This window comes from Xanthomonas sp. LF07-6, assembly GCF_034105445.1.
Taxonomy (GTDB): domain Bacteria; phylum Pseudomonadota; class Gammaproteobacteria; order Xanthomonadales; family Xanthomonadaceae; genus Xanthomonas_A; species Xanthomonas_A sontii.
In genome coordinates this window covers 57672-114706 of record NZ_JAXGGI010000012.1, presented here as the reverse complement: position 1 = coordinate 114706, position 57035 = coordinate 57672, and the positions used below count along the sequence as shown (strand labels likewise).

The window sequence follows — 57035 nt, the reverse complement described above, 5'->3', positions numbered from 1 at the left end:
GGCCGACTACATCAACCGCCGCGTCTACCAGGTGGACCCGCCGCTGCTGGAAGGCCTGCAGGCCAGCGGCTGGAAGCTGGTGTATACCGACCAGCCCAGCGCATTCGAAAAGCAGTACGACGGCCGCCACCAGTCGGCGCGGCACCGCTACAACTTCGCCTGGTCGATCGGCCTGGTGATGAACGACGACGCCAGCATCAACGACGTGCTGTGGGATGGCCCGGCGTTCAAGGCGGGGGTCAGCAGCGGCGCCACGGTGCTCGCGGTCAATGGCCAGGACTATTCGCGCGACACGCTCAAGCAGGCGATCGCCGATGCCAAAGGCGGCAGTGCGCCGATCGTGCTGACGCTCAAGTACCAGGGCGGCGTGCGCGACGTGCCGGTGAACTATCACGACGGCCTGCAGTATCCGCACCTGGTGCGGGTCGAGGGCACGCCGGACTACCTGAGCAAGATCATCGCCGCACGGCGCTGAGCCGACGCCTGCCGCCGCTGCCGTCAACGCAGCGGCGGCAGGTGCGCGAGGCGGCACCGTCACGCGCTACACGCGGACGCCGACGACAATGGTAGGCGTGGTTTCCGTCCTGTCCCGGCATGCCTGCGATCGAGTTGCTGACCATCAATGCGCACATGGGCTTCAGCGTGCTGAAGCAGCGCTTCATGCTGCCAGAGTTGCGTGCGGCGATCCGCACCCTGCCCGCGGACCTGGTGTTCCTGCAGGAGGTGCTGGGCGAGCATCAGCTGCACGCCGGCCGCCACGCCGACTGGCCGGCGCAGAGCCAGTACGAATTCCTCGCCGACGCGCTGTGGCCGCAGTTCGCCTACGGCCGCAATGCGGTGTATCCGCATGGGCACCACGGCAATGCGCTGCTGTCGCGCTTTCCGATCGCCTCCTTCGTCAACCGCGACGTCTCCATCGCCGGCCACGAGCACCGCGGGCTGTTGCATGCGGTGCTGGAGATCCCCGGTCATGCCGAGGCGGTGCATGCGATCTGCGTGCACCTGGGTTTGCGCGAGGCACACCGGCGTCGACAGATCGGCCTGCTCGGCGCGCTGATCGCCGAACTGCCGGCGCCGGCGCCGCTGATCGTGGCCGGCGACTTCAACGACTGGCGCCAGCGCGGGCATCCGCTGCTGCAGCGGCATGGCCTGACCGAGGCCTTCGTGCACCTGCACGGACGCGTGGCGCGCAGCTTCCCGGCGCGCTGGCCGCTGTTGCCGCTGGACCGCATCTATGTGCGCAACGTGCGCATCGAGGCCGCAAGGGTGTTGACCGGCCGGCCGTGGTCGCACCTGTCCGACCACGCCCCGCTGCACGCCAGGATCGTGCTGTGAACCGGACCGCGAACCGCGACACGCGCTGGCGCCAGGGCCACCGCCTGGAGTTGCTGGAGAACGGCGATGCGTACTTCCGGTGCGCCTTCGCCGCGATCGACGCGGCCCGGCACGAGGTGCTGCTGGAGACCTTCATCTGGTTCGAGGACAAGGTCGGCCTGGCGCTGAAGGATCACTTGGTCGCCGCTGCGCGCCGCGGCGTGCGCGTGCACCTACTGGTGGATGCGTTCGGCTCGCCGGATCTCTCGCCCGGCTTCGTGCGCGAACTGACCGAGGCCGGCGCCGAGCTGCGCCTGTACGACCAGCAGCCGACCCTGCTCGGCGTGCGTTTGAACGTGTTCCGGCGCATGCACCGCAAGCTGCTGGTGGTGGACGGGCGGATCGGCATGATCGGCGGCATCAACTGGTCGGCCGATCACCTGGCCGATTTCGGCCCGGAGGCGAAACAGGACTACGCGGTGGAGGTACAAGGCCCGGTGGTGGCGGACATGGTCGCGTTCGTGCGCCGGACCCTGGCCACCCACGGTACCGGTGCGGGTTGGGTGCCGCAGGAGAACGTCGATATGCCGCCCGCCGGCGCGGCCGAGGTGTGCTTCCTGCCACGCGACAACGCCGGCCGTTCACGCAGCATCGAGCGCGCCTACCGGCAGGCATTCCGCAACGCGCGGCACCAGATCGTGCTCGCCAACGCCTACTTCTTCCCCGGCTACGGCTTCCTGCGCGACCTGTGCGCCGCTGCGCGCCGCGGGGTGGCGGTGAAGCTGATCTTCCAGGGCCAGCCGGACACGCCGCTGGCGCTGTTCGCCGCACGCGCGCTGTACCGGCATCTGGTCGATGCCGGCGTGCAGATCTTCGAATACTGCGAGCGCCCGTTCCACGGCAAGGTCGCGGTGATCGACGGCCACTGGAGCACGGTGGGATCGAGCAACCTGGATCCGCTGAGCCTGGCGCTGAACCTGGAAGCCAACCTGATGATCCGAAATGCCGCCTTCGCGCGCGACCTGCACGGGCGCCTGCAGCGACTGATGCAACGGCACTGCCGCGAAGTCGTGCCGGCGCAGGTGCCACGCAGGCGCTTCTGGCAACCGCTGCTGCGGCCGCTGCTGTTCCATGTGCTGCGCAACGTGCCGCAGTGGGCCAGCCGCCTGCCCAAGCGCACGCCGCGCACCGCGGTGCTGCGGCGCAAGCGGCACGCGCCATGAACCATCCGCGCACGCGTTGGCGCATGCTGCGCCGCTTCGCCTATCTGGCCTTCCTGGTCCTGGTGGCGGTATTGCTGGTGCGCGCGGCGCGCACCGTGGACTGGGCGCAGGTCGGCACCACCCTGGCGGGCTACGGTGCCGGCACCCTGGCCGCCGCCGCAGGCCTGAGCCTGGCCAGCTACGTGCTGTATGCCGGCTACGACCTGGCCGCGCGACGTTACGCGACGCATGCGGTGCCGACGCCGCGGGTCATGGCGATCGCGGACATCGCCTACGCCTTCAGCCTGAATGTCGGTGCGCTGATCGGCGGCACTGCGATCCGCTACCGGCTGTACGGACGCGCCGGGCTGGGCCTGGCGACGATCAGCCGCGTGGTCGGCTTCGCCATCGCCACCAACTGGATGGGCTATCTGCTGCTGACCGGCGTGCTGCTGGTCAGCGGGCGCCTGCGCACGCCTGCGCAGTGGCCGCTGAGCGGCGCGGTGCTGCCATGGGTCGGCGCCGCCATGCTGGGCTTGGTGGTGGCCTACCTGATCGCCTGCCAGCGCGCGCACGGCCGCACGCTGCAGGTGCGCGGCCACGTCCTGCACCTGCCGCCATTGCCGCTGGCGCTGCTGCAACTCGGCCTGGGCACCGGCAACTGGGCGCTGATGGGCGCCCTGCTGTACGTGCTGATGCCGGCCGGCGTGGCCTATACCGCGGCGCTCGGCGCACTGCTGGCGGCGGCCGTGGCCACCGCCATCGCCCACGTGCCGGCCGGCATCGGCGTGCTCGAAGCGGTGGTGCTGCCGCTGCTGGGATCGCATGCACCGCAAGCGGAACTGCTGGCGGCGCTGCTGGCTTATCGCGCCTTCTACTACCTCGGCCCGCTGCTGCTGGCCTGTGCCGGCTATGCGCTGCTGGAAGCGCGGTGGCGGCGCGGCGCGGGCTGAGCGAGGCCGTGTGCGCGACGGACCCAGCCTCCTGACCACCGACCTGTTGCGCTGCGCCTGCGGTGCCAGCGTCGCAGCGCACGCGTCCTGGAGCAGGACGGTCATGCCGCCGCACGGATGCGCTCTTCGGCACCCCGGCACGGTCGACCGAGCGAACGCGCGCAGCGCACACCATTGGCTGTCCTCATCGCCGCACACACCATTCCCGGGAGGTCGCATGAAACTGCTGTTCGCCGTCGCGCTCGCGGCGCTGCTGTCGCCGTGTCTGTCCGCATCCGCCGCACCCGTTGCGCCCTCGCCCCTGCTCGGCAACTGGGCCGTGGACGTGGCGCGCCTGGATCGGGCGCCCCAGGACCGGCCCAAGGCGGTCACCCTGCGCTTCAGCGAGGCGGGCAAGGGCAAGTGGGCCGTCAAGGTCGACATTGCCGAACAGGGCGGCGGCACCATGCATGCCGAAGGCGTCGCCGCGCTCGATGGCCGCGCCACGCCGGTGAAGAACAACTTCGAGGCCGATGTCTTCGCCCTGCGGATGCCCGCGCCCAACGTGCTGGTGATGATGCTGTCCAAGGACAGGAGCGTGGCCTCGACCCGCATCTACACCGTAGCCGCGGACGGCCGCTCGATGACCGAAACCGTGTCCGCGTTCGCGCCGGACGGCACACCGACGATGCGCACCAACTACTTCACCCGCGTCGCGGCATCGTCCGCGCCGTCGCCACGCTGACGCATGCGCCGGTCGCGGCATGTCAGACCGGTGCTGGCCTACGCAGCTCTCCAGCGAGGTACAGGCCAGGAACCCAACCAGCTCGGTCATCGCCTGGCGTCCTGGCGCGGCCGCGGTCGCTGACGTAGGGACCATGAAGCAAGACCATGGATGCTCCCTGCGTAGATGCCCGCCCTGCCCGGCCAGTCGCGCCAGCCCGCCGCGAGCGGCAGACCGCGTTACAGGAACCGGTTCACTTGCGTCAGGCCGATCTGCGATGGCCGCCGGAATGCGTTCTGCACCTTGTCGATCTGCGAACCAGGTACGCCTTGCGCCTCGAAGTGGCCTTTCCACTGGCGCACCACGCCCGCCACCTCATCGATCACCGCTGCCGCGGCCGCGGTGGTGAGGGCAAACCTCGCGCAGTGCGTGAGCGCGTTGTCGAGCGTGGACAGGCGCCCCTGTGCGCCGATCCCCAGGTGCAGGAAGCGCTCGCTGCCGCCGCTCGGCCTGGGAACCACGTCGTAGAGCGGACTCAGGCGCCAGCCCCCGAAGTCGCCACGGTGCACAAGCGCGTGGTTGCGGAGATGGTCGTCGTCGTTGCAGACCAGAATGTTGAACACCATGCGCCGGAACAGTTCGTGGCGATCGGCAGTCACCTGTCCCGCCGCACCCAGCCGGCCCAGCGCGTCGGCGATGTCCGCATAGGCCATCTTCGGCGAATCCATTTCATGCACGCCCAGCGCCGTCAGCGCACTGACCATATGCCATTTGCGATAGCCCTCGGCCTCGGTGCCGCGATCGAAGCGCGCGATCATCATCACCGTCCCGCGACCTGGCACATCGATCAGCCGGGTGTCGGGAACATCCATCTTGGCAAGACGGGCCAGTTCCAGCGTGGCGTGCTCGATCAAGGGAATGTCGAACGGATCGCGCCGGGTCGGGAACTTGGCCAACCACTGCCGTCCCTGATCGACCAGCACCGCTTTGGGCCGCATGCCGCCGAGCGTGGGCGCTTCGCCCAGCAGCTCGAGCAAGTGTTGCGGAACGGACTCGCCCTCTTCGATTCGCTCGGCGGCATCGAGCAGGTGATCCAGATGCATCGGCCGCAGCAGACCGCTGTCGTGCGGCGCGTCTTCGGGACGGCGACGGAAATCGAGGGCACCGCTGCGGTTGGGACTGGAATTGTCGATCAGCACCCGGTCGTTGAGTTGGCCTTCCTGGATGCGCAGCGTGTTGGCAAGCACGCGCCGGCCCCAGGCATCGGGAAGGGCATCGCGGATGGCGCCGAACAGGGCGAGATCGCCCGGCGGCGCGACCTCGATACCGGGCGCTAATTCGTCCAGGCGCAGGCTGCGGGGATCGACGTCGATGGCGCCGGGGCGGCGGGAATAGCGCATGCCATAGGCAAACCGGCTACCGACTGATGCGGCGTGCGTTTCCACCAGCGTCAGCAGCCCTGCGGGCACGTCCTGATCGGCTCCCTCAAGGCGGATCATGACGTAACGTTCGTGGACCGGCATCGTCAGAAATCCAGTTTCTTGCGCAGATCGCGCTTGCGCACCCGGCGTCCATGCGCCGCATCCATGGCCTGCGCCACCGGATCGTGCAATGCCTGCAATGTGCCAAGCAGGCCCAGCACTTCCATGACACTGACCCACGCCCAGATGGCGACGCCGGGATTGCCCGATTCGATCTTGAGGACGGTCAGACGGCTGACCCGGGCACGCTCGGCCAGTTCCTCCTGGGTCATCGTCCGGGCTCTACGGCCGCGACGAATGACGTCTCCCAGCGACGTGATGGCCGAGCTCGCCAATGGCGACAACCTGTCGTAAGCAGCCATGTCTTCAATCCGATACGCAAACAGCGTTTATGCAATTAATCGGATACATCATACCGTGGCAGACATCGGACGCAAATCGAAGAATAGTCTTCAATTATGAATCTTATGCAGCTTTAAGTCTTCTATTGAAGACATTCAGAACGTCGAGTATGTCGCCATCCCGCCGCGTCCGCAGACGGGACCGAAGAGCGCACCTACAACAGGGTCAGATTGGCGTACGCCATCACCAGCCACTTGGCGCCGGCCTCGTCGAACTGCACCTGCACGCGGGCGTGGGCGCCGCTGCCTTCGTAGTCGATGACCACGCCGCTGCCGAACTTGGGGTGCTGCACGTTGGCGCCGAGCTTGATCGCCGGGGCCTCGATCACGCTGTGCCCCAGGCTGCGCGGCGCGCCCAGCGACGCGCTGCGCGAGACCTGCACCTTCGGCCGCACTTCGTGCAGCAGTTCGCGCGGGATCTCGCGCAGGAAGCGCGAGGGCACGTTGTAGTTGTCCTGGCCGTGGATGCGCCGCGACTCGGCATAGCTCAGCACCAGCTTGTGGCGGGCGCGGGTGATGCCGACATAGGCCAGGCGCCGCTCTTCCTCCAGGCGCCCGCTCTCTTCCAGCGAACGCGCGCTGGGGAACAGGCCGTCTTCCATGCCGGCCAGGAACACGATCGGGAATTCCAGGCCCTTGGCCGAGTGCAGGGTCATCAACTGCACGCCCTCCTCGCCGGCCTGGGCCTGGCCTTCGCCGGCCTCCAGCGAGGCGTAGGCGAGGAACGCGACCAGCTCGGTCATCGCCTGGCGGCCTTCGTCGGCGTCCTCGTCGCCGTCGGCGCGGACGAAGCGCGAGGCCACCGACACCAGTTCGTCGAGGTTGTCGGTACGCGATTCCGAATCCAGCCCGCCGCGGCTTTCCTTGCCCCAGTGCTCGCGCAGGGTGGAGCGCGCCAGCACCTGGTCGATCTGTTCGGGCAGCGGCAGCCCGGCCACGTCCAGGGCCAGTTGCTCGATCAGGCCGAGGAACTGGCCCAGCGCGTTGCGCGCGCGTGCGGCCAGGTCGCCGCCCTGCTGCGCGGCCTGTCGCGCCGCCGCCCACAGCGACAGCGACTGCGCGCGCGCCAGGCGCCGCACTTCGTCCAGGGTGCGGTCGCCGATGCCGCGCGGCGGCGTGTTGACCGCACGCTCGAACGCCGCATCGTCGGCGCGGTTGGCGACCAGGCGCAGGTAGGCCAGGGTGTCCTTGATTTCGGCGCGCTCGAAGAAGCGCATGCCGCCATAGACCCGGTACGGCACCTGCTCGGCGATCAGCGCCTCTTCGAACGCGCGCGACTGCGCGTTGCTGCGGTAGAGCACCGCCGCCTCGCTGTAGCTGCCGCCGTCGCGCACCCACTGGCGCACGCGCTCGACCACGTAGCGCGCCTCGTCCACCTCGTTGTAGGCCGCGTACAGGTCGATCGGCTCGCCATCGCCCGAATCGGTCCACAACTGCTTGCCGATGCGGTCGGGGTTGTGCGCGATCACCGCGTTGGCGGCGTTGAGGATGTTGGCGCTGGAGCGGTAGTTCTGCTCCAGGCGGATGGTCTGCGCGCTGGGGAAATCGGTGAGGAAGCGCTGCACGTTCTCGACCTTGGCGCCGCGCCAGCCATAGATCGCCTGGTCGTCGTCGCCGACCACGAACACGTGGCCGCTGTCGCCGGCGAGCACGCGCACGAACGCGTACTGGATGGCGTTGGTGTCCTGGAATTCGTCGACCAGGATCTCGCCGAAGCGGGCGCGGTAGTGCGCCAGCAGCGCCGGGGTGTCGCGCAACAATTCGTGTGCGCGCAGCAGCAGTTCGGCGAAGTCGACCAGGCCGGCGCGGTCGCAGCGCTCCTGGTACAGCGCGTAGGCGTTGCGCAGGGTGGTCACCCACTCGTCGCGCGGTTCCGGCTGGATGTGCTGGGCGCGGCGGCCCTCGTCCTTCTGCTGGTTGATCCACCACACGATCTGCTTGGGCGGGTACTTGCCCTCGTCCAGCTCCAGCTGCTGCACCACGCGCTTGACCAGCCGCAGCTGGTCGTCGGCGTCGAGCACCTGGAAGCTCTCCGGCAGCTTCGCGTCCTGCCAGTGCAGGCGCAGCAGGCGGTGCGCCAGGCCGTGGAAGGTGCCGATCCACATGCCGCGGCTGCCGTTGCGCAGCTGCAGGTCGGCGCGGTGGCGCATCTCGCCCGCGGCCTTGTTGGTGAAAGTGACCGCCAGGATCCCGTGCACCGGCACGCCATGCACCTGGTGCAACCAGGCGATGCGATGGGTGAGCACGCGCGTCTTGCCGGAGCCGGCGCCGGCCAGGACCAGATAATGGCCGGGCGCGGCGGAAACGGCCTCGCGCTGGGCGGGGTTCAGATCGTCGAGCAAATGAGAGACATCCACCCGCGCATTTTAGCCGGTGCGGCGGCGCAGCGGCTGCGACAGCGCGCGTCGCCCGGCACACGACGTGGCGTCAATCGGTGCGGAACAGCCGTTCGGCCAGGAAATCCACGAACACGCGCAGCTTCGGCGACAGTTGCCGACGCGACGGCCACACCACGAAGAACGCGCCGCCGTCGGTCAGGTGCGCGTCCAGCACCGGCTGCAGGCGGCCAGCGGCCAACGCGTCCTGCGCCAGGAACGCCGGCATGCAGGCGATGCCCAGGCCGGCGATCGCCGCGGCGCGCACCGCTTCCATGTTGTTGCAGGTGAGCACCGCCGGCGGCAACGGCGCCGGTTCCGCCAGCGGCCAGTCCTGCGGCTTGCCGGTATCGGGAACGCGGAACAGCACGCCATCGTGCGCGGCCAGCTCCGCCGGGGTCTGCGGCACGCCGCGGCGGCGCAGGTAGTCCGGCGCCGCGCACAGGCAGAAGCGGAACGGCCCCAGGCGCCGCGCCAGCAGCCGCGAGTCGGCCTGCACGCCGCTGCGGATCACCGCGTCCAGGCCGTGTTCGAGCAGGTCGACCACGCGGTCGTCGAACTCCAGGTCCAGCTCCACGTCCGGATAGCGCTGGCGGAACTCCGGCAGCAGCGGCACCAGGAAGCGGTAGCCGATGGTCGGCAAGCCGACCCGCAGCCGCCCGCGCGGCGCCTGCCGGGTCTGCGCCAGCGCCTCCTCGGCCTCGCGCAGGTCGGCCAGCACGCGCTGGCAATGCTCCAGGAACAGCGCGCCCTCGGCGGTCAACGCGATGCGCCGGGTGGTCCGCTGCAGCAGGCGCACGCCGAGCTCGCGCTCCAGCGCGGCCACGCTCTTGCCCACCGCCGAGGCCGAGATGCCGAGCACGCGGCCGGCGCCGACGAAGCTGCGCTGTTCGGCGGCCCGGACGAAGGCGACGATGCCGGTGAGGCGATCCATCTGGCGATATTAGAGCGTTCCATTCCGCAAAGCGCGGAGGATCGCGGCCTTTTTCGCGAATTGCCGCCCCGGTATCTCTAGTGGCCTTTCGACATCCGCCGCCAGAGCCGCTCCGATGACCTCCGCTTCGCCTCCCGATTCCACTCCCCTGCCGCGCCGCGGCGCCGCCCTGGCCGCGGTGTGCCTGGCCGCCCTGGCGCTGCCACTGAACTTCTCCGGCGGTGCCGTCGCCACCCCGGGGATCGGCGCGGCCCTGGGCGGCAGCGCGCTGGCCCTGGCCTGGATCACCAACGCCTTCATGCTCAGCTTCGGCAGCCTGCTGCTGGCCGCCGGCGCGCTCGCCGACCGGCATGGGCGGCGCCGGGTGTTCCTCGGCGGCCTGGCGCTGTTCGCCAGCGCCAGCCTGGGCGTGGCTGTGGCCGGCTCGGTCGCGGCGATCGACCTGTGGCGGGCGCTGCAGGGCGTCGGTGCCGCCGCCGCGCTCGCCGCCGGCACCGCGGCGCTGGCCCAGCTGTACACCGGCGCGGCGCGCACGCGCGCGTTCAGCCTGCTTGGCACCACCTTCGGCACCGGCCTGGCGTTCGGCCCGCTGGCCGCGGGCGCGCTGAGCGAACGGCTGGGCTGGCGCGCGATCTTCTTCGGCGTAGCCGCGATCGCGGCGCTGGCGTGGGCCCTGGCCGCGTGCTGGCTGCCGGCCTCGCGCGCTCCGGCCGGCGGTCCGCCCGACCGCGCTGGCGCGCTGTGTTTCAGCGCGGCGCTGGCGCTGTTCACCGCCGGCCTGATCCAGGGGCCGCACAGCGGCTGGGGCAGCGCCGCGACGCTGGCCCTGCTCGGTGCCGCGGCCCTGCTGCTGCTCGGCTTCGTGTGCATCGAACGGCGCCGCCGCCATCCGCTGCTGGACCTGAGCCTGTTCCGCTACCGGCGCTTCGTCGGCGTGCAGCTGCTGCCGGTCGCCACCTGCACCAGCTACGTGGTGCTGCTGGTGCTGCTGCCGCTGCGCATGATCGGCGTGGATGGCACGCCGGCGGCCAGTGCCGGCCTGACGCTGCTGGCACTGTCGGCGCCGATGCTGCTGGTGCCGAGCCTGGCCGCGGTACTGGCGCAGCGCATCGCCCCGGCCTGGCTGTCGGCAGCCGGGTTGGCGGTGGCCGCGGCCGGCCTGTGCTGGCTGGGCGCGCGGCCCCCGGCGCAGGCGCTGCCGGCATTGTTGTTGATCGGTGCCGGTACCGCCCTGCCCTGGGGCCTGATGGATGCACTGTCGGTGAGCGTGGTGCCGATCGAACGCGCCGGCATGGCCGCCGGCCTGTTCGGCACGCTGCGCGTGGCCGGCGAAGGCATCGCCCTGGCGAGCGTGGCGGCCCTGCTCGCGGCCTTGGTGCAGGTGCGGCTGGCCGCGGTCGCGCCGCTGCTGCCGCACGCGGCCCTGGCGGACACCGCGCAGCGGCTGGTCGCCGGCGATCTGTCCGCCTCCATGGCCGAGGGCGCGCTGTCCGCGACGCAACTACGGCTGGCCTACGCAGCGGCCTTCGGCACGCTCACCCGGGTGCTGGCGGCGATCACCGCGCTGGCGGCGATCGCGATCTGCCTGTTGCTCGGGCGCACGCCGCAAGACGCGGTGGATGGGGGCCTTTGATCGCGTTAGGAGACCCGCCTGTAGGACCGGCAATGCAGGCCGCAGCTAGAAACGACGCAAAGGCCTGTCCCTGTTGGAGCGGCTTCAGCCGCGACGGGCGTTACCGAAGTCACGAGTCGCAGCTGCGCCGCGCGCAACCGCGGCCGGCATGCGCCGCAGCGCTCAATGGACGGTAGCTACCGGCAGCTCAAGCGCCAGCAGCGCCTGCGCGGTCTGCTGCGCCTGCACCCGCAGCTCGGGGATCGCCAGGCTTTCCCACAGGCTGCCGATGCGCAGACTGCCGAGCACGCGGATGCGCGGCGTGGCGTGGCCATCGGCGTCGAGCAGCGCACCATCGGCGGCGCTGCCCACGCCGATGCCGTGCGGCCCCGGCTGCGCATGGCCGCAGCCGAGTAATTGGTGCAGCAGCGGATTGCGCATGGTCTGTGCGCGCAGTTCGACGCCGGTGGCATTGATCACACAGTGCGCGTCGAGCTGCAGCGGCACGCCGTCGGCGCCCATGCCGTTGACCTGCACGCAGGCGCCGACCGGGAATACCGTATCCAGCCGCGCGCGGTGCAGGCGCAACTGACCGACCCGGCGCATCGCCTGCAATTGCGCGAAGACCGGCGCGGCGATGCGATGCCGGTGCACGTCCCAGTAGCGCACCACGTGGCGCAGGAAGCGGCGCTGCTCGGTCACCGACAGCGACTGCCACAGCGCCTGGCTCAGCGGGCGTATCCGGTCCATCACGCTCTGCCAGGGCCGGCCCTGCGCCTGTGCCGCGGCGGCGTGGCGACGCAGCGCGCGCACGCGCTGGCGCAACGGCATCGCCAGCAACGCCTGCGCATCGAAGTCGGCCGGCGCGCCATGCGCGGCGTGCGGCAACGGCAGCAAGGCGTGCCGCGAGACCACGTGCACCGGGCCGCGGTGCGCATTGGCCAGCAGCGTCAGCACGCTGTCGGCCATGCTCAGGCCGGAGCCGACGATGCACACCGTGGCCTCGCGCGGAATCGCCTGCAGCTGCGCGTAGTCCCAGGCCTCGATCCGCGACGGCGCGTCGAGACCGGGAGCGCCGCGCGCCGGCAGCGGACGCAGGCTGTTGCCCAGCGCCAGCACGGTGGCGCCAGCGTGCAGCTGTCCACCGTCGTGCAATTGCAGAATCTGACCGCCCGTCGGCTGCGGATGCAGCGCCAGCACCCGCGCCTGGCGCCATTGCAGGCGCGCCGGCCCGGCGGTCTGCGCCTGCCACAGGCGTGCGCGCAGATAGGCGGCGTAATGGCGGCGCTGCACATAGGCCTCGGCCAGTGCGGCGCGCGACAGCTGCGGATACAACGCCTGCTGCTGCAGCCAGTCGAGGAAGTCGTCGGGCGCGTCGGCGAAGGCGCTCATGCGCCCGGCCGTCACGTTCAACAGGTGTTCGGCGCAGGGCGTCGCATAGGCCACGCCCTGCGCCAGCGCCGGCTGCGATTCGATCAATTGCACGCGCAGCGCGGTGCCGGCCTGACGCAGCAACTGCAGCGCGACCAGCACGCCGGCCGCGCCGCCGCCGACGATGGCGATGTCGCAGTCGTCGGCGGCCGGTTCGCTGGGCACAAGCTCATTCATGCCGCGATTGTAAGGGAAGCCCCCACCGGCCCGGCCCGCGGCTGAGAACCGTGGTGCATGTGCCGGCACCGATCGCGCATGAGCGCGTCATGCGCCTGTCATCGGCATGCGTCACATCAGCGCATCGGCCAGGCGCGCGATGCCTTCGCGGCTGCGCCGCCAGGCCGGCCGCTTGCGCCAGTCCTGCAACGTCAGCACCCGCGCGTCGGCCAGGTAGTCGGCCTCCACCGCGCGCAGTCGCTGCACCACCGCGGCGCTGTAGCACAGCATGCCGACCTCGGCGTTCAACGCGAACGAGCGGATGTCCAGGTTGATCGAGCCGACCAGGGCGATGCCTTCGTCCACGCTCAGGTGCTTGGCGTGCAGGAAGCACGGCCGGTACAGCGCGATCTTGACCCCGCTGCGCAGCAGTTCGTCGTAATAGGCCTCCTGCGCCCAGGCGGTGAGCCGCTGGTTGTTGCTCTCGGACAGGATCAACTGCACGTCCACCCCGGACAGCGCGGCGATGCGCAGCGCGCTGAGCGTGGCCTCGTCCGGCACGAAGTACGGCGTGACCATGACGATGCGCCGCCGCGCCAGATGGATCAGCGCGTTGACCGTGTCGCGCGCGTTCTCGAACGGATACGCCGGCCCGCTGGGCAACAACTGCGCGGCAACGCCGCCGCCGTGGATGGAGGCGGGCGCGACCACGCTCAGGCGCTGCCCGGTCTCGATGAACCAGTCGCTGGCGAACACCGCCTCCAGGTGCGCCACCACCGGCCCCTGCACGCGCGCCACCAGCTCGCGGTTGGGATGGCCGGGCACGAACTGCGGTTCGGCCAGGTTCTGCGAACCGATGTAGCCGACACGGTTGTCGATCACCGCGATCTTGCGGTGGTTGCGCAGGTCCATGCGGCCGCTGCGGCGCCAGCGCAGCCCGCCCGGCAACAGCGCCTGCACCTCGACCCCGGCCGCATGCAGGCGCTTGCGGTAGCGGCGCAGGCCACGGCGGCCGCCGCGCGCATCCAGCAACAACCGGCACTGCACGCCGCGCGCGGCGGCGCGCAGCAGCGCCGCGCTCACCGCATCGCCGACCGCGTCGTCGAACATCAGGTAGTACAGCAGGTGCACGCGCTCGACCGCCGCATCGATGTCGTCGATCAGCGCCTGCAGCGAGGGCGCGTAGCGGTCGAGCAGCTCGACGCTGTTGCCGTGGGTCGGCATGAAGTCGCCCTGGCGCTCGACCAGCGGCACCACTTCGGCGACCACGGTGTCGGCCGGCGGCGCCCAGCGCAGCGCGGTCAACGGCACCTGCTGCTCGCGGATCACCTGCGAGGCCAGCGCCTGGCGGCGGATGCGCTCGCGCGACAGCCAGGGGTGGCCGAGCAGCAGGTACAGCGGCAGCCCCAGCAACGGCACGAAGCCCACCAGCAGCAGCCAGCTGCGCGCCGCGCCGGGCGTGGTGCGGGTGGGGATCCACAACAGCGCCACCAGCCGGATCAGCCAGTCCAGCGCCAGCAGCCACGTGCCTTCCAACCAGACCGGCAGCATCGCGATCCTCGCAACCCAGGTCGCCCGATTCTGCGGACTGCGCCGGCAAACGCAACCATGGCCGCAGCGGCGGCGGGGTTTTCCATCCTCCAGACGCACGAAACCCGCCTTGCGGCGGGTTCCGTGTCCAGCGTGAACAGCGATCCGAGGATCAGCCGATCACTTGATCTTGCCTTCCTTGTACAGGACGTGCTTGCGCACGACCGGATCGTACTTGAGGAATTCCATCTTCCCCGGGGTGTTCTTCTTGTTCTTGTCCGTGGTGTAGAAGTGGCCGGTACCGGCCGAGGAAATCATACGGACCTTATCGCGCTTGCCTGCCATGATGCTCTACTCCTCAGACCTTTTCGCCGCGCGCACGCAGCTCAGCCAGAACGGTGTCGATGCCGTTCTTGTCGATGGTGCGCAGCGCGTGCGCGGAAACCTTCAGCTTGACCCAGCGGTTCTCGCTGGCGACCCAGAAGCGGCGCTCGTGCAGGTTGGGCAGGAAACGACGGCGGGTCTTGTTGTTGGCGTGGGAGACGTTGTTACCCGTCTGCACACGCTTGCCGGACACTTGGCATACGCGGGACATTGCGCACCTCGATAGTAGTTTGGTCGCCCATAGCCTGGGAGACGGCGGCCCCGGCAGCCCTGCGGCCACCACGCGACGTGGGAAATCAAGCGGTTACGCTGGGAAAGGCCGGCCGGAGATCGCGCATCCGGCCGCCGGCCCCGACCTCGTCGGGCACAGCGAGCCGCGCATTATGCAGGCGATCAAGGGCTTGTGCAAGTTGTCCACAGGACCAGGCGCCGCGCGCAGGTCCGGGCGGATGGACCAGGCGGGCGTTGCTATTGTATCCGGCGCAAGCCGCTTGCTAGCCTCGTCCGGACCATGCGCCGCCTGTTCCGTCCACTGCGTACCTCCCTGCTGATGCTGCTGCTGGCGGCGTTCGTGGTCGTGCCGGTGGCCGATGCGCTGGCCTGCGCGCTGGAGCCGGAATCGGCCGACGCCGTGCACGCGCCCGCCGCGGCGCATGCCGATGGCGAGGACAGCGACGGCAAGCATGCCGGCGCCTGCAGCCACAACCATTGCCACCACTCGAATCTGAGCCTGCCGGCGAGCGCCCTCGCCGTGTTCGGCGCGCCGCGACCGGCGCGCTGGATGCAGGCCGTCGACGCTTCACCTGCAGGCGTCGTCCAGGACGGATTGAAGCGCCCACCCAGAGCGTGAGTTGAGCGTGTCCCGCGATCGCGGGTTTCCGTTTCCCTCACCTCTGGAATTTGCTCATGTCGACTCCGACACGTCGGCCGCCGCGCGCGGCCGGGCGGGTCGTCGCCGTGCTGCTGGGCCTGGCCCCGGCCGCGCTGGCGATGGCGCAGAACGCCCCTTCTTACGACACCTTGCTGCAACGTCTCGATCAACTGCCCGGCAGCCGCGTCGGCGCGGCGCTGACCGAGGCCGCCGATGCGCGCGCCGAACAGGCGCGGGCGCTGCCCAACCCGTCGCTGTCCTGGTCCACCGAAAACGCCTGGGGCAGCGGCACTTATGCGGGCACCGACCGGGCCGAAACCTCGCTGACCCTGTCGCAACCGCTGGAACTGTGGGGCCAACGCGGCGCGCGCATCCGCGCGGCCCGCGCCGACGCCGACGCTGCGGCCCTGCGCGGCACGCAGAGCCGCAGCGAGGCCGCCGGCGAGGTGGCCTCGGCCTACGCGCTGGCCGAAAGCGCGCTGCGCCGCTACGCGCTGGCCGAGGAAGCGCTGGGCCTGATCCGCGACGATGCGGCCGCCGTCGAGGCGATGGTCGCGCAGGGCCGCGAGCCGCGACTGCGCGCGGTGCAGGCGCGCAGCGAAGTGGCCGATGCCACCGCGGCGCTGGACGAAGCGCAGGCGTTCCGCGACGCGGCGCTGGCGCGCCTGGCGGCGATCGCCCTGCTGGAGACGCCGGTGCAGTCCCTCGATGGCAGCCTGCTCGACCGCACGCCGCCATCGCCGCGCGCGACCGAGGCGGCAGCGCTGCCAGTGCGCATCGCCGCTGCGGAAGCCGAAGCTGCTGATCGCCAGGTCGAGGTGGAGCGCAAGCGTGCCCTGCCCGAGCTGAGCCTGACCGCCGCGCAGACGCGGTTCCGCGAAGACCGCGCCCACGCCTACACGCTCGGCGTCAGCCTCAGCCTGCCGCTGTTCGATCGCAACCGCGGCGGCATCCGTGCCGCCAGCGCCGAACGACGCGCGGCGGAGGCACGACTTGAGCGACAACGTCGCACCAGCGCCGCCGACCGCGTGTCCGCGCTGGCCACGCTGAAGGCCGCCGGCAGCCGCACACGCGCCGCCGACGACGGCGTGGCGGCGGCGCAGGAGGCTTACCGCCTGGCCCGCATCGGCGTCGACGCCGGTCGCATCACGCAACTGGAACTGCGCAGCACCCGCGCTGCGCTCATCGCCGCGCGCGGCATTGCCGTGGACGCGCGCCTGGCGCGCGTCGCGGCGGAAATCGAACTGGCCCGCCTGGAAGGGCGCGCGCCGTTCATGGAGGCCCAATGAACCTGTCCCGTCCGATCTCCCTTTCCGCCAGCCTGCTGCTGGCACTCCTGCTGGCCGCTTGCGCCGGCGACAGGCAGGCCCCCCTGGCGGCCGATGACGCGCACGACCGTGGCGCCGAGGGCAAGGACGCAGCCCACGCACCGGTGGCCAAGACCGATGCCACTGCCCACGCGGATGCCGAAAGCGGCGACGTGGTGCGGCTGACGCCGCAACAGATCGCCGCCTCCGGCCTGGATGTGGTCGCGGTCGGCCGCGGCGGCGGCGCCTCGGTGCGCCTGGCCGGGCGGGTCGAACCGGCGGTGGGCGCGCGCGCCTCGGTCGCCTCGACGGTGACCGGCCGGGTCGAGCGCGTGCTGGTCGCGCCAGGCGACGCGGTGCAGGCGCAGCAGCCGCTGGCCATCGTGGTCAGCGGCGAGGCCGCGGTGTTCCGCGCCAATGCACTGGCTGCCGCGGCCGAGGCCAAGGCCGCCGGCCTGGCGCATGCCCGCGACCGCGCCCTGGTCGAACAGGGCGTGGTCGCCCGCCAGGAGCTGGAAACCTCGCACGCGCGGGCGCTGGCGGCACAGGCGCAGGCTGCCGCCGCGCAGGCGCAGGCCGCGGCCAGCGGGGCCCCCGATGCCAGCGGCCGCGTGCGCATCGTCAGCCCAGTGGCCGGCATCGTCGGCAACGTGCAGGTCACGCCCGGCAGCGTAGTCGCGGCCGGCAGCGTGGTGGCCGAGGTCGCCGATCCGGCGATGAACGAGCTGGTGTTCAGCGCTCCGCCGGCGCTGGCGGCGCAGGTCGCGCCCGGCATGGCGCTGGAGGTGCGCGGGACGGGTGGCAGCTTCGCCGCCCGGGTCACGGCGGCGGCGGCCGACCTGCGCCAGCCGGGTGGCGCCGCGGTGATCCGCGCGATGCCGGTCGCTGCGCCCCTGCCGGCGGCCGGCTCGCCGGTCTCGGCGGTGCTGGTCACCGACGGCCAGGACAGCGCGCTCAGCGTCCCCGCCGATGCGGTGCAGACCGTCGAGGGCCGCAACGCGGTGTTCGTGGCGGTCGCGGGCGGCTTCAAGGCGCAGGCGGTGCTGGTCGGGCGGCGCGCCGGCGACCGCATCGAGATCCTCGGCGGACTGCGCGGCGACGAACGCATCGTCGGCGCCAACGCCTTCCTGCTCAAGGCCGAACTGGCCAAGGGCGACGCCGACCACGGCCACTGAGGAGGCGACCATGTTCAAGCTGATCATCGACACCGCCGTGCGCCACCGCTGGCTGGTGGTGGCGCTGGCGGCGCTGCTCGCCGCCGTGGGCCTGTTCCAGTTGGGCAGGCTGCCGATCGACGCGGTACCGGACATCACCAACCGCCAGGTGCAACTCAACACGGTGGCGCCGGCCCTGACCCCGGAGCAGATCGAGCGGCAGGTGACCTACCCGCTGGAAACCGCGCTGGCCGGCATCCCCGGCCTGACCGCGACCCGCTCGCTGTCGCGCAACGGCTTTTCGCAGGTCACCGCGATCTTCACCGATGCGACCGACCTCTACTTCGCCCGCCAGCAGGTGGCCGAACGCATGCGCGAGGCGGCCGAGGCGTTGCCCGACGGCGTGACGCCACGGCTGTCGCCGGTGACCACCGGCCTGGGCGAGGTACTGATGTGGACGGTGGACTTCACCGCGTTCGACCCGTCCCGGCTGGCCCGGCCGGGCGCGGCGGGCTGGCAGGCCGGGGAGGTCTACCGCACGCCGGACGGCGAACTGCTGCGCACGCCGCAGGAGCGCGCCACCTATCTGCGCACCGTGCAGGACTGGATCATCGCGCCGCAGATGCGTTCCAGCCCCGGTCTGGCCGGCGTCGACACGGTCGGCGGCTACGTCAAGGAATACGGCGTGCATCCGGACACTGCCAGGCTGGCCGCGCACGGCCTGGGCCTGGCCGACCTGGTCACCGCCCTGCAGCGCGCCAACGTGCAGGCCGGCGCCGGCTTCGTGCAGCGCGCCGGCGAAGGCCTGGTGGTGCGCGCCGACGGCCTGGCGCTGAGCGCCGACGATCTCGCGCAGGCGCCGGTGGCCACCCGCAACGGCATGGTGGTGCGCGTGGCCGACGTGGCCGCGGTCGCCTCCGGTCGCGCCCCGCGCCTGGGCGCGGCCAGCCGCAACGGCCACGAGGCGGTGCTGGGGACCGCGCTGATGCTCGCCGGCGGCAATAGCCGCACTGTGGCGCAGGCCGCGGCCGCGCGGCTGGCGCAGGTGAACGCGTCGCTGCCGCCTGACATCGTGGCGGCGCCGGTGCTGGACCGCAGCGTGCTGGTCAACGCGACCATCAGGACCGTGGCCAGGAACCTCACCGAGGGCGCGCTGCTGGTGGTGGTGATCCTGTTCCTGCTGCTGGGCAACCTGCGTGCGGCCGCGATCACCGCGCTGGTGATTCCCTTGTCGTTCCTGTTCGCGGTGATCGGCATGCACCGCTTCGGCATCAGCGGCAACCTGATGAGCCTGGGTGCGCTGGACTTCGGCATCCTGGTGGACGGGGCGGTGATCGTGATCGAAGCGACCCTGCTGTTGCTGGGCCAGCGCCGCGCCGCGCTGGGCCGTGCGTTGAGCGCGACCGAGCGCCTGGGCGTGGCCGCCGAGGCGGCGCGCAAGATGGCGCGGCCGGCCGCCTTCGGTCAGTTGATCATCCTGCTGGTGTTCGCGCCGATCCTCACCCTGGAGGGCGTGGAGGGCAAGACGTTCCAGCCGATGGCCGCCACCTTCATGCTGGCCCTGGTCGGTGCGTTCCTGTTTTCCTTCACCTTCGTGCCGGCGATGGCCGCGCTGCTGGTGCGCGAGCCGACGCTGCCGGACGACGCGGCGCATGCGACCGACGACGCGCACGAAACATGGCTGCTCCGCGCGCTGCGCACGCGCATCGCGCCGGTGATCCGCACCGCCGTCGCGCATCCGCGTACGGTCGCCGCCGGTGCGGTGGCGATGCTGCTGGCGGGCGTCGGCGCGTTCGCGATGCTGGGCCGCGAATTCATGCCGACGCTGGACGAAGGCAATGTGGCGATGCAGGCGCTGCGCGTGCCGTCCACCTCGCTGGAACAGTCGCTGGCGATGCAGCTGGCGCTGGAAAAGGCCATCGCCGCGCAGCCGGAAGTGGCGACGGTGTTCTCGCGGACCGGCACCGCCGAGGCGGCGATCGACCCGATGCCGACCAACATCTCCGACAGCGTGATCGTGCTCAAGCCGCGCAAGGACTGGCCCGATCCGGCGCTGGACAAGGAGCGACTGGTGGCCCGCCTGGAGGCGCTGGCGGGGCAGCAGCTCGGCAACAGCTTCGAGTTCAGCCAACCGATCGAATTGCGCTTCAACGAACTGATCTCCGGCGTGCGCACCGACCTGGCGGTGATGATCTTCGGCGACGACTTCGGCCAGTTGCAGAAGGTGGCCGAGCAGATCGCATCGACGCTGCGCGCGGTGGAGGGCGCGGCCGACGTGCGGGTCGAGCAGATTTCCGGGCTGCCCACGCTGGATGTGACCATCGACCACACGGCGGCGGCACAGGTCGGGCTGAGCGCGGCCGACGTGAGCGACGCGCTGGCCACCGGCATCGGCGGCCGCGCCGCCGGCAAGATCTTCGAGGGCGACCGCCGCTTCGACGTGGTGGTGCGGATGGACGATGCCGCGCGCAACGATCCGGATCAGTTGGCCGCGCTGCCGATCGCCACGCCGACCGGGCAGGTGATTGCGCTGTCGTCGGTGGCGCGCATCGCCGTCAGCGAAGGGCCGAACCAGATCAGCCGCGACAACGGCAGCCGGCGCGTGGTAGTGCAGGCCAACGTGCGCGGCCGCGACCTGGGCGGCTTCGTCGGCGCGGCGCAGGCCGCGGTGGCCGACGTACCGTTGCCGCCGGGCGCCTACCTGGCCTGGGGCGGCCAGTTCGAGAACCTGCAGCGTGCCGAGCGGCGGCTGGCGACCGTGGTGCCGGTGGTGTTCCTGCTGATCGGCGGCCTGCTGTTCATGGCCCTGCGCAGCGTCAAGGAAGCGGTGCTGGTGTTCAGTTGCGTGCCGCTGGCGCTGGTCGGCGGCCTGCTCGCCCTGCTGCTGCGCGGCATGCCGTTCTCGGTGTCGGCCGCGGTGGGCTTCATCGCCGTCTCCGGCGTGGCCACCTTGAACGGCCTGGTGCTGATGCAGGCGATCCGCGAGCGCCTGGAGGCCGGCGACCTGCCGCTGCAGGCGGCGATCGACGGCGCGGGCAGCCGCATCCGCGCGGTGTTGACCACCGCGCTGGTCGCGATCGTCGGCTTCATTCCGATGGCGATCGCCAGCGGCTCCGGTGCGGAGGTGCAGAAACCGCTGGCGACGGTGGTGATCGGCGGGCTGATCACCGCCACCGCCCTGACACTGCTGGTGCTGCCGACCTTCGCCGCACGCGTGGCCGGGCCACGCCACGCCGGCTGATCCGCCGCAGGCCGGCGCCCTTCCCGCAGGAAGCGGCGCCGGCCTGCGCGGCAGCGATCAGGCCTTCTTCTTGCGCGCGGCGATGTAGGCGCGGATCTGCTGCTGCAGCACCGGCAGCGGCACCGAGCCCTGCTGCAGCACCGCGTCGTGAAAGGACTTGATGTCGAAGTCCGCGCCGAGTTCGCGCTCGGCCTCGGCGCGCAGGTCGAGGATGGTCAGTTCGCCGAGCTTGTAGCTCAGCGCCTGGCCCGGCCAGGAGATGTAGCGGTCGACCTCGGTGGTGACCTCGTGCTCGCTGAGCGCGGTGCGCTCGCGCAGGTAGGCCTGCGCCTGCGCGCGGGTCCAGCCCTTGTGGTGGATACCGGTGTCGATCACCAGGCGGCAGGCGCGCCACATTTCGTAGCTGAGCCGGCCGAAGTCCTCGTAGGGCGTGGCGTAGATGCCCATCTCCTTGCCCAGCTTCTCGGTGTACAGCGCCCAGCCCTCGCCGTAGGCCGAGATGTAGTTCTCGCGGCGGAACGCCGGCTGCGCGCCCTGCTCCTCGGCCAGCGCACCCTGCAGCGAATGGCCCGGCGAGGATTCGTGCAGGGTCAGCGCCGGCAGGTTGTACAGCGGCCGCGACGGCAGGTCGTAGGTGTTGAGCCAGTAGGTGCCGACGCCGCCGCGGCCGGCGGTCCAGAACGGGGCGATGTCCGCCGGCACCGGCACGATGGTGAAGCGCCCGCGCGGCAGCGTGCCGATGAACTTGCCGACCTCCCCATCCACACGCTTGGCGATCCATGCGGCGCGATCGAGCAGCTCCTGCGGGGTCTTCACGTAGAACTGCGGATCGGTGCGCAGGAACTGCAGGAACGCCGGGAAGGTCTTCTGCCCGGCCGGCGCGTGGAAGCCGACCTGCTGGATGATCGCGTCCATCTCCTTCTGGATCCGCGCCACCTCGCGCAGGCCGAGCTGATGGATCTGCTCGGGGTCCATGTCCAGCGTGGTGTACTCGCGGATCTGCTGCCGGTAGTAGGCCTTGCCGTCGGGCAAGGCTTCGGCCGCCAGCGTGGTGCGCGCCTGCGGCATGTACTCCTGGTGATAGAAGGTCAGCAGCTGCGCGTAGGCCGGGATCACCTTGTCGCGCAGCGTCGCCTGCGCCTGCGCGCGCAGTTGCGCCTGCTCGGCGGCGGGAATCTGCGCCGGCATCTGCTTGAACGGCGTGTACAGCACCGCCGCGGTCGGATCCTTCAGTTCGGCCACGGTGGCGATGGCGCCATCGCGGCCGTCGAGCACCGCGCGCGGCACGCTGAAGCCGCGCTTGAGCCCGGCGCGCATGTTGTCGGTCTGCTGCGCGAAGTAGCGCGGCACGTCCTCCAGCCGCGCGATGTAGGCGCGGTACTCGTCGGGCGTGCGCAGCGTGCGCCGGGCCATGAACGCCAGGTCCGACCAGAACGCGCTGTCGGAATTGAACGGCATTTCGTAGGCGCGCAGGCGCACCGACGCGGCCAGGTTCTCCACCTGCGGCCGGTACACCGCCAGGTTGACCTGGTTCTCGGGCGAAAGCTGGGTCGCATCGAGCGTGTCCAGCTGCCGCAGCACGTCCTCCCACACCTTCAGGCGCGCCGCCTGCGCCGCCGCGCCGACGTCGGGCAGATGACGGTTGTCGCCGCTGCTGTCGCTGTCCTCGTCGGCCTGGCCGAGCTGCGCCTGGCGCCAGGCCCATTCCTTCTCGTAGATGGCCTGGAAGCGCGCATCGGCGGCGCTGGCGTTGGCCGTGGCCGGCGCTGCGCTGGACGACGCCGACGACGGCGGTGCGGCCAGTGCGGGTGCGATCACGGCAAAAGCGAGCAGCAGGGAAACGGCCAGCGGGGTCTTGGCGAGCATGGGCATGGGCGGCACACGACGGGAACGGATCGCCGATGATCGCATCACCGCCCGGCCTGGCGGGTGGGCCGGAAGTCCTGTGTGGGGCAATGCAGGGAACGGAGACGCGCCTCGCAGCGGTTTTACCGGGCTGCAACTCAGGAACTGCATCGCTGGCTTAGCTATAGCTGTAGCTCTGGCCGGCTGCGGCTGCCGCTGCCGCTGCCGCTGCGCAGGATGGCTTCCCATTGTGGGAGGGACTTCAGTCCCGACGCGCGGTCGCTCCGCCTGCGACAGCATCCAGCAGCAACTGCAGCCATTGCAGCGGTCGCAGGCCTGCTGGTGCCGACATCGACCATGCGACCACAAGCCTCACCGTCGGTCTGCGCGGCATCACGCCGTCGCACTTGCACCCGAGCATGATGCCGCGCACGGCGCGGTAGCCGCCGGACACAGCCAAACCGCATCCCAGTACGGGTAGTCGCCGACGCGGCGCACCAGACCGGCGCGCAACGGGTTGGCGACGATGTAGCGCGCTGCCGGCAGCAACTGCCGCGCGTCGCGCAGTGCACGATCGTGGAACCCCTCCATCCACACGGCGCCGCCGCGGCCCCGCGCATGATTGGCCGCCCTGGCGGCGCGGCCCTTGGCATCACGCACGACGGTTGGCAGAGCCGCACCACGCTCGAGCATGACCAGCCCATGCCAGTGATCGGGCATCAGCACCCAGCACAGAAGCTGCGCGCCGGCCCAGGTATCGGCATGGCCCAGGCAGGACGCGGCTGCCCATGCGCAGCGCCAGTCCTCGAACAGGCGCTGGCGCTGCCAGGTCACTGTGGTGACCAGATAGATGCGTCCGGTCTCGCTCCAGCGTCCTGCACGAAGCGCGCGGTAACCTCGGGGAATTCTGCTGTGCATGACGCCAGGGTTGCAGGGCGGATCATGCGGGACCATCGGGGATCGACCGGTACAGGCGTGGGGAAACTCACAGGCGTGGCGTCAGAAAGCCGGTGCTCGCTGCTGTGTGAAGCAGTGGGCGGCACTACCGAGACCTGGAAGGTTCACACGTCGGGACTGAAGTCCCTCCCACATGTGGAGCCTTGGCGTCATCGGCGGCAATGACGGTAGAACCACTGAGATGTGGAAGATGCGCGCGTCGGGACTGAAGTCCCTCTCACAGTGGCGGGTCGCGATCGGAGAGTGTTACGTGCCGCCTGCGATCATGCGCCGCCTGCAATCGCGCGCAGCGGCACCGCACTCAATGCGAGGCGCGGTCGCGGTGCCAGCCGCGGTGCTTGATGTCCAGGTACAGGCTGTAGAAGGCGGTGAAGGCGGGGAACAGGTTCTGCAGCACACCCACCGAGTCCTGCTTGGCCGAGAACATGAAGTAGCTCAGCGTCATCAGGCTGCCGATCACGCTCATGTACCAGAACAGACGCGGGATCACCGGCTTGCCGGCGCGCTTGGAGGCGACGAACTGCACCAGCCAGCGGCCGCCGAACATCAGTGCGCCGACGTAGCCGATCAGCTTCCAGCCGGTGACGTGCAGCCCGGTCCAGTACAGCGCCTGGATCGGTTCGTTGAGGAAATGCGCGTCCATCTCAGCGCTCCTGCACCGCGGTGCGGCGGCTGCGCGCGATCAGCCAGGCCACGCCGCGCAGGTCGCGGATGCCGACCAGGGCGCGGTTGAGGTTGTTGTACTTGGAGACGCCGGAGGTGCGGTGACGGTGATTGACCGGCACGCTCAGGGTCTGCCAGCCGGCGCGCTGCATCAGCGCGGGCAGGTAGCGGTGCATGTGATCGAAGTACGGCAGGTCCAGGAACGCCTCGCGCTCGAACAGCTTGATGCCGCAGCCGGTGTCCGGGGTGTCGTCGCGCAGCATGCGTGCGCGGATCGCGTTGGCCCACTTCGATGCCCAGCGCTTGCTGCCCGAATCCTGCCGCGACACCCGCCAGCCGGCGAACAGCTTGACCAGCGGCTCTGCGGCCTGGCGCGCGGCCAGCAGCTTGGGGATGTCGGCCGGATCGTTCTGGCCGTCGCCGTCCAGGGTGGCGATCCACAGCCCGCGCGCGGCCTTGACGCCGTTGCGCACCGCGGTGCTCTGCCCGCTCTGGCTGACATGGTGCAGCACGCGCAGCTCCGGCGTGGACGCCTTCAGCCCTTCGAGCACCGCCAGGGTGTCGTCGCGCGAATGGTCGTCGACGTAGACGATCTCGAAATCGATCGTGCCGCGCAGCGCGGCGACGATCTCGGCGACCAGCGGCGGCACATTGTCGCGCTCGTTGAACACCGGGACGACGACGGAGAGAGAAAGCTGGCTCATGGATTCGGCAAGGCTGGGCGCGGGGCGCGCGTGGGGGAAAAAGCGGCAGGCATTGTGCCGCGAACCGATGATCCGCGGATGAAGCGTCAGGCGGCGGCGCCGAAATACTCCCGGCACCAGGCCACCACCTGCGGCAGGCCGACCTCGATCGGGGTACTCGGATCGAAGCCGAACGCGGCGTGGGCCCGCGCAGTATCGGCCATCGTCTCGATCATGTCGCCCGGCTGCATCGGCCGATACTGTTTCTCGGCGCTGCGCCCGGCGGCGTCCTCGATCACCGCGATGAAGCGCTCCAGTTCCACCGGGGTGTGATTGCCGAGGTTGAACACGCGATGCGGCACCGGCTCGGTGGAGGGGTGATCGAGTGCGCCGAGCACGCCGGCGACGATGTCGGCGACGAAGGTGAAGTCGCGGCGCATGCGGCCGTGGTTGAACACCTCGATCGGGCGCCCGGCCAGCACCGCGCGGCTGAACAGCAGCGGCGCCATGTCCGGACGGCCCCAGGGGCCGTACACGGTGAAGAAGCGCAGCCCGGTGGCGCGCAGGCCGTACAGCTGCGCGTAGGTATGGGCCATCAGCTCGTTGGCGGCCTTGGTCGCCGCGTACAGCGAGCGCGGCTGGTCGATGCGCTGATCCTCGGAGAACGGCGGCGTCGCCGAATCGCCGTACACCGAGCTGCTGGAGGCATAGACCAGATGCTCCACGCCGCGGTGCCGGCACAGCTCCAGCATGTTGACGAAACCGACCAGGTTGCTGTCGACGTAGGCGTAGGGGTTCTGCAGCGAATAGCGCACCCCGGCCTGCGCGGCCAGGTGCACCACGCGGGTCGGCTGCACCTCGTCGAACAGCGCGGCCAGGCCGTCGCGGTCGGTCAGGTCCAGGGTGCGGATGTCTGCGTTCGCGCACAGCGCGGCGACGCGGTCGCGCTTGAGCTGCGGGTCGTAGTAGTCGTTGTAGTTGTCCAGGCCCACCACCAGTTGCCCGGCGGCGCGCAGCGCACGGACGGTGTGGGCACCGATGAAGCCGGCGGCGCCGGTGACGAGGATGGGCATGGCGAAAGTCCTGGAAAGCGTGGAACAGCGTGCGCGGTGTGTGGATCGGAACGGCAGGTCAGAACAGCCCGAAGCGCTTGCGGGCGACATTGGGCCGGGCGGGATCGATCACGTCCTGCAGGCCCTTGGCGTCGAAGCGGTCCATCAGCGCCTCGGCGCCCTTCTTCAGCTTGAGCGCCATTTCTTCCGGATACAGCGGCACCAGGGTCATGAACACGATGGTCTTGTCGGCATCGACGACCAGTTCCCCAAACGCCTCGGGCGTGCTCACCGGCGGCAGCACGATCGCCCCGTCGAAGCCGACGCCGGGCGCGTACGGTTCGGCCGGGTGACCATTGGGCACGGTGTGGCCGAAGCCCAGCCAGGTGTCGTACTTGTGCGGCAGCCGCGCCAGGGTCTTGAGCAGGCGCAGCGGCCAGTAATGGCGCTCATCCTGGAAATCGTCCTGGGTGATCGGCCAGTCGGGCGGCAGGGTCAGCATCAGCTCCATGAAGTGCGGCGCCCCCACGCCCTCGGGCACGGCCATCGGCAGGTCGCTCATCCCCGAGGTGACCAGCCGCAGATACGGCACCTCGTCGGTGGCGGGCACCACGTGCACATCCAGGTGCACGGTGTCGGAGATGATCTCGTGCAGCACGCCGGCGACCGACCCCAGGTGGCGTTCGATGTGCGCGCCGATCTGCTCCAGGCAGGACTCGCCGCTCGCCAGCGCGAACGGTTTTTCCTCGCGGTGGTGCAGGATCGGGCTGCCGCCCGGGCTGATCTGCGTGTCCTCGTTGCTCATGCAATGCTCCGGTTGCTGGCCAGCGCCGCGGCGCGCGGCCTCAGCGCAGGGTCAGCGGCGCGTCCTTGGCCAGCGCCGCCTTGCGCTCCTTGCTGAATTCCCACCACGGACGCGGCGTCTCGCCCTGCATGAAGCGCACGATCGACAGGAACACGTCGATCACGCAGTGGTCGTGCATCACCCCGGTGCGCAGGCACAGCTGTGCGTACATGTCGTAGGGATCGCGGCCCTGCAGATGCGCCGGCACGCGGATGCCGATCAGGCGCAGGTCCTTCTCGCAGGCCGGCCCGACGTTGGGCAGGTCGGTCAGGCGCAGCAGGTGGTGACGGTCGACCTTGCTGGGATGCATGGCGGAGGCGGTCCTGGCGGACGCGGGCGGCGGCGCTCAGGCCTGCCGCGGGCGCAGTTTCTCGAGCACGCCGTCCAGCGTGTCCAGGTCGGTGTAGTGGATCACCAGCTTGCCCTTGCCGCCGCGGCCATGGGCGATGGACACCTTGGTCCCCAGCGACTCGGACAGCTCGGTTTCCAGCGAGGCGATGTCGGCCTGCGGCGCGGTGCGCGCTGGCTTGGCCTTGCGGTTGCTCGGCACCTTGCCGGCGGCGAACTGCTGCGCACGGTGCTCGACCTCGCGCACCGACCAGCCCTGGTCGGCGGCATCGGAGGCCAGGCGGCTGGCCAGCTCCGGCGACAGCGTCAGCAGCGCGCGCGCATGGCCCATCTCCAGGCGCCGCGCTTCCAGCAGCGCGCGGATCGCCGGCGGCAGTTCCAGCAGGCGCAGCAGGTTGGACACCGACGCGCGCGAGCGGCCCACCGCCTCGGCGGCCTCGGCGTGGGTCAGCGAGAACTCGTCGATCAGCCGCTGCAGCGCCTGCGCCTCTTCCAGCGGGTTGAGGTCCTCGCGCTGGATGTTCTCGATCAGCGCCATGGCGATGACGGTGCGATCGTCCAGCTCGCGCACCACCACCGGCACCTCGCTGAGGCCGGCCAGCTGCGAGGCGCGCCAGCGGCGTTCGCCGGCGACGATCTCGAAACTGCCCGGCGCCAATTCGCGGGCGACGATCGGCTGGATCACGCCCTGCGCCTTGATCGACTCGGCCAGCTCCTGCAGCTTGGCCTCGTCCATCTCCTGCCGCGGCTGGTACTTGCCCGGCTGCAGCTGCCCGACCGGCAGGCGGCGCAGGCTTTCGCCAGGCTGCACTTCGGCGGTGGGCGCCGGCGCGGCCGCGCCCTTCGGCCCCAGCAGCGCTTCCAGGCCACGGCCTAGGCCGCGCTTCTTCGCTCCGAGGGCGGGGGGCTTGGCGCTCATCAGATGGTCTCCATGGCCGGCATCGGCCGATTGCGTTCGTTGCGGCGGCGCACGATCTCGCCGGCCAGTCCCAGGTAGGCGACGCCGCCACGCGAGGTGCGGTCGTAGCCGACGATGCTCTGGCCATGGCTGGGCGCCTCGGCCAGGCGCACGTTGCGCGGCACGATGGTGCGGAACACCTTGTCGCCGAAGTGGTTGGTCAGCTCCGCCGATACCGCGTTGGCCAGGTTGTTGCGCACGTCGAACATGGTGCGCAGCACGCCTTCGATCTCCAGCGCCGGGTTCAGCTCGGCGCGCAGCGCCTCGATGGTCTCCAGCAGCGCGGTCAGCCCTTCCAGCGCGTAGTACTCGCACTGCATCGGCACGATCACCGAGTCGGCGGCGGTCAACGCGTTCAGGGTCAGCAGCGACAGCGCAGGCGGGCAGTCGATCAGGATGAAGTCGTAGGCCTCGCGCAGCGGCGCCAATGCGGTCTTCAGCCGCTGCTCGCGCGCCGGCTGGTCCATCAGCTGGATCTCGGCGGCGGTGAGATCGATATTGCCCGGCAGCAGGTCGAAGCCTTCCGGCGCGGTCACCCGGATCTGTTCGGCGCTGCTCTCGCCGAGCAGCACGTCGCAGGTGGAGGCGGCCAGCTCGCGCTTGTCGATGCCGCTGCCCATCGTCGCATTACCCTGCGAGTCCAGGTCCACCAGCAGCACGCGCTGCGACTGCCGCGCCAGCGACGCGGCCAGGTTGACCGCGGTGGTGGTCTTGCCGACGCCGCCCTTCTGGTTGGCGATGGCGATGATGCGGGCCATGCGGGAGCCTCGTCGGCGATGGGGTGGGACCGGGCATTATGCGGTCACAGCCCCCCCTGGCGGAAATCGGGGCCGGCCGCGGCCGCCGCTCAACCGCGCTCGACCACTACCAGGTGGCGGTCGGCGCCCAGGCCGGGGACCTGCAGCGGGTGCACCGTCGGCGCCACCCAGCCCGGCGGCAGCGCGGCGATCTCCTCGTCCGGGCGTACGCCCTTCATCGCCAGCAGGCGCCCGCCCGGGCGCAGCAGGTGGCCGCCGACGGCGACGATGCCGGCCAGGGTGTCCAGCGCGCGTGCGGTCAGCAGGTCGTAGGCGCCGGCCTCGTCCAGCGCCTCGGCGCGCGACTCGGCCACGCGCGCGTTGTCCAGGCGCAGCTGGCGTACCGCCTCGCGCAGGAACCGCGCCTTCTTGCCGTTGCTTTCGACCAGGGTCACCCGCAGCTGCGGCCGCGCGATCGCCAGCGGAATGCCGGGCAGCCCAGGACCGGTGCCCAGGTCGGCCAGCGCGCCCTCCTGGGCGAACGGCTGCATCGCCAGCGAATCCAGCAGATGGCGGGTCACCATCTCGTGCGGGTCGCGGATCGCGGTCAGGTTGTAGGTGCGGTTCCAGCGCGTCAGCAGCGCCAGATAGGCCAGCAGCGGCGGCGCCAGCGCGGCCACGTCCAGGCCTTGCGCGTGCAGGCCCTGCTCAAGCGCGACGCGGACGGAATCGGGAAGAGAGGCATCGGTCATCGGCGGATTATCGCAGGTGCCGCCGCTGCCGCACTCTGGCCGAGGCATTTCCCGGAACGCATAGAGGATCAGCACCCGCCTGGGGCGGTCAGGCTCCCAACATCCGTGCGAGGCCAGGTACCGGGTAGTATTCGAACGCCTTGCCGACCCGTTGCTTGTAGAGCAGGCCCGCGGCGACCAGGGAATTCAGGTCGCCCAGCGCTGTTGGATAGGTGATCGTGTGCGCCGACCGATGTCCGGCCACGGTGTATGGCCGGTCAGGATCCTTCAGTGCATTGGCCAGCAAGGCGCGCTGCCTGTGATTCAGCACAGCGTCGCCCACATGCGCCTTGCGCAGCACGTGACGCGCAAGCCGATCTTCCTGCTGCTTCTTCGCGATATACGTGTGCAACGCCTGGATGGACTGCTCGATCGCTTCCAACTGCTGCGAGACGAAATAGCTCAGATCGGCGCCATCGCTCTCGGTGTAGAGATACGCCCGCATGTATTTCCCGGGCGACTTCTTCAATATGCTCGAAATCGACAGATATTCGGTCAACCAGTAACCGGAGTTCATCATGCTCCAGTAGAAGAGCGCCCTGGCCGTCCGTCCGTTCCCATCAACGAATGGATGGTCGTAGCCGATCTGGAAGTGAATTGCGATGGCGCGCACGACAGGATGGATGAAGGTTTCGCTCGCCGTGTCGTTCGCGAACGCGCAAAGCCGTCTCATCCTATCCGCCACTTGGATTGCAGGCGGCGGGACATGCAGCAGCGTCGGCGGGGAATCTCGGTCGTAGATGACGACATTGTCTCCCACCGAACGATATCGACCAGAATATTCCGCGCTTTCCAGCGTCCCGTCCGTCAGGATGCTATGCAGCTCCAGCACCTCCTCGGGCGTGATTGGCCGCTTCCCCCTGTCGCGAATCATGTTCATCGCGAGGTAGTTGTTGTAGATCATTCGCTCCGACTGATCGCGCGGCAGTCTGCCAGTCGATAGCATCTCTTTTGCAACCGCGCGGGTGGTAGCGGCTCCCTCAAGCTGGGACGAAGTCATGGCCTCCTCGATCAGCGAACGGATCAGAAATCTATTCTGCCCACCGCTGCTCTCCATTCCTTTGATCGCCCCAGCCGCCTCGCGATCAATGTAGTGAAGTCTGCGCTGCATCGAATCGGTAATGGAAACGACGAAGTTCTCGTCGTCTTTGTCCACCAGATCAAGTTCGCGTGCCAGCGCTTGACGGCTCCACTTGATGCCAGCCCACCATTCTTCTGTAGTGAGGCCGTCTGGCGCGACTCTATGCCTGAGTTTGTCCCAGTGTTCGTAGCTTCCAGCCACCTCGGGACCGATCTTCGACCTGAACACCCTCATCATGCGTTCAGGTTCATCAGCAAGAAGACGCCAGCTGTCTGGGGGCGACACAGGGAGCTTCATCGCGTTTTCCTATAAAAAACGTATATCTTTTTACATCAAATTACACCAAAGCACGACCTGCCCAGCCAACGAGGTCGACATCGGAATCACAGGGCTGCAACACGATCCAGAGGCATGGAACCTACGGCAGCCCTGGCCACCAGGCCAGCGCCGCCCGGTAGCCGGGCGCGGCCTCCCATTCGTGCAGGTGCCAGGCCTCGGCCGTGCCCAGGCCCGGGTCGCACCAGACCAGGCGCAGCGCGCCGCCGGCGTCCTCGGCGAAGCGCAGCCGGTGCAGGCCGAAGGCGATGCCGTGACCATGCGCCTTGAGTAGCGCTTCCTTGGCGCACCACAGGCGGAAGAACAGCGCCTCGCGCGCCGGCGCCGCCAGCGCGGCCAGCAGCGCGACCTCGTCCGGGTGGAAGAAGCGCTGCGCCAGTTCCAGCAGGAGCGGCCGTGGCCGCTGGCGCTCGATGTCCACCCCCAGCCGCGCGTGCGCGGCCACCGCCACCAGCAGGTAGTCGCCGCTGTGGCTCCAACCGGTGTCCACGTGCGCCAGCGGTGCATGCAGGCCGGGCCGGCCGCGGGCGTCGCGGCGCAGCGGCAATTGCGCCGCCGGCACCGCCAGTTCGCCGGCCAGCAGGCGCCGCGCCTGCGCCTCGCCGGAGGTCCGCGGCGGATGCGGGCGCAGCCACAGTGCCACCGGGCCGAGGCGCCAGTCCGGCGGCTCGGCGCCGTCGGCCACGGGCGGCGTCGGCGCGCTCACGCCGCGCCCACAAAGCGCAATGACCGCTGCGCGGCGGGGCCGACGCTATACGGCCGCTTCACGGCGGCGCTTCTTAAATGACGCGCACCCCACCGCTCCTGGTGCGGGCCGAACCGAGGAGTCTGACGCATGGGCATCATCATCTGGTTGATCGTCGGCGGCATCGTGGGCTGGCTGGCCAGCATCATCATGCGTCGTGACGCACAGCAGGGCATCATTCTGAACATCGTGGTCGGCATCGTCGGCGCGCTGATCGCCGGCTGGCTGTTCGGCGGCGGCATCAACCAGGCGATCACCCTGTGGACGTTCCTGTACTCGTTGATCGGCGCCATCATCCTGCTGGCGATCGTCAACCTGTTCACCCGCGGCCGCGCGCGCTGACACAGCGCCCTCGCCGCTTGCGCAAACGCCCGGTTCGCCGGGCGTTTTGCGTTTGCGGCCCCGCTCACGGCGCAGCGCGGTCGGCCGGATGGCGCACGCCGTCCTCGACCGGCACCGCAATGGCCAGCGCATACGGATCCACGCCCTCCAGGCAACCGACGTTGTAGCCGTACAGGCTGGGATCGGAGCGGCGCCGATGATGCGTGTAGATCCCGCAGGTGCCGCAGAAATAATGCTGCGCGGTATGCGTGTGGAACTGGTACAGGCGCAGCGCCCGCTCGCCCTGGCGGACATGCAGGGCCGCCAGCGGCACCGAGGCGACGATGGCGCCGCGGCGCCGGCACAGCGAGCAGTTGCAGCGGCGCGGGTCGACGATGCCCTGCGGCAGCTCCAGGTCGATCTGCACCGCACCGCAGTGGCAGCTGAGCCGGTGCAGCGGCGCGATCGCGGTATCGCCGACCTTGTCGATGCAGCGGCGCACGTGGCGCTCGCTCATGCCGCCGGCTCCAGCTCGACCCAGGCCGGCGCGTGATCGCTGGGACGGTCCCAACTGCGCGGTTCGCGGTCGATGCCGGCACCGCGGGTGCGCGCCTTCAGCGCCTCGGACACCAGGGTCAGGTCGATGCGCAGCCCCAGGTCGCGGCGGAAGCCGGCCTGGCGGTAGTCCCACCAACTGAAGATGCCGCCGTCGGCATGGTGCAGGCGGAAGCCGTCGTGCAGGCCCAGGCCGAGCAGCTTGTGCAGGGCGCCGCGCTCGGCGGTGGAAGTGAGGATGTGGTTGTCGCTCCACACCAGCGGGTCGTGCACGTCGCGCGCGTCCGGGGCGATGTTGAAGTCGCCCAGCACCACCAGCCGCGGATGCCGCTGCAGCTCGTCGGCCAGCCAGGCGTGCACCGCCTCCAGCCAGCGCAGCTTGTAGGCGTACTTGTCGGTGCCCACGTCCTGGCCGTTGACCACGTACAGATTGACGATGCGCAGGTCGCCGATGGTGGCGGCGATGGCGCGCTTCTGCTCGTCCTCCAGGCCCGGCACGCCGATCTGCACGTCGCCGATCGGCAGGCGCGACAGGATCGCCACGCCGTTGTAGGTCTTCTGCCCGGCGAACACGCTGCGGTAGCCGGCCTCGGCCAGCGCCGTGCCGGGAAACTTGTGGTCCTCCAGCTTGGTCTCCTGGATCCCGACCACGTCCGGCGCGAACGCGGCCAGCCACTGTTGCAGGTGCGGCAGGCGCACGTTGAGCGAGTTGACGTTCCAGCTGGCGATCTTCAAGGGAAATCCGGGACGGGGAAGCCGGCCGCTATTCTGACCGCAGCCGCCGCGGCGGCCAAACCGCGGGCACCAGGCCGTTCAGCGCCGCGCGCAGCACTGCGCGAACAGCGCAGGCGCCAGGCTCAGCGCCTGCTGGCGCTGCGCCTCGTTCAAGCCATCGAGCAGTTCGTCGGCACCGAGCGCCTGTTCCGGCGGCGGGAACGGCCGCTCCGGCGCCTGCCGCGCGGCCAGTTGCCAGGCCGCGGCGTACGGCGGATCGGCCACCGCCAGCCAGGGCGCGCGCAGCAGTTGCGCCAAGGCGTCGATCGACGTGCGGTCGCCGTGCAGCGCGCGGTCTTCCAGTTGCGTCACCACGTCCTCGGCATCGCGCTCGTCGGCGGCCGACAGCGGAGCGCGTTGCCCTTCCGCGTCGACGCTGCCGGCGCGCGCGACCAACTGCGCCACGCGCTGCGCCAGCAACTGGCGTTGCGCATCGGCATCGCCGCGCGCGGCCGCACTGCGCAGCATCGCCTCGATCTGCACGGCATCGAGCCCGGCAACGCCGCGGCAGGCCGCGAGACGTTGCCGTTCGGCCGCCCGGCGTGCCGCGACGGCCGCGGCGTCCTCGGCGTCTGCACCCGGCAGCACCACCGGGCGGGACGGTGGCGCTTGCGCGCGTTGCCGGCAATCCAGCGCCAACAGCGCGGTGGCGGTCAGACGCTGCGCCTCGCTGGTGCCGGCCGCCAGCGCCGCATGGGGCGGCGTGGTCGCGGACATCGCCAACGGCGACGGTGCTGCCGAGCGCGGTAGAGCCGTTGCCTGCACCTTGCTCGCGGCAACGGCGGGTGCGGCCGTCGGCGGCATCAGCTTCGCCGCGAGCGCGACCATTCCCACGACCACAACGCCGGCGAACCAACACAGCGGGCGCCGCATCGCCGCCATGCTCAGCGCGCCGCGGCGGTGTAGGCGTCGCGGTCGAACGCCATCGGCTGCGCCTGGCGCAGGCGCTGCATGGCGTCGGCCGCCGCCTGCTCGCGCAGTTGCAGGTCGATCTGCCCGCGCACCGCGCCGAAGCGCGCCACGGTTTTCTCATCGAGCCGGATCAGGTGGTAACCGTCGGGGCCGCGCACCGGCGCGGAGACCTGGTCCACTGCGAGCTGGCGGATCGGGGCGTCGAACGCGTCGGCCAGATAGCGGCCGAAAGTCGGCGACAGCTGTCCGCCCTCGCCGGCGGTGGCGGTGTCGTCGGACTCGCGCATCGCCAGCGTGGCGAAATCGGCGCCGCCGTCGAGCTGGCGCTTGAGCGCTTCGGCGCGCTGCAGAGCCTGCGCCTCGGTCAGGGTGTGCCCGCTGCGCGGCCCGCCCTGCGGATGCAGGGCGACGAACAGATGGCGCAGGTGATATTCGGTGTAGTCGTCCGGATGCGCGACGAACTGCCGGCGCAGCATCGCCTCGTCGATGTGCGCGTCGGCGCTGAGCCGTGCCTGCGCGGCGTCGGCCAGGATCGCGTCGGCGGCGCGACGCAGGCGCGCGGCCACCACCGGGTCGTCCTGCAGGTGCTGCTGCCGGGCCTGGTCGAGCAGGATCGCGCGGTCGGCGAAACGGCGCACCACCGAGTCATCGTCGATGCCGGCAGCGCCGCGCGTGGCGTCGCCGGCCAGGGCACGGTATTCGCTGGCGGTGAACTGCTGCGCACCGACGCGCAGCACCACCGGGTCGGCGGTGGCGGGCTCGGCGGCCGGCGCAGCCAGGGCGGCGAACGCGGCCAGCGCGCAGGTGGCCAAGGTGATGGACCTGGCCACGGCGGATTTGGCGAAAGACAGGGACATGCGCTTCTCCAGGAGAGGGCGGCGCGCGACGCAGAAGCGCCGCAGCCGCAAAAGGCGGCCGGCCGCAGGCCGGCCGCCAGGACATGCAAGGACTCAGTCGTGCTTGCCGCGCGCCTTCAGGTACGCGATCGCCGCCTTCGGGTCGTCGGTGGTGATCAGGCTGAATGCCTCCTGGTTGACGATGAAGTTGAGATCGCCACGGTTGTCGGCGGTGTCGCGGCCGCCGGAGTAGGAGAAGTACAGGTCAGACAGCTGATAGCAGCAGGCGCCGCTGTTCTGGTAGAACTTCCCGGCCAGCGGGCTGTCCGGAATCGCCTGGAACACGCCCACGCGCACGCCGCGCTCGCGCACGCGGTCGGCCTGGCCCTGCAGCAGGCCACCGAGCTGCTTGACGTTGATCTCCATCGCCTCCTTGGTATCGCTCCAGGCCGATATGGCGTTGTCGACATTGATCTTGGTCAGCATGTTGGTGGTGAACACCGGAATGCCGACCATGCTGGTGGTGTCGGCGCGGAACGCCGAGCGGCTCGGGTACAGGGTGGCATTGACCTTGGCCGCGACGAAGTTGGACGCACCCACCGAGAACGCGGCATCGGCCGCGCGCGAAACCGCACGCACCGAGGCGGCGTCCTTGATGTCGAACACGATGGGCGTCTTCAGGCCATGCGCCTTGAAGTAGGAGAACAGGTCATCCACGCGCGGCACGTGGTAGCCGGTGGTGGTACGGCGGTCGGGGGTCAGCAGGAACAGGCCGCTGACCACCGACCACGGGGTCACGGTGATCGACGGGTTGTAGCCCTGGTTGCTCATCGGGTCGTACTTGGTTTCGCCGGCACGGCTGGTCCACACGTTGGTGGTGCGACCGAGGTTCCAGTCGTGCAGCACCACCGGCACGCCGTCGCTGGTCATCTTGATGTCCAGTTCCACGCCGTCCATGCACTGGTCGTTGGCCAGCTGCAGCGCACCGCGCGAGTTTTCCGGCATGTCGGGGAAGTTGCCGTACTTGCCCCACAGACCGCGGTGGGCCAGCACGACGGTGTCGCCGCTGCTGTCGCCGAACAGGATGTTGCTCATCTTGGTGCCGACGGTGTCGTTGCAGTTGGCCATGGCCAGCTGCGGCACGACGGCCAGGACCGTCAGGGCGGCGAGCACGCGACAGGCGCGCGCCAGGGGCGAGGGAACGAATGCGATCTTCATTGGGCTGCGTCCGGTTCTGAGGGAAAGGGGAGACACGGGGGACGAGCGCCGGTCAGGTCGACGCATGGCGGCATCTCGTGTGTTGCGCTCCGCACGGACGTCTCGCGCAGGAGCCTGAGCCGCCGTGATCGGCGGCGGCGTCGGGCGAGAACCTAATAACTTACTGTGAATTATTTATTTCCAGGGTGCGACCCCGTCCTGGACTGTGGACTGCGCCGCGATTTTGGACAGTGCGGGTCGCACTGCTTCCCGGTGACGGGGCTGCGGACACGGCCCAGGGGTGGATCGCGCGTGCGAGGCCACGGGGCGTAGCGCCGCATCGGAAGCTTCGCCGATCGCGGCTGAGGCAGGCCTTGCAGGAGCGGCTTCAGCCGCGACGCTCTACCGGTAATGCTTCTTCGCGGCTGAAGCCGCGCCTGCACGCAGGTGCCCTATCGCCACCCCATGCACCCGCATCTGGACGTCGGCTACGCCCCGCTCACCGCACCAGGAACGAGAGCATGCGCGCGATCCGCGCGTACGGCGGCTTCAGCAGGTCGCTGCCGGCGCGGCGCGACTGCCACAGGATCGGCAGCGCCTTGCTGAAGGCGTCGAAGCCGGCGCGGCCGTGGTAGGCGCCCATGCCGCTGGGGCCGATGCCGCCGAAGGGCAGCGCGTTGGCGGCGAAATGCAGCAGGCTGTCGTTGACGGTGACCCCGCCGGCGATGGTGGCATGCAGGATCGTCTCGATCCGCGCGCGGTCATGGCTGAAGGGATACAGCGCCAGCGGCCGGTCGCGGCTGTTGATCTCGGCGATGGCCGCGTCCAGGGAGCGGTAGCTGCGCACCGGCAGGATCGGGCCGAAGATCTCCTCCTGCATCAGCAGCGCGTCGTCGCCCGGCTGCAGTACCAGCGTGGGCACGATCAGCCGTTCGCGCTCGGCACGCTCGCGCGCCACCGTGGCCAGTTCGATGACCTCCAGGCCGCGCGCGTGGGCATCGTCCAGGTAGCCGCGCAGGCGCCGGTACTGACCCTCGTTGACGATGCGGGTGTAATCCTCGGCGCTGGCGAAATCGCCGTAGCGCGCCAGCACCTGCGCACGCAGCGCCTGCACCAGCGCCGCCTCGCGGCCGGCGTCGATCAGCACGTAGTCCGGGGCGATGCAGGTCTGCCCGGCGTTGAACCACTTGCCGGTGGCCAGGCGCGCGGCGGCCTGTTCCAGCGGGTAGTCGGCGCAGACGATGGCCGGCGACTTGCCGCCCAGTTCCAGGGTCAGCGGGGTCAGATTGGGGGCGGCGGCAGCCATCACCTTGCGCCCGACCGCGGTGGAACCGGTGAACACCAGGTGATCCAGCGGCAGCGCGGCGAAGGCGGACGCCACCTCGGCACCGCCCAGCGCCACCGCCACCCGCTGCGGCGGGAACACCTCGGCCAGCAGCGACTGCAGGAACTGCGCGCTGCGCGGGGTGTGTTCGGAGGGTTTCAGGTAGACGTGGTTGCCGGCGGCGATGGCGGTGGCCAGCGGGATCAGCGCCAGGTTGACCGGGTAGTTCCACGGCGCGATCACCCCGACCACGCCGACCGGCACCGGCCGCACTTCCGCACGCGCCGGCCACAGCCGCCAGCCGGCGCCGACCCGCTGCGGGCGCATCCAGCGCTTCAAATGACGCAGCAGATGATCGATCTCGCCAAGCACGGTCATGCCGTCGGCGATCAGGGATTCGTGGCGCGAGCGGTGGCCGAAATCGGCGGCGATGGCATCGGCCATCTCCGGCAACCGCCGCTTCAGCGCCGCGCGCAGCCGCAGCAAGTCCTCGCGGCGCTGCGCCCGCTCCGGCTTGGCCGACTGCCAGGCCACGCGCAGGCGCTGCAGGGTGACTGGCAAGGCGGCCAGTGGCGTGTCGGTGGAAGCAGCGGCGGCGGCGAGGGTCGGCATGGGCGCACTATACGACGGCGGTTGCGGCTGTCGTGCGTGCCCGTGTGGATGGGCAGCATGCCGCCGCGATCTCGGATCCGACAGTCGGTCGCGTCGGGAATGAAGTCCCTCCCACGAGGGGCGCGCCGGCATCGCCGCGAACTGAAGTTTCCACCTGTGGGAGGGACTTCGGTCCCGACCCGATGGCGCCAGGCACGCGAGCAGATGTGCTACAGCGCCGCCGGCTCTTCCAGCAACCACGCCTGCAATTGCGCCAGCGAGGCGACCTGGTGGTGCGGCACGATGTCCTCCGGCGCGGCAGCGCCGTGCGCATTGAACCAACAGGTGTGCAGGCCCGCGGCCAGGCCGCCGGCGATGTCCGCCTGCGGGTTGTCGCCGACCATCAGCACCTGCGCCGGCGGTGGGTCGCCGAGCTGCGCCAGCGCGTGCGCGAAGATCCCCGGGTGCGGCTTGGCCACGCCCACCACCTCGGAAATGGCGATGACTTCGAAGCGGTCGTGCAGCCCGGTACGCTGCAGGCGCGCGTTCTGCAGCGCGCCGAAGCCGTTGGTGACCAGGCCCAGGCGCGCGCGCCCACGCAAGGCGTCGAGCAGATCCACCGCTCCGTCCAGCGGCGCACACAGCTCGGCCATCGCCGCCAGGAACGCCGTGTTCAAGGTCTCCGGCGCGGTCTGCAGGCGCTGCGCCCAGTCGGCGAAACGGCGCTGCTGCAATTGCAAGGCGGTGATCGCGCCGTTCTGGTACTGCACCCACAGCGGCCGGTTGCAGGCGGTGTATTCGGCGTAATCCGCCTCGCCGAACTGCACGCCGTAGCCGGCGAACATGCGCTGCAGGCCGGCGAAGGCGTCGAAATGGAACAATGTGTCGTCGGCATCGAACAGGATCCAGCGATAGCGCATGCAGGCGACCGGTGCGGCAAAGGCCCGCCATGGTAGCCGCTGCCCGCAGACACGACGACGCCGGCACAAGGGCCGGCGTCGCGTGCGGCGTTGGCCGCGTCCTGTTAGGCGCGCGCGCTCAGTGGCCCGACCCGCGCGAGGCGCCCAGCCCGGTCTCGGCGCGGATCTGCTGCGCCTTGAACGCGGCGCGTTCCTTGCCGGCCTGCGCGCTGCGGTCCAGCACCGAGAACAGCCAGATGCCGACGAAGCCGATGGTGACCGAGAACAGCGCCGGCGAGGTGTACGGGAACGGCGCCGAACCGGTGGGGTTGCCCAGCGTGTCCACCCACACCGACGGCGACAGCACCGTCAGCACCAGCGAGGAGATCAGGCCCAGGAAACCGCCGATCACCGCACCGCGGGTGGTGCAGTTCTTCCACAGCAACGACAGGATCAGCACCGGGAAGTTGGCCGAGGCGGCGATGGCGAAGGCCAGCGACACCATGAAGGCCACGTTCTGCTTCTCGAACACGATGCCCAGCAGCACCGCGATCACGCCCAGCGCGATGGTGGTGACGCGCGACACCTTCAGCTCCGAGCCCGGGGCGGGATTGCCCTTCTTGATCACCGTGGCGTACAGGTCGTGGGACACCGCCGAGGCACCGGACAGGGTCAGGCCGGCGACCACCGCCAGGATGGTGGCGAAGGCCACCGCGGAGATGAAGCCCATGAACACGTTGCCGCCCACCGCGTTGCCGACCAACACCGCCGCCATGTTGGCCGCGCCCTTGCCGCCGTGGATGGTGCCGGTGGCGACGTCGGCGAACTGCGGGTTGGTCAGCACCAGGGCGATGGCGCCGAAGCCGATGATGAAGATCAGGATGTAGAAGTAGCCGATCCAGGTGGTGGCCCACAGCACCGACTTGCGCGCCTGCTTGGCGTCGGGGACGGTGAAGAAGCGCATCAGGATGTGCGGCAGACCGGCGGTGCCGAACATCAGCGCCATGCCGAAGGAGATCGCCGAGATCGGATCCTTGACGAAGCCGCCCGGGCCCATGATCGACAGGCCGGCAGTGGCTGCCTCTTCCGGCGAGGCGCCGCCGTTGGCCGCCACCGCGGTCTTCACCCGCACGCCCTCGGCGAACAGCGCCTCGAAGCTGAAGTTGAAGTGCCACATGATCGCCACGGCCATGAAGGTCACGCCGGTCAGCAGCAACACCGCCTTGATGATCTGCACCCAGGTGGTGGCGGTCATGCCGCCGAACAGCACGTAGACCATCATCAGCACGCCGACCAGGCTCACCGCCACCCAGTAGTCCAGGCCGAACAGCAGCTTGATCAGCGCGCCGGCGCCGACCATCTGCGCGATCAGGTAGAACAGCACCACCACCAGCGTGCCGGAGGCGGCGAAGCTGCGGATCGCGGTCGGCGCGAAGCGGTAGCCGGCCACGTCGGCGAAGGTGTACTTGCCGAGGTTGCGCAGGCGCTCGGCCATCAGGAAGGTCAGGATCGGCCAGCCGACCAGGAAGCCGATGGCGTAGATCAGGCCGTCGTAGCCGTTGGTCATCACCGCCGCGGTGATGCCCAGGAACGAGGCCGCCGACATGTAGTCGCCGGCGATCGCCAGGCCGTTCTGGAAGCCGGTGATGCCGCCGCCGGCGGTGTAGAAGTCCGACGCCGAGCGGGTCTTCTTCGCCGCCCACTTGGTGATCCACAGCGTGCCGGCGACGAAGAAGGCGAACATCCCGATCGCCACCCAGTTGGTCGGCTGCTTGTCGGTCTGGCCGACATCGCCGCCGGCGGCCAGGGCCACGCCGGCCGGCAGCAGCGCGGCCAGCAGCAGCAGAAGGAAGCGCAGGTGCTTGCTCATTGGCGGGCGTCCTCGAGGATGTCGGCGGTCAGCTGGTCGTACACGGTGTTGGCGCGACGCACGTAGATCGCGGTGATGGCGATGGTGAAGACCATCACTCCGATCGCGATCGGGATGCCGATGGTGGTGACGCCGCTGCCCATCGGCTGGGCCAGGAACGCCTTGTCGAAGGCGATCAGGCCGATGAAGCCGAAGTAGGCCAGCAACATCAGGATGGTCAGCGTCCAGCCCAGCGCGTTGCGCTGGCGCTTGAGCGCGTGGTACTTCGGATTGGCGTCGATCTTGGCGATCAGCGCGTCGTTGGAGAGGCTCATGAGATGACTCCGGTAAGTGGCCGCGGCGCGGATCAGAAGCTGTACTTGGTGGTGAACTGCAGGCGGGTGATGTCGCCCGTGGCGCCGCTTTCGATCTCGCGCTTGCCGTACATCAGCTCGGCGCCGATATCGACCTTGGGCAACGGCGAGTAGAAGACGTTGCCGCGGATGCTCTGCACGCTTTTGGTCACGGCCAGGCCGGTGCGCGCGGTGTCGTTGTCGTAGTCGCTGCGCGCGTAGATCAGGTTGGTGCGCAGCTTGGGCGAGAACGCGTGGCGCCAGCCGACGTAGCCGGCGACCACCCCGACCGTGTCCAGATCGCGGTCGGCGGCGTCGTACACCGCGTTCTGGGTGATGCCCAGGCCGATGTAGCGGCCGATGCCTTCGCCGCCGGTGAGCTGGTAGAACAGGCTGTCGCTGTCGCTGGCCACCCACTTGCCGCCCAGGGTCAGGCCGCCGGAGGCCTTGCTGGCATCGGCGCCGGTGGCGCGGTTGTCGACCTTCTGCTGGCCGACCACGCCGGCGACGCCGAAGCTGCCCCAGTCGCCCTTCCAGCCGTAGCGCACGGTCAGGTCCGGCAGCGCGCCGCGGTCGGAACTGGCGGTGCTGACCACGCCGGCCACGCTGCGCGTGTACAGCGTGGTTTCCGGATTCTCCAGGGCGATGCTGAAGCCGCCGTTGGTGTAGCGCAGCTGCGCCTGGCGCACGAACACCACACCGTCGGTGGGGCCGATGAAGTCGGCCGCTTCCGGCAGCGCCGCCGGGTCCATGAAGTTGGACCAGGTCTGGCCGGCCAGCCAGTGGTTCCAGTACATGTAGGCATGGCGCAGGGTGGCGCCGTAGGTATTGGTGGCGGTCTGGGTACCCAGTGAATTGCCGAAGAAATCCAGTTCCACCAGCGCGCCGGCCTTGTTGCCGCCTTCGGTGACGCTGTCCACGCCGAAGTTGATCCGCGAGAACTTGGCATGCGCGTTGTAGTCGGTGCCGGACTTGGCCCCGCCCACCGGGGTCTGCCCGGGCAGGTACAGCGCGCGGCCGGTGGCGTCGTCGGCGAGCTGGCCGTCGCCGGTGCGGGTGGCCAGGAAGTCGGCCTTGATGAAGCCGCCGACCTTGAAGGTGGTGCCGGGCGTGGCCCCCGGGGTGATGGTGGTGACCTGGATCGGCGCCTTGCCGGCCGGCGGTGCCGGGGGCGGCGGCGGCGGCGCGGCCTGGGTCGAGCGGACCGCGGCGACCTCGGTCTGGGTCTGCGCGATCTGCCCCTGCTGCTGTTGCTGCGCCGACAGCAGTTGCTGCACCTGCCGTTCCAGTTCGGCCACGCGGGTCTCCAGCGCCTGTTCGCGCGCCGAGGGTTTGCCTTGGGCGAAGGCCGCGCCGGGCGCGACCAGGGCCACCAACAGGGCCGCCGCCAACGGGCGACGCGCCAAGGATGCGATGCGGTTGCTCATTACTCCCTCCCGAATAATGGATGGCCGCACGCATGCGCACGGCCGTAGCCCAGCGTGCGCGACCGCACCGGCCGCGCCTATTGGCCATTAGTCGAACGTCGGCTGAGTTACGACCATCGTCTAAGCCCCGGCGCGTGTGCGCTTAACGCCGGATGCGGCACACTGCGCGTTGACGCGCCGCCGCATGCGGCGCCCCGTTCATTGCAGAGGGAACCATGGCCGATCTCTATCCCGTCGATCCGCAGTTCGCCGCCCGTGCGCGGGTCGACAAGACCCAGTACCAGACCCAGTACAAGGAATCGGTGGAACAGCCAGAGGCGTTCTGGGGCAAGGTGGCCGAGCGCCTGGACTGGTTCAAGAAGCCGACCCGGATCAAGGACGTCAGCTTCGCCCTGGACGATTTCCGTATCCGCTGGTTCGACGACGGCGAACTCAACGCCAGCGTCAACTGCCTGGACCGGCAACTGACCACCCGCGGCGACAAGACCGCGCTGCTGTTCGAGCCGGACAGCCCGGACGCGCCGTCCTACCGCGTCACCTATCGCGAGCTGTACGAGCGCGTGTGCCGGCTCGGCAACGCCCTGCGCGCGCTGGGCGTGCGCAAGGGCGACCGCGTCACCATCTACCTGCCGATGATCCCAGACGCGGCGGTGGCGATGCTGGCCTGCGCGCGCATCGGCGCGATCCACTCGGTGGTGTTCGGCGGCTTCGCGCCCAACTCGATCGCCGATCGGGTGATCGACTGCGGCAGCAAGCTGATCATCACCGCCGACGAAGGCCTGCGCGGCGGCAAGAAGATCCCGCTCAAGGCCAACGTGGACGCGGCGCTGAAGCTGCCGGGCACCACCAGCGTGGAAACCGTGCTGGTGGTGCGCCACACCGGCGGCGCGGTGGACATGCAGGCCCCGCGCGACCGCTGGTTCCACGACGTGGTCGACAGCCAGCCGGCCGAATGCGAACCCGAGCGCATGAATGCCGAGGACCCGCTGTTCATCCTCTACACCTCCGGCTCCACCGGCAAGCCCAAGGGCGTGCTGCACACCACCGCCGGCTACCTGCTGTACGCGGCCTACACCCACGAGACCGTGTTCGACCTGCGCGAGGACGACATCTACTGGTGCACCGCCGACGTGGGCTGGGTCACCGGCCACAGCTACATCGTCTACGGGCCGCTGGCCAACGGCGCCACCGCGCTGATGTTCGAGGGCGTGCCCAACTACCCGAGCGTGTCGCGCTTCTGGGAAGTCATCGACAAGCACCAGGTGACGATCTTCTACACCGCCCCGACCGCGATCCGCGCGCTGATGCGCGAGGGCGAGGCGCCGGTGAAGAAGACCGCGCGCAAGAGCCTGCGCCTGCTCGGCAGCGTCGGCGAGCCGATCAATCCCGAAGCCTGGCGCTGGTACTACGACGTGGTCGGCGACGGCCGCTGCCCGATCGTGGACACCTGGTGGCAGACCGAGACCGGCGGCATCCTGATCACCCCGCTGGCCGGCGCCATCGACCTCAAGCCCGGCTCGGCGACGCTGCCGTTCTTCGGCGTGCAGCCGGCGCTGGTCAGCGCCGACGGCGAGATTCTGGAAGGCGCCACCGAGGGCAACCTGGTGCTGCGCGATTCCTGGCCGGGGCAGATGCGCACCGTGTACGGCGACCACCAGCGCTTCATCGACACCTATTTCCGCACCTACCCGGGCAGCTACTTCACCGGCGACGGCTGCCGCCGCGATGCCGACGGCTACTACTGGATCACCGGCCGCGTCGACGACGTCATCAACGTCTCCGGCCACCGCATCGGCACCGCCGAAGTGGAGAGCGCGCTGGTTTCCCACCCCAAGGTCGCCGAAGCGGCGGTGGTCGGCTTCCCGCACGACATCAAGGGCCAGGGCATCTACGCCTACGTGACCCTGGTCGCCGAGGAGCAGCCGAGCGAGGCCCTGCACAAGGAACTGGTGGCCTGGGTACGCAAGGAGATCGGCCCGATCGCCGCCCCCGACCACCTGCAGTGGGCGCCGGGCCTGCCCAAGACCCGCTCGGGCAAGATCATGCGCCGCATCCTGCGCAAGATCGCCGAGAACGCCCCCGACCAACTCGGCGACACCTCGACCCTGGCCGATCCGTCGGTGGTGGATTCGTTGGTGAACGAACGACTCACGCGCTGACGCGCGTCGGGAATGGGGAATCGAGAATGGGGAATGGGAAAAGCCGTTCCCCGTCGCTTCGCCATCTTGGGCACCCGACGTTCCGCTTTTGCCGTTCCCATTCCCCACTCCCGATTCCCCATTCCCGGCCCCACCCATGCCCACCCTGCTGATCGCCGACGACCATCCCCTGTTCCGCGAGGCGCTGCGTGGGGCGGTGCAGCGGGTGATGCCGGGGGTGCAGTTGTACGAGGCCGACAGCGTCGAGGCGTTGTACGCGCTGGCCGATCGCCATGCCGATGCCGATCTGCTGCTGATGGATCTCAACATGCCCGGCGCGCAGGGCTTCAGCGCGCTGGTGCACATGCGCGCGCTGCATCCGCAGTTGCCGGTGGTGGTGGTGTCCGCGCGCGAGGAGCCGACGGTGATGCGGCGCGCGCTGGACCACGGCGCGTTCGGCTTCATTCCCAAGTCGGCCGACTCGGACACCATCGGCCTGGCCCTGGGCACGGTGCTGGACGGCGAGCACTGGGCACCGCCGGAAGCGCACAACGTGCCGCCCACCGACCGCGCCGAGCGCGAGGTCGGGCAGCGCCTGCGCGAACTGACGCCGCAGCAGTTCCGGGTGCTGCAGATGCTCGGCGCCGGCAGCCTCAACAAGCAGATCGCCTACGACCTGGGCGTGTCCGAAGCCACCATCAAGGCGCACGTCACCGCGATCCTGCGCAAGCTCGGCGTCACCAACCGCACCCAGGCGGTGCTGCTGGCCGGCAAGCTGGCCATCGACAGCGACGCCATCGTGCTGCCGCCAGAAGAAGACTGAGCCGCGGCGACGCCTGTCAAAGGCGCGAGCGGTGCGGATGCGACGCGTGCGCGCACGTTGGCATTGCGCACGCGGCACGCTGGGCGCCTACTTGTGGGAGGGACTTCAGTCCCGACGCGCCGAACGCTGAGCGCCATTCGCTGCCTTGGGCGCGGCGGAAGCCACCCCACGCAGCGGCGATGCATCGGTAGCTGCATGTGGGGGAACAGCGGACACATCCGTGGCGCTGTCCTGAAGGAGCGCGCACATTCGCATCCTCACGCTCTACGGCTGAGCGCCATTGCAAGCGACGGCATGGGGGCAAGGACGAGCATCCTCCACGTCTCCAGTGCAACCGTCGCAGAGCCACCGTCGATATAGCAGCAGCTATCAAGATAAGCTGCAGCTTCGCGTGCGTTCCAGGGATGTTCGCCGCAGTTGGGCGCTGTTAGACTGCGCGTCCCCTTGGGGAGTAGCCTGCTGTCCGCCCTGCGCGGACAGCGCCCGTATCAACAGACTCGGCCGATGCGCCGTGGTACGGGCAGCCAGTTCGGTTGGCGAGACCAGCGGCGAGTGCGCAAGGCGAAGGCCGGGCGCGCGCGCTCGTCGTTGTCGCCTGTCCCGGTACGGTCCCCCATGTCGTTTCTTTCGATTCTCCTGCTCGGCATCGCCATGTCGACCGACGCCTTCGCCGCCGCGGTCGGCAAGGGCGCGGCGATGCAACGCCCGCGCTGGGCCGACGCGCTGCGTGCCGGCCTGATCTTCGGCTGCATCGAGGCACTGACCCCGGCACTGGGCTGGGTGCTCGGCCAGGCCGCGTCCAAGTACGTGGTCGCCTTCGACCACTGGATCGCCTTCGGCCTGCTCGGCGCACTGGGCGTGCACATGATCGTCGCCGGCCTCAAGCCGGAGTCCGACACGCCCGAGGAGGCTGCGCCCAAGCGCCACGGCTTCTGGAATCTGGCAGCCACCGGCTTCGCCACCAGCATCGACGCGATGGCGGTGGGCGTCGGCCTGGCCTTCCTCGACGTGAACATCGTCGAGGTCGCGGCGATCATCGGCCTGTGCACGCTGACCATGGTCACCCTGGGCATCATGCTCGGCCGCGCGCTCGGCGCGCTCGCCGGCAAGCGCGCGGAGATCGTCGGCGGCGCCCTGCTGATCGCGATCGGCTGCACCATCCTGTTCGAGCATCTGCATGGTGCAGGTTGATCGACGTGGTGCCGGTGCAGCCGGGATTGGGGATTCGGGATTGGGGATGTGCGGCGACGGTGCGTGTCCGTCCCGCACTGCCGGCGCCTTGGGTCAGGCCGGCTTGGCGGTGAATTCGAGATAGGTGGACAGGATGTGCTTGTCGCCGCTGCACGGCGGTAGCCAGGCGTGCAGGAACATCCAGTACGGCGGGAAGATCAGCAGGCGCTCCGGCGTAGTACCAGGCATCGAGCGTGAGCATGCTCCATTGGCGAGTCCACGCCGCCGCCAGTGCAATGGCATTGCGCCGCGCCCCCCATGGAATTGGGTGGCGCGGCGCAATCAACATTCATCAGTTCTGCGGGAAGAATCCATAAATCGTCGTTACGCCACCAGAATCCGCGAAGCTTTCGACGAAGCTGGCAACATCGCCTTTCATTGACGCTTCCGCCTGCGCCCTCGCAGGAACGGCTCTGACATCCGAATCCCGCTCGACACCCCCATCGATCAAGTCATTGAAAGAGGTGACCGGAAGATTCTTGATCGTGTAGTAGTGGTCGACAAGGAGATAGCCACCAGGTGTCTGCGTGTACTTCTCGATCTGGACTTGATTGCCGACCTTGACCGGCCCCCAACCGTTACTGCTTGCTGCGGATGCGTAGGCACTAAGCGCGATCTTCACGTAGCCCAGCACGGCGTCCGTATTTTTCGCCACAGCGCAGTCGGCGCATTGAATGAAGATTTCATCGACCCTGTCGGTGACGACGGTGGCGCTTGCGCCGAACGATGCGGCGGACAGAACTACTCCCAACAGACCATATGCAAATTTCATGAGCTAAATCCTTGCCGTTGAAATTAAAGAAAGTACCTAGGAAATCTCCACAAGCAAAAAGCAGACAACAAAACACCACACCTGGAATCGGCGCCCCATGAAGGGGCGCCAACGCCATTTCCCTTACAACAAACCCTTACGCATTAGAACTTGTACGTAGCACGCATCCAGTAGTAGCGGCCGAGCGTGTCGTAGGTGCTCACGTCGGTGTTCGCGTTCAACACGTTGTTCTGGTACATCATCGGCGGCTGCTTGTTGGTCAGGTTGTCCACGCCCAGATCCAGGCGCAGGTTGGCCCCGGCCATGTCGTAGCCCACCTGCAGCGCGTGGTACATGTAGCTGCCGTAGTTCAGCACCACACCCTTGTCATGCCCGTCGGCGGACATGTTCTGGCTCAGGTCGCCGCTGCCGACCTGCATCTTGCCGACCCAGCGGGTGGTCCAGCTCGCATCCCAGTTGCCCAGCTTCCAGCCGAACAGCGCATGCGCGCGCCAATGCGCGTAGTTGCCATAGGACGAGTTGTAGCGCCCGGCCATGTGCACCACCGTGTCTCCGGTGTCGATGTCGTAGCGGTGCAGGTAGGTGCTGTCCACGGTCACGGTGAACTTGCCGTAGTCGGTAGCGGGCAGCGCGTAGCTCGCGCCGAGGTCGATGCCCTGGGTGTTGAGCTTGCCGATGTTGACCACCGGCGTCTGGATGTGGTCGATGTTGCCGGCGCTTGGGGTGCCGGCGGCGTAGCGGTGGAGGTAGCTGCAGTACGGGCTGTTGTCATCGTTGTAGCAGAGGTCGGCTACGGTCTGCGCGGAGATCGGCTGGATCAGGTCGTCGAGCTTGACCTTCCACCAGTCGAGGTTGACCGACAGGCCCGGTACGTACTCGGGGCTGTACACCAGGCCGTAGTCGAACGAGGTGCCCTTCTCCGGCTTGAGCTGGTAGCCCACGTAGGTGGCGCCGGACTTGATCGCGTTGGTCTGCGACAGGCCTGTGCCGCTCCAGCCGGCCGGCACACCGGCGCAGGCAGTGGCGTGGCCGCTGCCGCTGTAGCCGACGCAGGGGTCGATGAAGTTCGGCGCGTCGGCGGTCGGGCCCTGGTAGATGTCGGTGATGGTCGGCGCGCGGAACACCTGCGCCGCCGTGCCGCGCACCAGCAGGTCGTGGATCGGCCGCCACTCCACCTGGAACGAGGCGCTGTTATTGCCCGAGCGCACGCTGCTGTAGTCGGAGTAGCGGTCGCTCAGGGTCAGGTTGAGCGCGCCGATCGGCGAGGACTGCTCCAGCACCGGCATGAACAGCTGTGCATAGGCCTCCTTGACGTTGAAGCTGCCGCTCAGCGGAGAAGCACAGGCTTCGGAGGAAACCGCGCAAGTGTTGTCGCTGTTGATCAGCGCGTTGGCCGACACGCTGGAACTCAGGCTCTCCTTGCGGTACAGCGCACCGACTGCCAGCTGCGCGGCACCGGCCGGCATCTCCCACAGACTGCCGTTGGCGCTAGCTTCCCACTGCCGCATGATGGTGGTGGTTTCCTGGCGCGGAATCGATTCGTTGCTGTTCAGCCAGGCGACCGTGGCCGGGCTGCCCTGATCCAGGATGTTGACCTGCCCACTGTTGATCGCGTTCTGCAACGCGGCGTAATCGACGTAGCCGTGGCTCCAGTTGCGCTGGCGGTAGTGGCCGTAGTTGAAGTTGGCGTCCCACACCCAGCTACTGTCGCCGATGCCGCCCTTCAGGCCGATCACATCCTGATCGGTGGCCGTGTCGTAGAAGCCTTCGCGCTGGCCGAGCGAGGTGAAGCGCGTCTGATACTCGTAGCCGTTGGGGCCGAACTCCACGCCGAACGGGTTGTACGGATTGTTGGCGGCGACGGTGATGCCGTCGTTCTGCGCGTCGAGCGGCAGCGGCGCGATCGCGAAGTTGGACATGGTGTGGTTGTGGTAGGCGTTGACGTACGCCTGCATCGAGTCGGTGATGTTGAAGCTGCCGAGCACGAAGCCACCGACGCGCTGTTGCGGCGTCAGCAGCAGGTTCTGTGCCTCGTAGTTGTACGAATCAGCCGAGGAGCTGTAGCACTTGTAGCCGCCGTTGCCGTTGCCGGTCAGCGCGCCATCGGGCTTGCAACCGTTGGCCGCCAGAGTCGCTGCCGGCAGCTTGTAGTAGCCGGTCGGGGTCCGTGCGGAACCGCCCTTGTAGACGCTGCCGCTGGACAGGTACATCGCGTACTTGGAGAACGCGCGGTTGGCGGTGGAGACTTCCTTCTGCTTGTTGTAGTCCAGGCCGACCACCACGTTGCCGCGGTCCCAGGTCTTGCCGAAGGTGAAGCTGCCGCCCTGGCGCGCGCCGTCGCCGCGGCTGGTCTGGCCGTAGTTGGCGGAGACTTCGCCGCCTTCGAAGTTCTTGCGCAGGATGAAGTTGACCACGCCGCCGATGGCGTCGGAGCCGTACATCGCCGAGGCGCCGACCTTCAGCACTTCGACATGGTCGATCATGTTGGCCGGGATCGAGTTGACGTCGTTGTTCTGGATGCGGTGGCCGTCGATCAGGATCAGCGTGCGCTCGTCGCCGAGGCCGCGCAGCGAGATGGTCGAGGCGCCGTCGCCGCCGCCGTTGTTGACCTGCGGGTTGGTCGCGGCGCCGGCGATGCCGGGCAGCGCCTGCAGCAGATCGCCCAGGGTCTGCTTGCCGCTCTGCTGGATCTGCTGGCGATCGACCACGGCGACCGGGCTGGCGGTCTCCACATCCACGCGGCGCACCAGCGAACCGGTGACGGTGAGCTTGTCCAGGGTCACCGGCGCGTCGCCGGACGCGGACGCCGCCGGCGTGGCGCTCTGCGCATAGAGCGTGGCGGGAAGCGTCGCCATGGCCAGGCAAACGGCGTGAGCGAGTCTGTTCTTTGCTACGGACATCGGGAAGACCTCATGTGATGTGCGACAAGCGCCGGCTGCACGCAGGCGCGAACCATCCCGGGCGCGGAAACGCGCGGCGGGTGAAATGGATGCCTCGGGCCAGCGGTCCATTACAGGACCGTCAGGCACTTGTTAGTTTTTTATAAGAAGGGTGTTGTTTCGGTGTGCCAACGTGCGCCATCCCCTGACAAAAACACCGCTTCAAGCGCGGTACAGCGCACGCTGCGTTTTTGCCGTTCAACCAGCAGACGGGAACGGTTCAGACAACACGCAACGCTCAGTCGACGCGGTAGTCCCAGCGTCGCAGGAACGGCTGCAGCACCGGCAGTACCGGTGCGAAGGCGTTGCGATAGGCGTGCCAGCGGTCCAGGGCCTTGCGGTTGATGCCCTCCACCACCTGCGCGTAGCTGGGCGTGCTGATGAAGCCCTTGGCGCGCGCGTGGCGCTGGAAGTCCAGCAGCCGCTCCGGCTGCTGCAGCTGCAGGAACTGCCCCAGACGCGCCACCTGCGCCTGCGGATCGGCCACCAGGTCCTCGTAGCGCAACTCCAGCGTGCGTGGCTGCAGCAGGGCGGCGTGGTAGAGCCAGAACTCCATCGCGTCGGCATAGCCGCGCGCCAGCCGCGGCAGGCTGGCACACAGCAGGGCGAATGCCGGCGAGCGGAACGCCTGCATGTAGCAGCTCAGCAGCACGTCGCAGGGATGGCGCAGCGCCAGGATCACCGGCGCCTCCGGGAACAGGCGCCGGATCAGCGGCAGGCGCAGCAGGTTCAACGGGTTCTTGTCGACCAGGCGCTGGCCCGGCTGCAGCTGCACCACCCCGCGCACCGCCTGCCAGTACTCGGCGCGCAGCGCGTCACAGGCGGCATCGTCGAGCTCGCCCAGTCCGTCCGGCCAGGCCACGCCGCGCGCCTCCAGGCGGTCGGCCAGTCCCTGCAGGAACGGCCGCTCGTCCATCGCCACCAACTGCGGGTGGGCGTCGAGCATCTGTTCCAGCAAGGTGGTGCCCGAGCGCGGGAAGCCGACCACGAAGATCGGCGAGTCGGCCATGGCCGGCGCGTTCACCGGCCGCGCCGCGGCATGGCGTGCCGGATCCCAGCGGGCCTGCGCGACCGGCAATGGCGGTGCGTCCGCCGCCGCCAGCTCCGGCACCAGCGCGGCCAGGCCCTCGACCTGGCCGGCATGGCCCTGCGCGCAGGCATGCAGCGCTTCGTCGTGAAGGCCGAGGCGGTCGCAGACCCGCGCCAGCGCGAAGAACAGGTTGCTCTGTTTGCGCCGGTCGACCGCACTGCCATCGACCAACAGCCCGCGCAGCAGCGCATGCGCCTGCTGCCAGTGGCCCTCGCGCATGGCCAGCACCGCCAGCGCATTGCTGGCGTCCTGGCGCACGTCCGGGTCGTCGATGCGCTCCGGCGGCGGCAGCTGCGCGGCGGCCTCGCGCGCCTGCGGCAGGCGGTTGGCGCGCTCGAGCACCAGCACCAGCCGCGACCAGGCCCGCGCTGGTTGCGCCATCGGTCCCTCGGCACAGGCGCGCAGCAGGGCGCAGGCGGTGTCGGTCTCGCCGCCCTGCGACAACAGCCAGGCCAGTTCCACGGTGGTGTCCGGATCCAGCGGCGGCCACTGCCGCCAGTCGGCGATCAGCGCCTGCACGCGCTGGAAGTCGCCGCACTCATGGCAGGCCATCGCCGCGTGCACGCACAGCGGCGGCGCCTGCGGCGCCAGCGCGTGCGCGTCGAGCAGGTGTTCGCGGGCTGCGGCGTAATCGCCGGCGTCCATCGCCAGCAGGCCGAGGTTGTGGTGCGGCAGCGGATCGTCCGGCGCCAGCGCGCGGGCGCGCAGATAGGCCTCGCCGGCCGGGCCGGGGTCGCCGGCCTCGCGCAGCGCCGTGCCGAGGTTGTTCCAGTGCGCGACCTCGTGCGGCTCGCGCTCGGCCAGCCTGCGGTACACGGCGGCGGCCGGCGCCGGCTGGCCCTGCATCTGCAGGCTCATCGCCAGCAGACTGCTGGCCAGGACATCGTCGGGGCGCTGCCGCAGGTAGGCGCGGGCACCGCGTTCGAGGGTCTGCGCCTGGCCGGCCTCCAGCGCCGCCAGCAGGTCCGGGAGCGGGGGGATCGCGGTGTCGTCCAGGGAGGTCATGCGCAGGCGGGTCGTGGGCGGCCCTCCACCTTAGCCGCCCGCCCGCGCCGTGCGCCACGCCGGTCGCGCCGACGGCTGCCACACAATCCATACATTGCTGTTACGAAGGCGCGCGACCGCTCCTAGATCGGATCGTGGTAGGCGGTGAGGAAGGCCCGCAGCGAGGCCGGCTTGACCGGCTTGGTCAGCAGCCGGTAGCCACGCTCGCGGGCCTGCAGCTTCAGTTCGTCGCGACCGTCGGCGGTGAGCAGCGCGCCGGCCACCGGCCCCGGCATCGCCGCGCGCAGCGCATCCAGCGTCTCCAGGCCGTCGAGCCGGTCGTGCAGGTGGTAATCGACCAGCATCACCTGCGGCGCGCACGCGGCCTGCGCCAGCGCCTCGTCGACGGTGCTGGCGCAGATCACCTCCACCTGCCAACGGCCGAGCAACGCGCGCATGCCGTCGAGGATTTCCTGATCGTTGTCCACGCACAGCACGCGCAGCCCGGCCAGCGAATCGGCCGCGGCCGCTGCGCGTGGCGCGCGTTGCAGCGCCTGCGGCGGTGGCGCCGCCCGCGGCACGGTGATGGAGAACATGCTGCCGTGGCCGACGCGGCTGCGCGCATCCAGGTCGTGGCCGAGCAGGCGCGAGATGCGCTGGCAGATCGACAGGCCCAGGCCCAGGCCCTGCTCGCCCCAGTCGAACGGCTGCTGGTAGCGCTGGAACTCGTCGAAGATCTGCTGCATGTGGTGCGGCGGGATGCCGGGGCCGGTGTCCCAGACCTGCAGTTCCAGCGCCGCGCCGCGGCGGCGCATGCCCAGTACGATGCGGCCCTGGCGGGTGTAGCGCAGCGCGTTGGCGAGGAAGTTCTGCAGCACCCGGCGCAGCAGCCGGCGATCGCTGCGCACCCACAGCGGCCGCGCGTACACGTGCAGGCGCAGGCCGCGGCCGGCGGCGATCGGGCTGTACTGCGCGGCCAATTCGCGCAGCAGCAGGCCGGCATCGACGTCCTCGATGGTCGGGCGCAGGCCGCCGGCATCCAGCCGCGACACGTCGAGCAGGCCGTCGAGCAGTTCCTCGGCCGCGCGCAGCGAGGCGTCCACGCGCTCGGCCAGATGCCGCTGCTCCTCGCTCTGGTGCGCATCGCGCAGGGCCGAGGCGAACAGGCGTGCGGCGTTGAGCGGCTGCAGCACGTCGTGGCTGATCGCGGCCAGGAAGCGGGTCTTGGATTGCTGCGCCAGTTCGGCCTCGCGCGAGCGATCGGCCACGCGCTGCTCCAGGGTCTCGTTGGCTTCGAGCAGCGCCTGCTCGGCGCGCTTGTAGTCGGTGATGTCGTTGTAGCTGGTGACGTAGCCGCCGCCGGGCAGCGGCTGGCCGCGCATCTCGATCACCTTGCCGTCGCTGCGGGTGCGTTCGAACACGTGCGGGGTGCCGGCGCGCATGTGCGCGATGCGGCGGGCGATCTGATCCTCCACCTGGCCGCCGCCGAGTTCGCCGCGCTCGGCGTTGTAGCGGATCAGGTCGGCGACCGGGCGGCCGACGTAGAGCATGCCGTCGGGGTAGCCGAACATCTGCTGGTAGCGGCGGTTCCAGGCGGTCAGGCGCATCGCCGGATCGACCACGCTGACCCCGGCGCTGATGTTCTCCAGCGTGGTGGAGAGGATCTCGCGGTTGAAGCGCAGCTCCTGCCCGGCCTCGTCGAGCACCGCCACCACCTCGCCCAGGTCCATGCCCGAACCGCGCAACAGGCTGGTCAGCACCAGACGCGCGGAGGCCGCGCCGATCGAGGCGGCAAGCAGGCGTTCGGTGAACTGCACCCAGGCGCGGTCGGCCACCGCAGTGGGCTGCGGCTCGCGGCCGAGCAGTTGCGCCTGTTCGGCGAAGGCGCGGCGAGCATGGCGCTCCCCGACCATGCGCTCGGCCAGTGCCTGCAGGTCCACCACGCGCACCTGCCCGAGCCAGTCGCCGGCCACCGCCGGGCGCTGCGAGTACGGCTCCAGGAACGGCGCGGCGCGCAGGCGCTCGTCCAGGCCCGGGCGCCAGCGCGCCGACACCAGCATCATCGTGCCGACGTTGACCAGCAGCGACCAGAACGTGCCGTGCGCCAGCGGGTCCCAGCCGCTCATGCCGAACAACTGCTGCGGGCGCAGCCAGGAGATGCCGAACGGCCCATCCAGCAGCCACGCCGGCGCCAGCCAGCCGGCCTGGGTCAGCGCCGGCAGCAGCAACGTGTAGATCCAGGTGGCGAAACCCAGCACCATGCCGGTCTCCACGCCCTTGCGGCTGGCGCCGCGCCAGTACAGCCCGCCGATCACGCCCGGCGCGAACTGCGCCACCGCGGCGAAGGCCATCAGGCCGTAGGACGCCAGCGTGCTGTCGTTACTGCTGCTGCGGTAATAGCCGTAGGCGATCAGCGCCAGCAGCAGGATCGCCAGACGGCGGATCCACAGCACCTTCGAGGCCACGTCGGCACCGGCCGCCTGGTGCCCGCGGCGCCGCAGCAGCACCGGCATCACCAGGTCGTTGCTGATCATCGTCGCCAGCGCGATGCTGGAGACGATGACCATGCCGGTGGCGGCGGAGAACCCGCCCACGTAGGCGACCAGCGCCAGCGCGGTGCGGCTTTCGGCCAGCGGCAGCGCCAGCACGATGCTGTCGTCGGCCACGTCGCCGCCGCCGAACAGCGCGATGCCGGCGGCGGCGATCGGCACCACCATCGCCGAGATCAGCACCAGGTACAGGCCGAACAGCCAGCGCGCCTTGCGGATGTCGCCGACGTCGCTGCACTCCACCACCGCCACGTGGAACTGCCGTGGCAGGCACACCAGCGCCAGGAAGCTGAGCAGGGTCTGCGAGATGAAGCCCACCGGCGGGGTGTTCTGGAACAGCGTGCGCGTGGACTGCAGCACCTGGCCGCCGTCGCGTGCGGACAGCCACACGTAGGCGAACACGCCCACCGCCACCATCGCCAGCAGCTTCACCACCGACTCCAGCGCGATCGCCAGCATCATGCCGTGGTGGTGCTCGGTGGCATCGACCTGGCGGGTGCCGAACAGCGTGGCGAACAGCGCCATGCCCAAGGCCACGTACAGCGCCGGATCGGCGTAGAACGGCGCACCGGCGCTGGACTGGCCGCTGAGCACCTGCAGGCTCATCGCCACCGCCTTGTACTGCAGCGCCAGGTACGGCACCACGCCGACCAGGGCGATCACCGCCACCAGCGCGGCCAGGCGCCGCGAGCGGCCGTAGCGCGAGGAGATGAAGTCGGCGATGGACACCGTATTCTCGCTGCGCGCGATCAGCGCCAGGCGCTCGACGATGCGCCAGCCGAACAGCAGCATCAGCAGCGGGCCCAGGTAGATCGGCAGGTAGCCGGCGCCGTTGCGCACCGCGCTGCCGACCGCGCCGTAGAACGTCCACGACGAGCAGTACACGGCCAGCGCCAGGCTGTACACCGCCGGCCGCAGCCACGGCCGCTCCGGGTACAGCGGACGGCGATCGCCCCACCACGCCACCGCGAACAGCAGCGCCGCATAGCCGACCGATACCAGCAGCAGGATCCAACTGGAAACCAAAGGCTAGCCCCCATGACGATGCGTGCAGTCTAGAGGGTGGGATGCGTTTCGGCGTAGTCGGGAGTTCGGCTCGCTGCGTCTGGCCTGCGTTGCGCGTGCACCATGCCTGGTTGCCGCGGGGCAGGTGAGGCGGCGGCTGCCCATACACTTAACCGCGCTTCCCTTGGCAGGCATACCGCAGGCTTTGCTTCGGCTGTGGAAAGCGCTTCTTTTGGTTTTTCTTTAGCAGAAGCAAAGCTTTCGCCTTGCGGCGAGTTCCTTTTCTTTGCTTGTGCAAAGAAAAGGAACCAAAAGAAAGCACACCCTGCCTTGCGCCCTCCGCGCTGCGCGCTCCGGGTCCGCGTCCATCACGGGGAT

At 69.7% G+C, this 57035-nt stretch carries 49 protein-coding genes (1 of these 49 only partly in view); 14 read left to right on the top strand and 35 right to left on the bottom strand.

All coding sequences use genetic code 11. From position 1 onward, the window contains the following. From SLW56_RS16695 to SLW56_RS16675, 5 genes are all read left to right on the top strand, one after another. Positions 1–475: the 3' end of a peptidase M61 gene (locus tag SLW56_RS16695; RefSeq protein WP_267093124.1), read on the top strand. 1463 nt of this gene lie to the left of the window's left edge; the window shows 475 of its 1938 coding nt (coding positions 1464–1938); its start codon lies off the left edge, out of view; it ends in the stop codon at positions 473–475. Positions 476–594: 119 nt separating this feature from the next. Next, positions 595–1335: an endonuclease/exonuclease/phosphatase family protein gene (locus SLW56_RS16690; protein ID WP_267093125.1), complete on the top strand. Its 741-nt coding sequence runs from the start codon at positions 595–597 to the stop codon at positions 1333–1335. Next, the gene (clsB, locus tag SLW56_RS16685; protein WP_267093126.1) at positions 1332–2537 is read left to right on the top strand and encodes a cardiolipin synthase ClsB; all 1206 of its coding nucleotides are present in this window, start codon (positions 1332–1334) and stop codon (positions 2535–2537) included. Before SLW56_RS16690 ends, clsB begins: the two co-directional genes overlap by 4 nt. Further along, positions 2534–3469 (top strand): lysylphosphatidylglycerol synthase domain-containing protein, encoded by a 936-nt coding sequence (locus SLW56_RS16680; RefSeq protein WP_267093127.1) that lies wholly within the window; start codon positions 2534–2536, stop codon positions 3467–3469. The genes clsB and SLW56_RS16680 overlap by 4 nt, the downstream gene beginning before the upstream one ends. A 217-nt stretch (positions 3470–3686) precedes the next feature. Further along, positions 3687–4193, top strand: coding sequence for a hypothetical protein (locus SLW56_RS16675; RefSeq protein ID WP_267093128.1), 507 nt, complete (start codon positions 3687–3689; stop codon positions 4191–4193). A gap of 218 nt (positions 4194–4411) precedes the next feature. Here SLW56_RS16675 and SLW56_RS16670 read toward each other — a convergent pair whose 3' ends face one another. The 4 genes from SLW56_RS16670 to SLW56_RS16655 all read right to left on the bottom strand — a co-directional run bounded on the left by SLW56_RS16670 (position 4412) and on the right by SLW56_RS16655 (position 9363). Further along, a complete protein-coding gene (locus SLW56_RS16670; RefSeq protein WP_267093129.1) occupies positions 4412–5695 on the bottom strand; it encodes a HipA domain-containing protein in 1284 nt (427 codons plus the stop codon). A 2-nt stretch (positions 5696–5697) separates the two neighbouring features. Next, complete coding sequence (locus tag SLW56_RS16665; protein WP_223875660.1) at positions 5698–6015, bottom strand: helix-turn-helix transcriptional regulator; 318 nt, start codon at positions 6013–6015, stop codon at positions 5698–5700. Positions 6016–6209: 194 nt separating this feature from the next. Further along, positions 6210–8411: a DNA helicase II gene (uvrD, locus tag SLW56_RS16660; RefSeq protein ID WP_267093130.1), complete on the bottom strand. Its 2202-nt coding sequence runs from the start codon at positions 8409–8411 to the stop codon at positions 6210–6212. A gap of 70 nt (positions 8412–8481) precedes the next feature. Further along, positions 8482–9363 carry a LysR substrate-binding domain-containing protein gene (locus SLW56_RS16655; RefSeq protein WP_320695196.1) on the bottom strand — a complete coding sequence of 294 codons (882 nt, stop codon included), beginning with the start codon at positions 9361–9363 and terminating at the stop codon, positions 8482–8484. Between the two features lie 115 nt (positions 9364–9478). On the opposite strand from SLW56_RS16655, the gene SLW56_RS16650 reads away from it, so the two are divergent. Beyond that, entirely contained in the window at positions 9479–10996 is a 1518-nt protein-coding gene (locus SLW56_RS16650; protein ID WP_320695195.1) for an MFS transporter, read from the top strand. A 162-nt stretch (positions 10997–11158) separates the two neighbouring features. Here the strand turns inward: SLW56_RS16650 and SLW56_RS16645 are convergent, their stop codons facing one another. The 4 genes from SLW56_RS16645 to rpmB all read right to left on the bottom strand — a co-directional run bounded on the left by SLW56_RS16645 (position 11159) and on the right by rpmB (position 14687). Continuing rightward, on the bottom strand, positions 11159–12583 hold the full coding sequence (locus SLW56_RS16645; RefSeq protein WP_295907797.1) for an FAD/NAD(P)-binding protein: 1425 nt from the start codon (positions 12581–12583) through the stop codon (positions 11159–11161). A 111-nt stretch (positions 12584–12694) separates the two neighbouring features. Then, positions 12695–14113, bottom strand: coding sequence for a cardiolipin synthase (gene cls, locus SLW56_RS16640; RefSeq protein WP_010342732.1), 1419 nt, complete (start codon positions 14111–14113; stop codon positions 12695–12697). A 159-nt stretch (positions 14114–14272) separates the two neighbouring features. Beyond that, on the bottom strand, positions 14273–14440 hold the full coding sequence (gene rpmG / locus SLW56_RS16635; protein WP_169411268.1) for a 50S ribosomal protein L33: 168 nt from the start codon (positions 14438–14440) through the stop codon (positions 14273–14275). Positions 14441–14450: 10 nt separating this feature from the next. After that, the gene (rpmB, locus tag SLW56_RS16630; RefSeq protein ID WP_010342733.1) at positions 14451–14687 is read right to left on the bottom strand and encodes a 50S ribosomal protein L28; all 237 of its coding nucleotides are present in this window, start codon (positions 14685–14687) and stop codon (positions 14451–14453) included. Between the two features lie 300 nt (positions 14688–14987). Here rpmB and SLW56_RS16625 point away from each other — a divergent pair, with 300 nt between their 5' ends. Genes SLW56_RS16625 through SLW56_RS16610 form a run of 4 tightly spaced genes read left to right on the top strand, consistent with a single transcriptional unit; the run spans position 14988 to position 21049 of the window. Beyond that, positions 14988–15326 (top strand): hypothetical protein, encoded by a 339-nt coding sequence (locus tag SLW56_RS16625; RefSeq protein WP_017908581.1) that lies wholly within the window; start codon positions 14988–14990, stop codon positions 15324–15326. A gap of 56 nt (positions 15327–15382) precedes the next feature. Further along, positions 15383–16636 (top strand): TolC family protein, encoded by a 1254-nt coding sequence (locus SLW56_RS16620; RefSeq protein WP_320695194.1) that lies wholly within the window; start codon positions 15383–15385, stop codon positions 16634–16636. Next, a complete protein-coding gene (locus tag SLW56_RS16615; protein ID WP_267084005.1) occupies positions 16633–17829 on the top strand; it encodes an efflux RND transporter periplasmic adaptor subunit in 1197 nt (398 codons plus the stop codon). The genes SLW56_RS16620 and SLW56_RS16615 overlap by 4 nt, the downstream gene beginning before the upstream one ends. A 10-nt stretch (positions 17830–17839) precedes the next feature. Beyond that, complete coding sequence (locus SLW56_RS16610) at positions 17840–21049, top strand: CusA/CzcA family heavy metal efflux RND transporter (protein WP_320695193.1); 3210 nt, start codon at positions 17840–17842, stop codon at positions 21047–21049. A 57-nt stretch (positions 21050–21106) separates the two neighbouring features. Here SLW56_RS16610 and SLW56_RS16605 read toward each other — a convergent pair whose 3' ends face one another. From SLW56_RS16605 to SLW56_RS16550, 12 genes are all read right to left on the bottom strand, one after another. Next, the gene (locus SLW56_RS16605; RefSeq protein ID WP_320695192.1) at positions 21107–22921 is read right to left on the bottom strand and encodes a DUF885 family protein; all 1815 of its coding nucleotides are present in this window, start codon (positions 22919–22921) and stop codon (positions 21107–21109) included. A 366-nt stretch (positions 22922–23287) separates the two neighbouring features. After that, positions 23288–23812: a transposase gene (locus SLW56_RS16600; protein WP_017913884.1), complete on the bottom strand. Its 525-nt coding sequence runs from the start codon at positions 23810–23812 to the stop codon at positions 23288–23290. A gap of 340 nt (positions 23813–24152) precedes the next feature. Then, positions 24153–24494, bottom strand: coding sequence for a lipid-A-disaccharide synthase N-terminal domain-containing protein (locus tag SLW56_RS16595; RefSeq protein ID WP_017908747.1), 342 nt, complete (start codon positions 24492–24494; stop codon positions 24153–24155). 1 nt (position 24495) lies between these two features. Next, positions 24496–25218 (bottom strand): glycosyltransferase family 2 protein, encoded by a 723-nt coding sequence (locus SLW56_RS16590; protein ID WP_010342743.1) that lies wholly within the window; start codon positions 25216–25218, stop codon positions 24496–24498. 86 nt (positions 25219–25304) lie between these two features. Next, positions 25305–26270, bottom strand: coding sequence for an NAD-dependent epimerase/dehydratase family protein (locus SLW56_RS16585; RefSeq protein ID WP_295948222.1), 966 nt, complete (start codon positions 26268–26270; stop codon positions 25305–25307). A gap of 58 nt (positions 26271–26328) precedes the next feature. After that, positions 26329–27054 carry a suppressor of fused domain protein gene (locus SLW56_RS16580; protein ID WP_320695191.1) on the bottom strand — a complete coding sequence of 242 codons (726 nt, stop codon included), beginning with the start codon at positions 27052–27054 and terminating at the stop codon, positions 26329–26331. Positions 27055–27094: 40 nt separating this feature from the next. Further along, positions 27095–27403 (bottom strand): helix-hairpin-helix domain-containing protein, encoded by a 309-nt coding sequence (locus tag SLW56_RS16575; RefSeq protein ID WP_017917017.1) that lies wholly within the window; start codon positions 27401–27403, stop codon positions 27095–27097. 36 nt (positions 27404–27439) lie between these two features. Next, entirely contained in the window at positions 27440–28360 is a 921-nt protein-coding gene (locus tag SLW56_RS16570) for a ParB/RepB/Spo0J family partition protein (protein ID WP_267084009.1), read from the bottom strand. Beyond that, positions 28360–29157 (bottom strand): AAA family ATPase, encoded by a 798-nt coding sequence (locus tag SLW56_RS16565; protein WP_017913880.1) that lies wholly within the window; start codon positions 29155–29157, stop codon positions 28360–28362. The genes SLW56_RS16570 and SLW56_RS16565 overlap by 1 nt, the downstream gene beginning before the upstream one ends. A gap of 89 nt (positions 29158–29246) precedes the next feature. Beyond that, complete coding sequence (gene rsmG / locus SLW56_RS16560) at positions 29247–29888, bottom strand: 16S rRNA (guanine(527)-N(7))-methyltransferase RsmG (protein ID WP_267084010.1); 642 nt, start codon at positions 29886–29888, stop codon at positions 29247–29249. A gap of 88 nt (positions 29889–29976) precedes the next feature. Further along, entirely contained in the window at positions 29977–31305 is a 1329-nt protein-coding gene (locus SLW56_RS16555; RefSeq protein WP_320695190.1) for a Fic family protein, read from the bottom strand. A 121-nt stretch (positions 31306–31426) separates the two neighbouring features. Next, complete coding sequence (locus SLW56_RS16550) at positions 31427–32050, bottom strand: 4'-phosphopantetheinyl transferase superfamily protein (RefSeq protein ID WP_320695189.1); 624 nt, start codon at positions 32048–32050, stop codon at positions 31427–31429. A 129-nt stretch (positions 32051–32179) separates the two neighbouring features. Here SLW56_RS16550 and SLW56_RS16545 point away from each other — a divergent pair, with 129 nt between their 5' ends. Next, positions 32180–32431 (top strand): GlsB/YeaQ/YmgE family stress response membrane protein, encoded by a 252-nt coding sequence (locus SLW56_RS16545; RefSeq protein WP_017908994.1) that lies wholly within the window; start codon positions 32180–32182, stop codon positions 32429–32431. A gap of 64 nt (positions 32432–32495) precedes the next feature. On the opposite strand, the gene SLW56_RS16540 is transcribed toward SLW56_RS16545, so the two are convergent. From SLW56_RS16540 to SLW56_RS16495, 10 genes are all read right to left on the bottom strand, one after another. Further along, complete coding sequence (locus tag SLW56_RS16540; protein WP_295957646.1) at positions 32496–32927, bottom strand: GFA family protein; 432 nt, start codon at positions 32925–32927, stop codon at positions 32496–32498. After that, positions 32924–33700: an exodeoxyribonuclease III gene (gene xth / locus SLW56_RS16535; RefSeq protein WP_320695188.1), complete on the bottom strand. Its 777-nt coding sequence runs from the start codon at positions 33698–33700 to the stop codon at positions 32924–32926. The genes SLW56_RS16540 and xth overlap by 4 nt, the downstream gene beginning before the upstream one ends. 78 nt (positions 33701–33778) lie before the next feature. After that, the gene (locus SLW56_RS16530) at positions 33779–34456 is read right to left on the bottom strand and encodes a hypothetical protein (RefSeq protein WP_320695187.1); all 678 of its coding nucleotides are present in this window, start codon (positions 34454–34456) and stop codon (positions 33779–33781) included. Positions 34457–34623: 167 nt separating this feature from the next. Next, positions 34624–35508, bottom strand: a complete 885-nt coding sequence (locus tag SLW56_RS16525) for a peptidylprolyl isomerase (RefSeq protein WP_320695186.1) — start codon at positions 35506–35508, stop codon at positions 34624–34626. A 93-nt stretch (positions 35509–35601) separates the two neighbouring features. Next, positions 35602–36705 carry a glycerophosphodiester phosphodiesterase family protein gene (locus SLW56_RS16520; protein WP_017908349.1) on the bottom strand — a complete coding sequence of 368 codons (1104 nt, stop codon included), beginning with the start codon at positions 36703–36705 and terminating at the stop codon, positions 35602–35604. Positions 36706–37183: 478 nt separating this feature from the next. Next, positions 37184–38620, bottom strand: a complete 1437-nt coding sequence (locus SLW56_RS16515) for a coniferyl aldehyde dehydrogenase (protein WP_320695185.1) — start codon at positions 38618–38620, stop codon at positions 37184–37186. A gap of 209 nt (positions 38621–38829) precedes the next feature. Further along, a complete protein-coding gene (gene yjjG / locus SLW56_RS16510; protein ID WP_320695184.1) occupies positions 38830–39519 on the bottom strand; it encodes a pyrimidine 5'-nucleotidase in 690 nt (229 codons plus the stop codon). A gap of 118 nt (positions 39520–39637) precedes the next feature. Beyond that, on the bottom strand, positions 39638–41368 hold the full coding sequence (locus SLW56_RS16505; RefSeq protein WP_017908352.1) for a cation acetate symporter: 1731 nt from the start codon (positions 41366–41368) through the stop codon (positions 39638–39640). Further along, positions 41365–41682 carry a DUF485 domain-containing protein gene (locus SLW56_RS16500; protein WP_017908353.1) on the bottom strand — a complete coding sequence of 106 codons (318 nt, stop codon included), beginning with the start codon at positions 41680–41682 and terminating at the stop codon, positions 41365–41367. The genes SLW56_RS16505 and SLW56_RS16500 overlap by 4 nt, the downstream gene beginning before the upstream one ends. Before the next feature lie 32 nt (positions 41683–41714). Then, positions 41715–43127: a DcaP family trimeric outer membrane transporter gene (locus SLW56_RS16495; protein WP_267119469.1), complete on the bottom strand. Its 1413-nt coding sequence runs from the start codon at positions 43125–43127 to the stop codon at positions 41715–41717. A 215-nt stretch (positions 43128–43342) separates the two neighbouring features. Here SLW56_RS16495 and acs point away from each other — a divergent pair, with 215 nt between their 5' ends. From acs to mntP, 3 genes are all read left to right on the top strand, one after another. After that, positions 43343–45286 carry an acetate--CoA ligase gene (gene acs / locus SLW56_RS16490; RefSeq protein ID WP_295932076.1) on the top strand — a complete coding sequence of 648 codons (1944 nt, stop codon included), beginning with the start codon at positions 43343–43345 and terminating at the stop codon, positions 45284–45286. Positions 45287–45422: 136 nt separating this feature from the next. Next, positions 45423–46088, top strand: a complete 666-nt coding sequence (locus SLW56_RS16485; RefSeq protein ID WP_010342764.1) for a response regulator transcription factor — start codon at positions 45423–45425, stop codon at positions 46086–46088. A 615-nt stretch (positions 46089–46703) separates the two neighbouring features. Then, on the top strand, positions 46704–47279 hold the full coding sequence (mntP, locus tag SLW56_RS16480) for a manganese efflux pump MntP (RefSeq protein ID WP_017915357.1): 576 nt from the start codon (positions 46704–46706) through the stop codon (positions 47277–47279). 93 nt (positions 47280–47372) lie between these two features. On the opposite strand, the gene SLW56_RS16475 is transcribed toward mntP, so the two are convergent. The 5 genes from SLW56_RS16475 to SLW56_RS16455 form a co-directional block, all read right to left on the bottom strand. Further along, the gene (locus SLW56_RS16475) at positions 47373–47507 is read right to left on the bottom strand and encodes a hypothetical protein (RefSeq protein ID WP_284467993.1); all 135 of its coding nucleotides are present in this window, start codon (positions 47505–47507) and stop codon (positions 47373–47375) included. A 103-nt stretch (positions 47508–47610) separates the two neighbouring features. Then, the gene (locus tag SLW56_RS16470) at positions 47611–48090 is read right to left on the bottom strand and encodes a hypothetical protein (protein WP_150409502.1); all 480 of its coding nucleotides are present in this window, start codon (positions 48088–48090) and stop codon (positions 47611–47613) included. Positions 48091–48233: 143 nt separating this feature from the next. After that, positions 48234–50945: a TonB-dependent receptor gene (locus SLW56_RS16465; protein ID WP_267113592.1), complete on the bottom strand. Its 2712-nt coding sequence runs from the start codon at positions 50943–50945 to the stop codon at positions 48234–48236. 322 nt (positions 50946–51267) lie between these two features. Continuing rightward, positions 51268–53124 carry a sulfotransferase gene (locus SLW56_RS16460; protein WP_320695183.1) on the bottom strand — a complete coding sequence of 619 codons (1857 nt, stop codon included), beginning with the start codon at positions 53122–53124 and terminating at the stop codon, positions 51268–51270. Positions 53125–53246: 122 nt separating this feature from the next. Further along, on the bottom strand, positions 53247–56678 hold the full coding sequence (locus tag SLW56_RS16455) for a PAS domain-containing hybrid sensor histidine kinase/response regulator (protein WP_320695182.1): 3432 nt from the start codon (positions 56676–56678) through the stop codon (positions 53247–53249). Between the last annotated feature and the right edge of the window lie 357 nt (positions 56679–57035).

Excerpts from the sequence above, each read along its gene's own strand:
- SLW56_RS16690 (WP_267093125.1), top strand. The coding sequence starts at position 595 with ATGCCTGCGATCGAGTTGCTGACCATCAATGCGCACATGGGCTTCAGC.
- SLW56_RS16680 (WP_267093127.1), top strand. The coding sequence starts at position 2,534 with ATGAACCATCCGCGCACGCGTTGGCGCATGCTGCGCCGCTTCGCCTAT.
- SLW56_RS16675 (WP_267093128.1), top strand. The coding sequence starts at position 3,687 with ATGAAACTGCTGTTCGCCGTCGCGCTCGCGGCGCTGCTGTCGCCGTGT.
- SLW56_RS16670 (WP_267093129.1), bottom strand. The coding sequence starts at position 5,695 with ATGCCGGTCCACGAACGTTACGTCATGATCCGCCTTGAGGGAGCCGAT.
- SLW56_RS16665 (WP_223875660.1), bottom strand. The coding sequence starts at position 6,015 with ATGGCTGCTTACGACAGGTTGTCGCCATTGGCGAGCTCGGCCATCACG.
- SLW56_RS16655 (WP_320695196.1), bottom strand. The coding sequence starts at position 9,363 with ATGGATCGCCTCACCGGCATCGTCGCCTTCGTCCGGGCCGCCGAACAG.
- SLW56_RS16650 (WP_320695195.1), top strand. The coding sequence starts at position 9,479 with ATGACCTCCGCTTCGCCTCCCGATTCCACTCCCCTGCCGCGCCGCGGC.
- SLW56_RS16645 (WP_295907797.1), bottom strand. The coding sequence starts at position 12,583 with ATGAATGAGCTTGTGCCCAGCGAACCGGCCGCCGACGACTGCGACATC.
- cls (WP_010342732.1), bottom strand. The coding sequence starts at position 14,113 with ATGCTGCCGGTCTGGTTGGAAGGCACGTGGCTGCTGGCGCTGGACTGG.
- rpmB (WP_010342733.1), bottom strand. The coding sequence starts at position 14,687 with ATGTCCCGCGTATGCCAAGTGTCCGGCAAGCGTGTGCAGACGGGTAAC.
- SLW56_RS16625 (WP_017908581.1), top strand. The coding sequence starts at position 14,988 with ATGCGCCGCCTGTTCCGTCCACTGCGTACCTCCCTGCTGATGCTGCTG.
- SLW56_RS16620 (WP_320695194.1), top strand. The coding sequence starts at position 15,383 with ATGTCGACTCCGACACGTCGGCCGCCGCGCGCGGCCGGGCGGGTCGTC.
- SLW56_RS16615 (WP_267084005.1), top strand. The coding sequence starts at position 16,633 with ATGAACCTGTCCCGTCCGATCTCCCTTTCCGCCAGCCTGCTGCTGGCA.
- SLW56_RS16610 (WP_320695193.1), top strand. The coding sequence starts at position 17,840 with ATGTTCAAGCTGATCATCGACACCGCCGTGCGCCACCGCTGGCTGGTG.
- SLW56_RS16605 (WP_320695192.1), bottom strand. The coding sequence starts at position 22,921 with ATGCCCATGCTCGCCAAGACCCCGCTGGCCGTTTCCCTGCTGCTCGCT.
- SLW56_RS16600 (WP_017913884.1), bottom strand. The coding sequence starts at position 23,812 with ATGCACAGCAGAATTCCCCGAGGTTACCGCGCGCTTCGTGCAGGACGC.
- SLW56_RS16595 (WP_017908747.1), bottom strand. The coding sequence starts at position 24,494 with ATGGACGCGCATTTCCTCAACGAACCGATCCAGGCGCTGTACTGGACC.
- SLW56_RS16590 (WP_010342743.1), bottom strand. The coding sequence starts at position 25,218 with ATGAGCCAGCTTTCTCTCTCCGTCGTCGTCCCGGTGTTCAACGAGCGC.
- SLW56_RS16585 (WP_295948222.1), bottom strand. The coding sequence starts at position 26,270 with ATGCCCATCCTCGTCACCGGCGCCGCCGGCTTCATCGGTGCCCACACC.
- SLW56_RS16580 (WP_320695191.1), bottom strand. The coding sequence starts at position 27,054 with ATGAGCAACGAGGACACGCAGATCAGCCCGGGCGGCAGCCCGATCCTG.
- SLW56_RS16575 (WP_017917017.1), bottom strand. The coding sequence starts at position 27,403 with ATGCATCCCAGCAAGGTCGACCGTCACCACCTGCTGCGCCTGACCGAC.
- SLW56_RS16570 (WP_267084009.1), bottom strand. The coding sequence starts at position 28,360 with ATGAGCGCCAAGCCCCCCGCCCTCGGAGCGAAGAAGCGCGGCCTAGGC.
- SLW56_RS16565 (WP_017913880.1), bottom strand. The coding sequence starts at position 29,157 with ATGGCCCGCATCATCGCCATCGCCAACCAGAAGGGCGGCGTCGGCAAG.
- rsmG (WP_267084010.1), bottom strand. The coding sequence starts at position 29,888 with ATGACCGATGCCTCTCTTCCCGATTCCGTCCGCGTCGCGCTTGAGCAG.
- SLW56_RS16555 (WP_320695190.1), bottom strand. The coding sequence starts at position 31,305 with ATGAAGCTCCCTGTGTCGCCCCCAGACAGCTGGCGTCTTCTTGCTGAT.
- SLW56_RS16545 (WP_017908994.1), top strand. The coding sequence starts at position 32,180 with ATGGGCATCATCATCTGGTTGATCGTCGGCGGCATCGTGGGCTGGCTG.
- SLW56_RS16540 (WP_295957646.1), bottom strand. The coding sequence starts at position 32,927 with ATGAGCGAGCGCCACGTGCGCCGCTGCATCGACAAGGTCGGCGATACC.
- SLW56_RS16530 (WP_320695187.1), bottom strand. The coding sequence starts at position 34,456 with ATGTCCGCGACCACGCCGCCCCATGCGGCGCTGGCGGCCGGCACCAGC.
- SLW56_RS16525 (WP_320695186.1), bottom strand. The coding sequence starts at position 35,508 with ATGTCCCTGTCTTTCGCCAAATCCGCCGTGGCCAGGTCCATCACCTTG.
- SLW56_RS16520 (WP_017908349.1), bottom strand. The coding sequence starts at position 36,705 with ATGAAGATCGCATTCGTTCCCTCGCCCCTGGCGCGCGCCTGTCGCGTG.
- SLW56_RS16515 (WP_320695185.1), bottom strand. The coding sequence starts at position 38,620 with ATGCCGACCCTCGCCGCCGCCGCTGCTTCCACCGACACGCCACTGGCC.
- yjjG (WP_320695184.1), bottom strand. The coding sequence starts at position 39,519 with ATGCGCTATCGCTGGATCCTGTTCGATGCCGACGACACATTGTTCCAT.
- SLW56_RS16505 (WP_017908352.1), bottom strand. The coding sequence starts at position 41,368 with ATGAGCAAGCACCTGCGCTTCCTTCTGCTGCTGCTGGCCGCGCTGCTG.
- SLW56_RS16500 (WP_017908353.1), bottom strand. The coding sequence starts at position 41,682 with ATGAGCCTCTCCAACGACGCGCTGATCGCCAAGATCGACGCCAATCCG.
- SLW56_RS16495 (WP_267119469.1), bottom strand. The coding sequence starts at position 43,127 with ATGAGCAACCGCATCGCATCCTTGGCGCGTCGCCCGTTGGCGGCGGCC.
- acs (WP_295932076.1), top strand. The coding sequence starts at position 43,343 with ATGGCCGATCTCTATCCCGTCGATCCGCAGTTCGCCGCCCGTGCGCGG.
- SLW56_RS16485 (WP_010342764.1), top strand. The coding sequence starts at position 45,423 with ATGCCCACCCTGCTGATCGCCGACGACCATCCCCTGTTCCGCGAGGCG.
- mntP (WP_017915357.1), top strand. The coding sequence starts at position 46,704 with ATGTCGTTTCTTTCGATTCTCCTGCTCGGCATCGCCATGTCGACCGAC.
- SLW56_RS16475 (WP_284467993.1), bottom strand. The coding sequence starts at position 47,507 with ATGCCTGGTACTACGCCGGAGCGCCTGCTGATCTTCCCGCCGTACTGG.
- SLW56_RS16470 (WP_150409502.1), bottom strand. The coding sequence starts at position 48,090 with ATGAAATTTGCATATGGTCTGTTGGGAGTAGTTCTGTCCGCCGCATCG.
- SLW56_RS16465 (WP_267113592.1), bottom strand. The coding sequence starts at position 50,945 with ATGGCGACGCTTCCCGCCACGCTCTATGCGCAGAGCGCCACGCCGGCG.
- SLW56_RS16460 (WP_320695183.1), bottom strand. The coding sequence starts at position 53,124 with ATGACCTCCCTGGACGACACCGCGATCCCCCCGCTCCCGGACCTGCTG.